This is a genomic window from Pseudomonas sp. PKS, from assembly GCF_051913525.1.
Taxonomy (GTDB): Bacteria; Pseudomonadota; Gammaproteobacteria; order Pseudomonadales; family Pseudomonadaceae; genus Aquipseudomonas; species Aquipseudomonas guariconensis_D.
Window position 1 is genome coordinate 1 of record NZ_JBEGDO010000007.1, and the last position, 57,671, is coordinate 57,671.

47 protein-coding genes, 1 other RNA gene and 2 pseudogenes (1 of these 50 running past the window's edge) are annotated in these 57,671 nt (G+C 63.6%); 35 read left to right on the forward strand and 15 right to left on the reverse strand.

The annotated features are described in order from the left end of the window. Positions 1-107 precede the first annotated feature (107 nt). The 5 genes and pseudogenes from ABOA88_RS09370 to ABOA88_RS09390 all read right to left on the reverse strand — a co-directional run bounded on the left by ABOA88_RS09370 (position 108) and on the right by ABOA88_RS09390 (position 6,234). Entirely contained in the window at positions 108-1,289 is a 1,182-nt protein-coding gene (locus ABOA88_RS09370; protein ID WP_196170723.1) for a PepSY-associated TM helix domain-containing protein, read from the reverse strand. Between the two features lie 82 nt (positions 1,290-1,371). Continuing rightward, positions 1,372-3,738 (reverse strand): annotated as a pseudogene (locus ABOA88_RS09375) (TonB-dependent siderophore receptor). A 221-nt stretch (positions 3,739-3,959) separates the two neighbouring features. Continuing rightward, positions 3,960-4,940, reverse strand: coding sequence for a FecR domain-containing protein (locus tag ABOA88_RS09380; protein ID WP_367851480.1), 981 nt, complete (start codon positions 4,938-4,940; stop codon positions 3,960-3,962). Further along, positions 4,924-5,424, reverse strand: a complete 501-nt coding sequence (locus tag ABOA88_RS09385; protein WP_196170721.1) for a sigma-70 family RNA polymerase sigma factor — start codon at positions 5,422-5,424, stop codon at positions 4,924-4,926. Before ABOA88_RS09385 ends, ABOA88_RS09380 begins: the two co-directional genes overlap by 17 nt. Positions 5,425-5,541: 117 nt before the next feature. Beyond that, a complete protein-coding gene (locus tag ABOA88_RS09390) occupies positions 5,542-6,234 on the reverse strand; it encodes a GntR family transcriptional regulator (RefSeq protein ID WP_196170720.1) in 693 nt (230 codons plus the stop codon). 529 nt (positions 6,235-6,763) lie between these two features. On the opposite strand from ABOA88_RS09390, the gene bcsE reads away from it, so the two are divergent. From bcsE to ABOA88_RS09470, 16 genes are all read left to right on the forward strand, one after another. After that, positions 6,764-8,266, forward strand: coding sequence for a cellulose biosynthesis protein BcsE (gene bcsE, locus ABOA88_RS09395; protein WP_437437089.1), 1,503 nt, complete (start codon positions 6,764-6,766; stop codon positions 8,264-8,266). Next, positions 8,263-8,436, forward strand: a complete 174-nt coding sequence (gene bcsF, locus ABOA88_RS09400) for a cellulose biosynthesis protein BcsF (RefSeq protein ID WP_196170719.1) — start codon at positions 8,263-8,265, stop codon at positions 8,434-8,436. The genes bcsE and bcsF overlap by 4 nt, the downstream gene beginning before the upstream one ends. Beyond that, positions 8,429-10,039: a cellulose biosynthesis protein BcsG gene (gene bcsG, locus ABOA88_RS09405; RefSeq protein WP_367851481.1), complete on the forward strand. Its 1,611-nt coding sequence runs from the start codon at positions 8,429-8,431 to the stop codon at positions 10,037-10,039. The genes bcsF and bcsG overlap by 8 nt, the downstream gene beginning before the upstream one ends. Beyond that, positions 10,036-10,254, forward strand: coding sequence for a cellulose biosynthesis protein BcsR (bcsR, locus tag ABOA88_RS09410; RefSeq protein WP_367851537.1), 219 nt, complete (start codon positions 10,036-10,038; stop codon positions 10,252-10,254). The genes bcsG and bcsR overlap by 4 nt, the downstream gene beginning before the upstream one ends. After that, complete coding sequence (gene bcsQ / locus ABOA88_RS09415) at positions 10,251-10,958, forward strand: cellulose biosynthesis protein BcsQ (RefSeq protein ID WP_367851482.1); 708 nt, start codon at positions 10,251-10,253, stop codon at positions 10,956-10,958. Before bcsR ends, bcsQ begins: the two co-directional genes overlap by 4 nt. After that, entirely contained in the window at positions 10,955-13,567 is a 2,613-nt protein-coding gene (gene bcsA, locus ABOA88_RS09420; RefSeq protein ID WP_196170716.1) for a UDP-forming cellulose synthase catalytic subunit, read from the forward strand. The genes bcsQ and bcsA overlap by 4 nt, the downstream gene beginning before the upstream one ends. Beyond that, the gene (gene bcsB / locus ABOA88_RS09425; protein WP_367851483.1) at positions 13,564-15,843 is read left to right on the forward strand and encodes a cellulose biosynthesis cyclic di-GMP-binding regulatory protein BcsB; all 2,280 of its coding nucleotides are present in this window, start codon (positions 13,564-13,566) and stop codon (positions 15,841-15,843) included. Before bcsA ends, bcsB begins: the two co-directional genes overlap by 4 nt. A gap of 2 nt (positions 15,844-15,845) precedes the next feature. Next, positions 15,846-16,958 (forward strand): cellulose synthase complex periplasmic endoglucanase BcsZ, encoded by a 1,113-nt coding sequence (bcsZ, locus tag ABOA88_RS09430; protein ID WP_367851484.1) that lies wholly within the window; start codon positions 15,846-15,848, stop codon positions 16,956-16,958. Further along, the gene (gene bcsC / locus ABOA88_RS09435) at positions 16,946-20,458 is read left to right on the forward strand and encodes a cellulose synthase complex outer membrane protein BcsC (protein WP_367851485.1); all 3,513 of its coding nucleotides are present in this window, start codon (positions 16,946-16,948) and stop codon (positions 20,456-20,458) included. The genes bcsZ and bcsC overlap by 13 nt, the downstream gene beginning before the upstream one ends. A gap of 170 nt (positions 20,459-20,628) precedes the next feature. After that, positions 20,629-21,081: a MarR family winged helix-turn-helix transcriptional regulator gene (locus ABOA88_RS09440; protein WP_196170713.1), complete on the forward strand. Its 453-nt coding sequence runs from the start codon at positions 20,629-20,631 to the stop codon at positions 21,079-21,081. Further along, a complete protein-coding gene (locus ABOA88_RS09445) occupies positions 21,078-23,168 on the forward strand; it encodes an FUSC family protein (protein WP_367851486.1) in 2,091 nt (696 codons plus the stop codon). Before ABOA88_RS09440 ends, ABOA88_RS09445 begins: the two co-directional genes overlap by 4 nt. Continuing rightward, positions 23,165-23,377, forward strand: a complete 213-nt coding sequence (locus ABOA88_RS09450; protein ID WP_196170711.1) for a DUF1656 domain-containing protein — start codon at positions 23,165-23,167, stop codon at positions 23,375-23,377. Before ABOA88_RS09445 ends, ABOA88_RS09450 begins: the two co-directional genes overlap by 4 nt. Beyond that, on the forward strand, positions 23,374-24,249 hold the full coding sequence (locus tag ABOA88_RS09455; protein WP_196170710.1) for an efflux RND transporter periplasmic adaptor subunit: 876 nt from the start codon (positions 23,374-23,376) through the stop codon (positions 24,247-24,249). The genes ABOA88_RS09450 and ABOA88_RS09455 overlap by 4 nt, the downstream gene beginning before the upstream one ends. After that, on the forward strand, positions 24,246-25,667 hold the full coding sequence (locus ABOA88_RS09460; protein WP_367851487.1) for an efflux transporter outer membrane subunit: 1,422 nt from the start codon (positions 24,246-24,248) through the stop codon (positions 25,665-25,667). Before ABOA88_RS09455 ends, ABOA88_RS09460 begins: the two co-directional genes overlap by 4 nt. A gap of 127 nt (positions 25,668-25,794) precedes the next feature. Then, the gene (locus tag ABOA88_RS09465; RefSeq protein ID WP_367851488.1) at positions 25,795-27,738 is read left to right on the forward strand and encodes an FTR1 family protein; all 1,944 of its coding nucleotides are present in this window, start codon (positions 25,795-25,797) and stop codon (positions 27,736-27,738) included. 98 nt (positions 27,739-27,836) lie between these two features. Then, positions 27,837-28,289, forward strand: a complete 453-nt coding sequence (locus ABOA88_RS09470) for a YaiI/YqxD family protein (protein WP_070571798.1) — start codon at positions 27,837-27,839, stop codon at positions 28,287-28,289. A gap of 53 nt (positions 28,290-28,342) precedes the next feature. On the opposite strand, the gene elbB is transcribed toward ABOA88_RS09470, so the two are convergent. After that, on the reverse strand, positions 28,343-29,008 hold the full coding sequence (gene elbB / locus ABOA88_RS09475; RefSeq protein WP_367851489.1) for an isoprenoid biosynthesis glyoxalase ElbB: 666 nt from the start codon (positions 29,006-29,008) through the stop codon (positions 28,343-28,345). Between the two features lie 112 nt (positions 29,009-29,120). On the opposite strand from elbB, the pseudogene ABOA88_RS09480 reads away from it, so the two are divergent. Continuing rightward, positions 29,121-29,747, forward strand: a pseudogene (locus tag ABOA88_RS09480) (sterol desaturase family protein); the annotation flags it as partial. A gap of 501 nt (positions 29,748-30,248) precedes the next feature. Here the strand turns inward: ABOA88_RS09480 and ABOA88_RS09485 are convergent. After that, a complete protein-coding gene (locus tag ABOA88_RS09485) occupies positions 30,249-30,893 on the reverse strand; it encodes a DedA family protein (RefSeq protein ID WP_196170706.1) in 645 nt (214 codons plus the stop codon). 488 nt (positions 30,894-31,381) lie between these two features. Here ABOA88_RS09485 and ppk1 point away from each other — a divergent pair, with 488 nt between their 5' ends. After that, a complete protein-coding gene (gene ppk1, locus ABOA88_RS09490; protein ID WP_419183397.1) occupies positions 31,382-33,547 on the forward strand; it encodes a polyphosphate kinase 1 in 2,166 nt (721 codons plus the stop codon). On the opposite strand, the gene ppx is transcribed toward ppk1, so the two are convergent. Continuing rightward, a complete protein-coding gene (gene ppx / locus ABOA88_RS09495) occupies positions 33,534-35,036 on the reverse strand; it encodes an exopolyphosphatase (protein ID WP_196170725.1) in 1,503 nt (500 codons plus the stop codon). The two genes, ppk1 and ppx, sit on opposite strands and share 14 nt — an antisense overlap. 247 nt (positions 35,037-35,283) lie before the next feature. Between ppx and trxA the strand changes: the two genes are divergently transcribed. The 5 genes from trxA to ABOA88_RS09520 all read left to right on the forward strand — a co-directional run bounded on the left by trxA (position 35,284) and on the right by ABOA88_RS09520 (position 40,766). Continuing rightward, on the forward strand, positions 35,284-35,610 hold the full coding sequence (trxA, locus tag ABOA88_RS09500) for a thioredoxin TrxA (RefSeq protein WP_012274768.1): 327 nt from the start codon (positions 35,284-35,286) through the stop codon (positions 35,608-35,610). A gap of 328 nt (positions 35,611-35,938) precedes the next feature. Beyond that, positions 35,939-37,198 (forward strand): transcription termination factor Rho, encoded by a 1,260-nt coding sequence (rho, locus tag ABOA88_RS09505; protein ID WP_043212134.1) that lies wholly within the window; start codon positions 35,939-35,941, stop codon positions 37,196-37,198. 204 nt (positions 37,199-37,402) lie between these two features. After that, positions 37,403-38,869, forward strand: a complete 1,467-nt coding sequence (ubiD, locus tag ABOA88_RS09510) for a 4-hydroxy-3-polyprenylbenzoate decarboxylase (protein WP_070093669.1) — start codon at positions 37,403-37,405, stop codon at positions 38,867-38,869. Further along, positions 38,869-39,837 carry a CDP-6-deoxy-delta-3,4-glucoseen reductase gene (locus tag ABOA88_RS09515; protein ID WP_196170704.1) on the forward strand — a complete coding sequence of 323 codons (969 nt, stop codon included), beginning with the start codon at positions 38,869-38,871 and terminating at the stop codon, positions 39,835-39,837. Before ubiD ends, ABOA88_RS09515 begins: the two co-directional genes overlap by 1 nt. Positions 39,838-40,115: 278 nt before the next feature. Beyond that, complete coding sequence (locus ABOA88_RS09520) at positions 40,116-40,766, forward strand: gamma-glutamylcyclotransferase (RefSeq protein WP_196170703.1); 651 nt, start codon at positions 40,116-40,118, stop codon at positions 40,764-40,766. Between the two features lie 83 nt (positions 40,767-40,849). On the opposite strand, the gene ABOA88_RS09525 is transcribed toward ABOA88_RS09520, so the two are convergent. After that, positions 40,850-41,827, reverse strand: a complete 978-nt coding sequence (locus ABOA88_RS09525; protein ID WP_196170702.1) for an NADPH:quinone oxidoreductase family protein — start codon at positions 41,825-41,827, stop codon at positions 40,850-40,852. Positions 41,828-41,984: 157 nt separating this feature from the next. On the opposite strand from ABOA88_RS09525, the gene ABOA88_RS09530 reads away from it, so the two are divergent. After that, on the forward strand, positions 41,985-42,389 hold the full coding sequence (locus ABOA88_RS09530) for a flagellar basal body-associated protein FliL (RefSeq protein WP_196170701.1): 405 nt from the start codon (positions 41,985-41,987) through the stop codon (positions 42,387-42,389). Positions 42,390-42,488: 99 nt separating this feature from the next. Here ABOA88_RS09530 and ABOA88_RS09535 read toward each other — a convergent pair whose 3' ends face one another. Then, on the reverse strand, positions 42,489-42,941 hold the full coding sequence (locus ABOA88_RS09535) for an EVE domain-containing protein (RefSeq protein ID WP_196170700.1): 453 nt from the start codon (positions 42,939-42,941) through the stop codon (positions 42,489-42,491). 177 nt (positions 42,942-43,118) lie between these two features. Between ABOA88_RS09535 and ABOA88_RS09540 the strand changes: the two genes are divergently transcribed. Further along, positions 43,119-43,268 (forward strand): hypothetical protein, encoded by a 150-nt coding sequence (locus tag ABOA88_RS09540; RefSeq protein WP_167358061.1) that lies wholly within the window; start codon positions 43,119-43,121, stop codon positions 43,266-43,268. 18 nt (positions 43,269-43,286) lie between these two features. Here ABOA88_RS09540 and ABOA88_RS09545 read toward each other — a convergent pair whose 3' ends face one another. The 4 genes from ABOA88_RS09545 to ABOA88_RS09560 form a co-directional block, all read right to left on the reverse strand. Then, positions 43,287-43,895 carry a 5-formyltetrahydrofolate cyclo-ligase gene (locus tag ABOA88_RS09545; RefSeq protein WP_196170699.1) on the reverse strand — a complete coding sequence of 203 codons (609 nt, stop codon included), beginning with the start codon at positions 43,893-43,895 and terminating at the stop codon, positions 43,287-43,289. A gap of 80 nt (positions 43,896-43,975) precedes the next feature. Beyond that, a non-coding RNA gene (gene ssrS, locus ABOA88_RS09550) (6S RNA) lies at positions 43,976-44,155 on the reverse strand. A 17-nt stretch (positions 44,156-44,172) separates the two neighbouring features. After that, positions 44,173-44,490, reverse strand: coding sequence for a cell division protein ZapA (locus ABOA88_RS09555; RefSeq protein WP_043212146.1), 318 nt, complete (start codon positions 44,488-44,490; stop codon positions 44,173-44,175). Further along, a complete protein-coding gene (locus ABOA88_RS09560; protein WP_043212148.1) occupies positions 44,487-44,696 on the reverse strand; it encodes a TIGR02449 family protein in 210 nt (69 codons plus the stop codon). Before ABOA88_RS09560 ends, ABOA88_RS09555 begins: the two co-directional genes overlap by 4 nt. A gap of 153 nt (positions 44,697-44,849) precedes the next feature. Between ABOA88_RS09560 and ABOA88_RS09565 the strand changes: the two genes are divergently transcribed. The 10 genes from ABOA88_RS09565 (at position 44,850) to gcvP (ending at position 57,220) form a co-directional block, all read left to right on the forward strand. After that, complete coding sequence (locus ABOA88_RS09565; protein WP_043212150.1) at positions 44,850-45,404, forward strand: YecA/YgfB family protein; 555 nt, start codon at positions 44,850-44,852, stop codon at positions 45,402-45,404. Between the two features lie 19 nt (positions 45,405-45,423). Then, the gene (pepP, locus tag ABOA88_RS09570; RefSeq protein WP_367851490.1) at positions 45,424-46,758 is read left to right on the forward strand and encodes a Xaa-Pro aminopeptidase; all 1,335 of its coding nucleotides are present in this window, start codon (positions 45,424-45,426) and stop codon (positions 46,756-46,758) included. Further along, positions 46,755-47,954, forward strand: a complete 1,200-nt coding sequence (gene ubiH, locus ABOA88_RS09575; protein ID WP_196170696.1) for a 2-octaprenyl-6-methoxyphenyl hydroxylase — start codon at positions 46,755-46,757, stop codon at positions 47,952-47,954. The genes pepP and ubiH overlap by 4 nt, the downstream gene beginning before the upstream one ends. Then, positions 47,951-48,433: a DUF4442 domain-containing protein gene (locus ABOA88_RS09580; RefSeq protein WP_196170695.1), complete on the forward strand. Its 483-nt coding sequence runs from the start codon at positions 47,951-47,953 to the stop codon at positions 48,431-48,433. Before ubiH ends, ABOA88_RS09580 begins: the two co-directional genes overlap by 4 nt. Positions 48,434-48,442: 9 nt before the next feature. Continuing rightward, complete coding sequence (locus ABOA88_RS09585; RefSeq protein ID WP_367851538.1) at positions 48,443-49,660, forward strand: 2-octaprenyl-3-methyl-6-methoxy-1,4-benzoquinol hydroxylase; 1,218 nt, start codon at positions 48,443-48,445, stop codon at positions 49,658-49,660. A gap of 97 nt (positions 49,661-49,757) precedes the next feature. After that, entirely contained in the window at positions 49,758-50,759 is a 1,002-nt protein-coding gene (locus ABOA88_RS09590; RefSeq protein ID WP_070571787.1) for an extracellular solute-binding protein, read from the forward strand. 156 nt (positions 50,760-50,915) lie between these two features. Further along, on the forward strand, positions 50,916-52,538 hold the full coding sequence (locus ABOA88_RS09595; protein WP_367851491.1) for an ABC transporter permease: 1,623 nt from the start codon (positions 50,916-50,918) through the stop codon (positions 52,536-52,538). A gap of 126 nt (positions 52,539-52,664) precedes the next feature. Then, the gene (gene gcvT, locus ABOA88_RS09600) at positions 52,665-53,747 is read left to right on the forward strand and encodes a glycine cleavage system aminomethyltransferase GcvT (RefSeq protein ID WP_196170693.1); all 1,083 of its coding nucleotides are present in this window, start codon (positions 52,665-52,667) and stop codon (positions 53,745-53,747) included. Positions 53,748-53,794: 47 nt separating this feature from the next. Then, positions 53,795-54,178 carry a glycine cleavage system protein GcvH gene (gene gcvH / locus ABOA88_RS09605; RefSeq protein WP_196170692.1) on the forward strand — a complete coding sequence of 128 codons (384 nt, stop codon included), beginning with the start codon at positions 53,795-53,797 and terminating at the stop codon, positions 54,176-54,178. Positions 54,179-54,346: 168 nt separating this feature from the next. Further along, positions 54,347-57,220, forward strand: a complete 2,874-nt coding sequence (gcvP, locus tag ABOA88_RS09610; RefSeq protein ID WP_196170691.1) for an aminomethyl-transferring glycine dehydrogenase — start codon at positions 54,347-54,349, stop codon at positions 57,218-57,220. A 225-nt stretch (positions 57,221-57,445) separates the two neighbouring features. On the opposite strand, the gene ABOA88_RS09615 is transcribed toward gcvP, so the two are convergent. After that, a protein-coding gene (locus tag ABOA88_RS09615) for a DUF2388 domain-containing protein (protein ID WP_196170690.1) crosses the window boundary here: on the reverse strand, positions 57,446-57,671 show its 3' portion. The gene runs 89 nt beyond the window's last position; only the last 226 of its 315 coding nucleotides appear in the window; its start codon lies beyond the right edge, outside the window; the stop codon is at positions 57,446-57,448.

Sequence of the window (57,671 nt, forward strand, 5' to 3'; positions counted from 1 at the left end):
CGCCGATGGTAGTGTGGGGCTTCCCCATGTGAGAGTAGGTCATCGTCAAGATTCAAATCCAAAGCCCCTGTTCGCGATGCGAACAGGGGCTTTGTCTTTTCCGGCTATCACATTGCTGTTCTGCGCACCTTGCCGCTACGTCGTGCCTTTAGCTTGTGCCACCAGATGTACACCCCCGTGATCGATAACACTGCGATCACCACCCCCAAAACCGCAATCAGCACCTGCCCTGCGACTCCGATGATGCGTCCGCCATGGATGGGAAGCTGTAAGCGATAGAACTGCTCACCCAACGTGCCTTGGCCAGCTATTTCCTGGCCTATCAGCTGGCCATCGGTGCCGTGAAAGAATAGCCAGGACTTACCATGGGCTTGCGTATCATGCCGGCCAAACCCCGCGCCATAGAAGTTGTACTCGAAGCTGTAATAGAGCTCACCGATCGGTGCACTCAACCCAAGCTTAGCGCCTTCCTCCTGCGCACGTTGGTAGACCTGTTGATAGGTAAGCTCCGTTACACCCAGTGCTTCTTTGGGCATCACTCCCCGGGCTTCGTAGACGCTCGGCTCAACGGGTGAAAACAACGAGACGGCGGGTTTGAAGACCTGAGCTGGCAGGTTCATCGCCACACTGCTGACTGCGATGGGCAACAGTAGCAGCCACAGCCATAAACCGCTGGCCCTGTGGATATCCATGTTCAGTCGATACGCATGCCCGCCCTTGATCTTCCAGGCGGTGCTCCATTTGCGCCAGAACGGCCGGCCGCGTGGCAGGGTGAGTAGTACAGCGATGAGGCAATCCACGACCCAGAGGATCGCCACCACACCCATCAGCACAATCCCCCAATTGCCCGGCAGAGTCAGGCTGTAATGCAGCTCCAGAATGAACGGCATGAAGTTCTCGCGCGAGAAGCAGCATTCGCCCCAGTAGCGTTGACCCAAAGTCTCCCCGCTGACCGGATCGAGATAGAACACGGTGTTCTTCTCGTCATAGGGCTGGCCGGACTGTGGATCATTGCGTGGAACCATGGCCAGCAGCGCGGAGTGCCCCGCCTCCTGTGGATATTCCATGTACCAGACCTGAAGCCGCGGATACTGCGTCTGCAACTTATCCACAAGCTCGCCGGGTTGTTGGAGCGCGCCGGTGGCCGAGGCTTCGTAGAAACTTGGGTTGAGCCACTCGTCGAGTTCGTGATGGAAGGCCAGCACACTGCCAGTCAGGCCGGCGAGGGCGAGAAACGCTGCTGTGGCCAGGCCAAGGTAGCGGTGCAGCAGGACATAGAGTTGACGCATTTGCAGGGCTCCAGAAAAACGCCGGAAACGAAAAAGCCAGCACCTGGATCAGGTGCTGGCTTCGAGCACGGAAAGGAAAGTGTCAGAACTGGTAGCTGACCGTGGCACTGACATTGCGTTCTTCGCCCATGTAGCAGTAGTTCAGGCTCGCGCAAGAAGCGACGTAGGATTCGTTGGTTAGGTTATTGGCATTGAGCCGCACATCCATGCCCTTGAGCCCGACCTTGCCTAGGTCATAACCGACCGAGGCGTCGAACAAGGTGTAGGAGGGCACCTTCATGCTGTTTTCCGCATCGACCCAGCTATAACCCACATAACGCACGCCGCCGCCCAGACGCAGCCCATCAAGCGGGCCCTGGAGGAAGTTGTAGTCGGCCCACAGCGAATACATCTGTTCCGGCGCCTGGGTCGGTGAGCGGCCTTTATTGTCCAGGCCTGGGGCCACCAGGCTCGGCATCGATTTGGTGTATTCGATGTCGGTAAAGGTGTAACTCCCGATCAGCTTGAGGCTGTCAGTCACCTGCACATGGGCTTCCAACTCCAGGCCTTGGGAGCGAACCTCGCCCACTGCGCGATAGAACTCTTCGTTCGGTTGCTTGGAGGCCAGGTTCTCCTGCTCGATACGGAACACCGAGGCGGTGAACAAGTTGTCCGTGCCGGGCGGTTGGTACTTGATACCGGCCTCCCACTGCGTGCCTTCGGTCGGCGCCAGGGGGCGGCCACTCTGGTCGGACACGGTGTTGGGGTTGAACGACTAGGAGTAGCTCACGTAAGGCGCAATACCGTTTTCGAACAGGTACAGCACGCCCGCGCGGGTGGTGAACTTGGAACGGTCGTCGTTGACCTGGGTATCGGTGTCGCGGTTCTCCTCCGATACCTTGACCCAGTCCTGACGCAGGCCCAGGGAGATACGCCATTGGTCCAGTTCGACCAGATCCTGCAGGTACACGCCGGATTGCTGCAGACGCCGCAGGTAGTTGTTTTCCCCGAGAACCTGAAGGTTGCCGTTGCCATAGTGCGGGTTACCGGCATCCAATGGATCGACAGTGCCGTAGCGCCAGGTCACATCGGCCTTGCGCCGCTGATAGTCGGCGCCGAGCAAAACGGTATGTTTAGCCGCGCCTGTGAAGAATTCCGCCTGGAGCATGTTGTCGACGATGAACGAATGCAGACGTTCGTCGCCTCCGGTGTAAGCGCGGTTGAGGATGTTGCTGGTGGCGTCCGCCCAGCCGGCCGAATAGACCTGGTCCATCGACACATCCGAATCCTGGTAGCGAAAGTTCTGGCGTGCGGTGAAGACGTCATTGAAGCGATGTTCGAACTGGTAGCTGAACGACTGCTGGGTGCGCTCGTAATTATCGATGTCCGGTTCGCCCTCGAAGAAGTGGTCGGACAAACGCAGGCCGTTGCGAGGGTGCAGCATGCCATCGGCCGGGTTTCCGCCGTGATAACCGCCATTGGGGTCGTGCTGCAGGTAGGCCTGCAAGGTCAGTGATGTGTCTTCGCTGAAGTCGATGCTGACCGCAGGTGCGATCGCGTAGCGCTCTTCCTTGTTGTGATCGAATTGAGTGTCGGAAGCGTCCGCAAGGCCGGTCAGGCGATAGGCGATGCGTTTATCGTCATCCAGCGGGCCGCTGAAGTCGAAACCCATGCCACGCTGGCCCTGGGTGCCAACTGTGGCCTGGATCTGATGGTAAGGATCGAACAGTGGCTTCTTGGTGGTCAGTGCCACCAACCCGCCTGGCGAGCTGCGGCCATACAGCACGGAGGAGGGCCCCTTGAGGATGTCGATGCGCTCGAGGAAGTACGGGTCCACCTGCATGGTGCTGTAGGTACCGTTATCGCCCATGGATTTCAGGCCGTCTACGTAGATGTTATCCACAGACCCGTCGTTGAAGCCGCGCATGGCTACGTAGTCGTAGCGATGGGTCGCGCCATAGGGGTTGGTCAAGACGCCGGGGGTGTAACGCATGGCCTGGGCGACGGTCTGGGAGCCCTGGTCGTCCATCTGCTGGCGAGTGACCACCGAGACCGACTGGGTGGTTTCCAGGATCGGCATGCTGGTCTTGGTGGCCACTTGGCTGTGAGTGGCGTTGTAGCCTTCCATGCTGCCCAAGGCATTGCCCAGGGTGAAGCTGCGGATGTCGGTGCTTGGCAACGACAGCGCAGCATCCTCAGGCTGCGCACGTAGCACATAGTTGCGTCCGTCTTGGCTGACGGCTTCCAGCCCAGTGCCATTGAGCAACTGGCGCAGGGCCTGGTCGATGGCGTACCGGCCCCGTAAGCCAGGCGATTGCCGCTCACCTGTCATCTGCGGGGTGCTCGACAAGGTGATGCCCGCCTGGCGGGCGAACTGGTTGAGCACGTCATCCAGATTCCCGGCGGGGATCGAGTACGGCTGGTTCATACCCACCGGATCGGCGGCCAGGGTATGCGGAGCAACGCCCATGAAGCCGAGGGTCGTGCTGAGTAGGGCTGCGCGTATGGCTCGACCGAGAAAAACGCAATTCAAGACAGGTCGAAAATCATTCGTATCGACGATATTCAGTTGAGACAAGGCATCTGGCATGGAAAAGGTCCGTGGGTTCGGTAAGGGCTGAAGGAGTCGTTTACTGTCCTAGCCGGACTTGCGGGAAAAACCCGCCAGAAAAACCTGCAGAAAATGAAAAATCAGGCCAGCCGTTCCAGGCGGACCCACCAGCGGGTGCGTTGACGAACGAGTACCGGCAGCGTCTGCGGCAACAATTGCAGCAGTTTGTCGGTGTCCTCCAGGCGGAACACGCCAGACAGCCGCAGCTCGGCGATGTCCTCGGTGCATCCCAGGTAGCCATGGCGATAGCGGCTCACCTCCGCCAGGAAGTCGGCCAGGCGCATGTCGCGGGTGACAATCAGCCCCTCGGCCCAGGCGCCGGCGTCCATCGGCTGTTGTTCGATCGGTCGCGACCCGAGGGCATCCACCCGCCAGGCCTGGCCAGGGGTGACCCACTGCAATGCAGCGCCACCGGGCAGGTGCAGGGCCACCTTGCCTTGATTGACGCTGATGCGTGTGCAATCGGCGTCCTGACGCACCACGACCTGACCGCCGAAGTCTTCGAGTAGGGCATCGTGGGTCTGGATCAACAAGGGGCCCTGTGCGGCAGTGCAAGTGAGCATGAGTTCGCCCTGGCGTAGCTGGATGAGCCGCTGTCGTTCGTCGAAGGCCAAATCCACGGCGCTACGGGTGTTGAGCTGTAGCAATGAGCCGTCCCCAAGCGCAATGTTTCGGCGTTCGCCTGTGCCTGTGGCGTAGTCCGAGGCCCAACTGCTCAGTGCCTGTTGATCCTTGCCCAGCCAGGCAGCCGTACCGACCAGGGCGACCCCGCCTAGCAGCTTGAGTGCCTGGCGTCGGTGCAAGCGGTGTTGGCTGGTTTCGAGGGTCTGTAGGGCGACGTTGACGCCAGCCATGGCACGCAGGTCCAGATCTTGGTGCAGGCTCACGACACGCTGCCAGGCCACTTCATGTGCATGATCGGCGCTGCGCCATTGTTCGCATTGCAGCTGCAGCGCAGGGGTATGGCCACTTTCACGCAGGCGCAGGAGCCACTGGATGGCTTGTTTGACTACCTTGGGCGAAGGCGGGCAGGCGCCTATCGGGTCATGGCTCATCGTCATAACGCAGCTGGTAGCAGTGATACAGCGCGTCCGCCACATAACGTTCGACAGAGCGCAGGGAGATGCCCATTTGTTCGGCGATTGCCTTGTGGCTCAGTCCTTCGCATTGGGCTAGCAGGAAGGCGCGGCGGACCTTGGGCTTGAGGCCGTCGAGCATGCGAGCGATGCGCTCGAGCAGTTCCAGCATCAGTTCACGGGTTTCGGCCGAGGGCGCTTCGGCCAGCGGTAGGTTGGCCAGCGCTTCGAGGTAGGCTCGTTCAAGCTCTTCGCGTCGCCAGTGATCAATCACCAGGCCACGCGCTACCGTGCGCAGAAAGGCGCGCGGGGCGTTGAGTTCCAGGTGATCGCGTTGCAGCAGACGCACGAAGGTGTCATGGGCGAGGTCTGCGGCATCGGCGGCATTGCCCAGCTTGCTGCGCAACCAATTGTGCAGCCAGCCGTGATGATGGCTGTAGAGCGTATGCACGGAATCTCTGAAAGACATGGAGGCGCGCTGTGCGGGTCAGATATTAATGATAATAAGTCTCATTGTTGGCGGGCTGGAATTATTTTGCAACTGCCTTGAGCGGCGCCCGCGTCCTGCGGGCCCTGCCTCCGGGCTTCAGCGGGCTGCCTGGCTGTCCAGGTAGTTGCGAATGGTGCGCGATGCGTTGTTCAGGTGCCGCTCCAGTACGCTGACGGCTTCGTCCACCTGCTTTGCGCTGGCGGCATCGACCAAGGCAATGTGATCGTCCTGAGTCAGCTTGCCCAGGCCCATCGACGACAGGTGGAAACGCAGGAAGCGTTCTTCCTCGTTGAGCTCGATCTCGATCATGCGCAGCAGCTTCTGGTTGCGCGCCTTGCTGTAGAGCGTCATATGCAGCAAGCGGTTGAGGCGGCCGATTTCGGCATGGCGGGTTTCGTGCTCCAGTTGCTGGATATAGCCGCGCGCCAGGGCGATGTCTTCTGGTTCGAGCAGGGGAACCGACTGGCGTAGCGCCTCGGACTCGAGCATGACTCGCAATTCATAGGTATCGACCGCATCTTCACCGATCAGAGGGGCAACCACGGCGCCCTTATGCATCACCACTTGCAGCAAGGACTGCGCTTCCAGCTGGCGCAGGGCTTCGCGCACGGGCATGCGGCTGACGCCGAACAACGTGGCGATCTCCTGCTGACGCAGGGCGGTCCCAGGCGGCAGGCGACCGTCGACAATGGCGCTGCGCAGACGCTCTTCGATCACGCTGCGTGCCAGATGCGCTGGCACCTGTTCGCCGCCCAGAACAGTTTTCAGAAGTCGGGGTTTTTCGGCCACGTGGACGTCTGCCTTGATAGAAGTTGGATCCAATAACACTAGAGAGCGGCGAAGGGGGTGTCAAACCAACGCGATTACAGGCGCTGAGCCGAATGGCAGGGCGCGAAGAAGGGCTATCGTGAAGGAAGTCCTCGGGTAAGGGAAGCGCTACTTTTCATGGAGGAAAATCCGCTCCAGCCAGCGATTTTTGAAGCTTTACAAGGCATGATGCGCAAGCGTTTGCGCAGGGCGATTTCAGAAGATTTGTGACGATCGTCACGTGGACGCAATGAAACTTGTTTCCTGTGAATCGGCGTCTAGGCTGTCTGGAACAGGCGTGCCGGATTGGCTTCTGAGGATGCCGACCAGCGAATTGACACTATCCTTTGGGACTGCTGTACAATTGACGCTTACGAAGCTGTGCTCTTTGGTCTGATGTTTTTTTGACGCTTTGCGTTCTGACAAAGTGCACCGATATTTTTGATCTCCGACAAATGGATGTGCGGCATCTATCGGTAAAACGTCGGTCTTGAATTTCAGAGTCATAGTTTTGGCGAAAACCATTCCTTCTGTGGCCATCCCCGGCCTGGGTGCCGAGCATTGCCAGTTCCACACTCAAGGACTGTACTGGGTGGCCTGTGACACGGCCGAAGATGCCAGCGCGATTTGTCGCCAGGTCATCGAGGCAATGGCAGGCGATGCCAAAGCGACGCTGATCGACAGTGCCCAAGGGGGGCGTGAGATCGTCGATGGGCTTGCGCCGGACCGTGGGCCGGGGCAACTCGCCTTGTACCAGGCCCAGCCCCATGCCGCACGCCATCTGGCCCAGGACCTGCCACGCATCGACCCGACCGGTCGCGTGATCGTGGCCCGGGTATCGGCGGCGGAGTGGGAGGACAGCGACATTGGGAGTTGGTGCCGCGAGATTGCCGACAGCCTTCGTGATGCGGGCAGCGTCCTGTTGATGGTCAGCGAAGGGCAGAGTGTCTGGCTGCTCGAGCAACTACGTAGGTGCAACCAGGACCTCGATGGGCTGGCACAGCTCTATCGTGGCCAGGGGGGGGTGCGCTACCTGTTGCATTATTGGCGCAACGCGCTGGGTGTCGTTGGCACCGAAGATATCGAACTGACGCGTCACACCGGTGGTTTCGTGCTTGCCGGCCGTCCTCAGCCGCTGGCCGAGACCGGCGGCGACGAGCTTCTGTTCCTGGCCCAGCGTCAGGTGCTGGAAGGTGCGCCGGCCTTCTCCGAGCACTGGCAATTGTTCGATAGCATCAGCGAACTGGGTGCTAGGGCTGGTGTGGCGGTGTCAGCCACCGTGATCTTCCCCATGGACGGCGGGCAGCGGCTGGATGTTCTCGCGCGGCAACTGCATACCCTGCGCTTGTTACGGGGCAACGCACTGAAACTGGTGGTGCGCGAAATGGCACCGACCCTGCGCTATCAGGACGAGCAATTGCTGCTGGCCTGCGGTGCCAGCCTGATCGTGCCTTTCGGTGCCAGCCTGTCGCGCTTCCTGACCCAGGTCGACAGCATCCAGGGCTATACCTGGCGCCGCCGGCTGCCGGCTGACTTCGATGCGCTGCTGGCTCGTCTTCGGCCGCTGCCGATATCGGGCCTGGTCTCACCGCGCGCCTTCGCCGATGCCGTGCTGCAGATGTGGCAGGGCATGCGCAACGGGGAAATCGTCCACCAACTACTGGTGCTGCGCCCCGCTCCTGGCCTGTCTTCCTTGCAAGCATGCTCACGCAGTATCTTCCGCCGCGACGGAGATATCGCCTGCGTGGTCGACGACATGCTGTACCTGTTCCTGTTCGCTTGCCGCGCCGAAGGCGTCGAGCAAGCGTTGGATCATATCTTTCAACTGTCTTGGCGGGAGTTGTTCATCGGCCGGGAACTGCTTGTCACGCCTGAAAGCCTCGGTGCGCCGGCATTCATGGATGAGACGCAGCCGGTGGCGCCGGTTGCCGATGCGGCCACCGTGCCGATGTCCAAGGTCCGTGCCGTGTTGCAGCCTAGGCCCATATCGCTGCCACGACGAGGCAAGGCATGAATTTCGAGCAACTGCTGCAAGTCATCGGCATTAGTGCGCTTGGCACGCTGGCCCTGGCGTTCGTCCTGCTGCGCCTGAAAGCCTGGGTGCAGGAGTGGTTGAAGCACCGTTTGCCGCCGCGTCACATGAAGGCTGCTGGGGTGCGTCGACGCGGGGAGAAGCATGAGTAGTTCTATAGTCATCGCCCACCCACTGTCCCGTTGGCCGGGGCTAGGCGCCTGGAACCTGTATTTCCTGGCCAAGTTCGTCATGCTCGGTGCCGGGCTGCTGGATTTCCAGCCATTGCCCAACCTGCTGTTCGCGGCCTTCCTGATGGTGCCGCTGCCAGGGCGCTGGTTGCGTGTCGTTCGGCAGTTGGTGGCGGTGCCGATCGGCGTCGCTTTGTTTTACCAGGACACCTGGCTTCCGCCATTCGAACGTCTGCTCGCGCAACCCGGTGTGCTCGATTTCACGCCTGACTACATGCTGGAACTGCTGGGCCGCTTCATCAACTGGTACTTGATGGGCGCCCTGCTGTTGACGGTGGTGGGCTATTTCTACCTGCGACACTGGTTCCGCCTGAGCACCCTGAGTGTGGCAGGGCTGCTGTGGCTGGCCGCAAGCGGATTGCCCTCGATCGCGCCGGTCACCTCGCGCCAGGTCGTGACCAACGTTGCCACGCAGGAGGCAGCCGCCGTGGCAGCAGACGATGCCACGCTCAATGCCAAGCTGGACAGCTTCTTCGATAGCGAGCGTCAGCGGGTCACCGCGTTCCCGGTGGTCAAGCCCGACGAGCAACCTTTCGATCTGTTGGTGATCAACGTCTGCTCCCTGGCCTGGGATGACCTTTCCGCTGTCGGCCTGCATGAAAACCCGCTGTTCTCGCGCCTGGACGTGATCTTCGACCAGTTCAACTCGGCTACCTCGTACAGTGGCCCGGCCGCGATCCGCGTGTTGCGGGCCAGCTGTGGCCAGCCCTCGCATGAAATGCTCTACAAGCCGGCGCCCGAGCAGTGCCTGCTGTTCGAGAACCTCGCCCGGCTGGGCTTCGAGCGCGAAACGCTGCTCAACCACAGTGGCCATTTCGACGACTTCCTGGGGGACATCACCAGCCAGCACATGCCGCCGCCGGCGCTTTCGAGCACCGACTTCCGCCGTTCGCTGGTCGGTTTCGACGGCTCGCCGATCGCCAGCGACCTGGAGGTCCTGCAGGGTTGGTGGGGACGCCGCAAGGCATCGGGAGCTGCGCATGTGTCGCTGTTCTACAACACCATCAGCCTGCACGACGGTAACCGAGTGGTGACCGCCGATGGCGGTACGCGTGCGGCGGACTACAACACTCGCGCGACCCGTCTGTTCGATGACTTGGGCAAGTTCCTCGATGAGCTGCAGCGCAGCGGTCGGCGGGTTGTCGTGGCCATCGTGCCAGAACATGGCGCGGCGCTGCACGGCGACCGCATGCAACTACCGGGCATGCGCGAGATCCCCACGCCGTCGATCACCCACGTACCCGTGGGGATCAAGTTCATCGGCATGGACCAACCGGCGCGCAACGAACCCCTGCATGTCTCGGCGCCTACCAGCTACCTGGCACTGTCCGAGCTGCTGTCGCGTGTCTATGCCAACCAGGGGGCCGGCCAGGTTCTGGACCTACCGGGCGTGCTGAAAGACCTGCCCCCCACCGAACATGTCGCTGAAACGTCAGGTGCCCAAGTAATGGATTTCCAGGGCACCAGTTATATGCGTCTCAAAGGCCAGCCTAGCTGGCAACCGATCCCGAAGGAGAGCAACTGATGACAAGGAAAGCCGACCCCGCTGATCGCAGTGATGACATCGCCCGGTTGCGTCAGCATCTGGATATGCCAGAGCTGAACTACCAGGACATTTCCTTGATGGTGGGGGTGCGCGAGGCCCTGCGGCGCTGGCCCTTGCTGGGCGAAAGCTGTGCGAAGTCCATGAGTGAGCTTGCCCAGGAAATAACCCCGACGCCCAAGGCAACCGCGCGATGACCAGCCTCGCGCTGCACGGGCTGCGTGGCGGCCTGGGACGTAGCGCTGTGCTCGCCGCGTTGGGACATGCCCTGCGGGAGTTGGGCGAGCGGGTGTTGCTGGTCGATCTGTGCCCGGAAAACCTGTTGGGTCTTCACTTCAACCTGCCGCTGATTGGCTGCGACGGCTGGGCCTGTGCCGAGCTGGACGGTCGTCCTTTTGGCGAGCAGGTCTACGAAGTGTTCGACGGCTTGTGCGTGATGCCGTTCGGCGAGGTGGGCAAGTCGGCCCAGGCCAGGCTGACTGGAACGCTCGACCCCGCCCTCTGGAGCACGCGTACGGCGCAATTGGCCAGGCACTTCGACTGGCTGCTGTTCGACCTGCCGTCGACTGGCGCTCTGAGCGAGTTGGCGGTGGATGTGCGCGTGCTGGTCGCGGAAGCTGAAATGAGCAGTCACATACTGCTGGAGCGCCAGGTACCAGAGCGCTTCGATCTGCTGCTGGTCAACCGTTTCGACCCGGCCAGCCGCTTGCAAAGCGACGTGTTGATGGTCTGGCGCAAGCTTTATCACAGTCGCCTACCGTTGCAGGTAGTGCACCGCGACGAGGCGTTCGTCGAAGCCCTGGCCTGTAAGGCACCGGTCGGTCACTACGCGCCACAGAGCCTGGCCTCCCGTGATGTGCAGAGCCTGGCCGTGCGCTGCCTGACGAGGCGACGGTCGTGAAGCTTTCGCCGTCGAACGCCTACCGCTATTACACCACTCGAGGTGCCGGGCGGCTGACCGCGCTGGTGTTCACCTTGGGCACTTGGTTGGCTTTTCTTCTGCTGCGCCTGGAATCCCCGGCCTGGCAAGCGTTGCTGGCCGATCGTCAGCGGCTGTTCCCGCAAGTGGCGGGTAAGCGCCCGACTTTGGGCGATCCGCTGCGTCTGCTGATCCAGGGCGCCTGGTTGTTGATCCGGCGCGAGCCGGTACCTCGCGCCCCGTCGGTGCTGGCACGTGGCTGGCGCGCCTTGTGCGAGGGCGCCGTCGCTTTGCGGCAACGCATCCGGCTGCTCCGCGCGCACCTGGTCGAGCGGTTGCGCCAGGTACCGGGCCAAGTGCGCACCAGCACCTGGCAGCGTGATGCAGCACAGCGGCTTCGCGGCCTGAGCAAAGGTGCCCGGCGCGTGTTCTACTTTGTGCTCACGGTGTGCGCCCTTGCACTGGCGCTGCTGTGCGTGACCGAGCCATTCGGCTACCTGGCCCAGCTGATGTTCATTCTGCTGCTGTGGGGCATCGCCATGCTGGTGCGGCACATGCCCGGTCGCTTCCCGACCCTGATGCTGATCATCCTCTCGACGATCATCTCCTGCCGTTACCTGTGGTGGCGCTACACCTCCACGCTCAACTGGAACGACACGCTGGACCTGGTGTGCGGGCTGACCCTGCTGATTGCCGAGACCTACTCCTGGTTCGTGCTGATCCTGGGCTATATCCAGACCTGCTGGCCACTGGAGCGCAAGCCGGCGAACCTGCCGGAGCAGCTGACCGAGTGGCCGACCGTGGACCTGATGATCCCCACCTACAACGAGGACCTCTCGGTGGTGCGCACCACCGTGCTCGCGGCGCTGGGCCTGGACTGGCCGCGCGAGCGTCTGCGCATCTACCTGCTCGACGATGGTCGCCGCGATAACTTCCGTGCCTTCGCTGAGGAAATGGGTGTTGGCTACATCATTCGTCCCGACAACAAGCACGCCAAGGCTGGCAACCTGAATCACGCCCTGGGTGTCACCGACGGCGAGTTGGTTGCGATCTTCGACTGCGACCATGTGCCGGTGCGCTCCTTCCTGCAGATGACGGTGGGCTGGTTCCTCAAGGACCCACGCCTGGCGCTGGTGCAGACACCTCACCATTTCTTCTCGCCTGACCCGTTCGAGCGCAACCTGGGCACCTTCCGTAACCGCCCCAATGAAGGCGAGTTGTTCTACGGTCTGATCCAGGACGGCAACGACATGTGGAACGCAGCCTTCTTCTGCGGCTCCTGTGCCGTGTTGCGGCGCACCGCCCTGGAAGACATCGGCGGGTTTGCCGTGGAGACCGTAACCGAAGACGCCCATACCGCCTTGCGCCTGCACCGCCATGGCTGGAACTCCGCCTACCTGCGCCTGCCGCAGGCGGCCGGTCTGGCCACCGAGAGCCTGTCGGCGCACATCGGCCAGCGCATTCGTTGGGCGCGCGGGATGGTCCAGATCTTCCGCACCGACAACCCGTTGTTCGGTCGCGGCCTGAGTCTGTTCCAGCGGGTGTGCTATGCCAATGCCATGTTGCACTTCCTGGCCGGTCTGCCGCGTCTGGTATTCCTGACCGCACCGTTGGCGTTCCTGCTGCTGCATGCCTACATCATCTACGCCCCGGCGGTGATGATCCTGCTGTACGTACTGCCGCACATGATCCACGCCAGCCTGACCAACTCGCGCATGCAGGGCAAATACCGGCGCACCTTCTGGGGCGAGGTCTACGAGACCGTGCTGGCGTGGTACATCGCACGGCCCACCACGGTGGCCCTGTTCGCGCCGAAGAAGGGCAAGTTCAACGTCACCGCCAAAGGCGGGCTGATGGAGGAGAGCCAGTTCGACTGGCGTATCGCCCAGCCTTACCTGTTGCTGGCGGTGCTCAACTTCGTCGGGCTCGGTTTCGCGGTCTGGCGCCTGTTCACCGGCCCGACCGAAGAGATCGGCACGGTCATCGTCAGTTCGCTCTGGGTGACCTACAACCTGTTGATCATCGGTGCTGCGACGGCTGTGGCTGCCGAGGTGCGCCAGGTGCGACGTGCGCACCGGGTGCAGATGCACCTGCCAGCTGCGCTGGTCCTGGAGAACGGTCACGGCTATCCGTGCACCTTGGTGGACTATTCGGACAGCGGTATCGGCCTTGAGCTGGGTGAAGGCCTGGCACCGAAGACCGGTGGCCGCGTGCGTCTGCTGCTCAGTCGAGGGGAGCGTGAGTTTGCCTTCAATGCACGGATCACCCGCCGGGTTGGGCGCCACCTCGGGCTGACCTTCGATGAGCTGGACACACAGCAACGCATCGACCTGGTGCACTGCACTTTCGCCCGTGCCGACGCATGGCTGGCCTGGCAGGAGGCGCATCAGCACGATCGCCCGCTGCAAAGCCTGGTCGATGTCCTGAAGCTGGGTGGTGTCGGCTACCTGCGACTGCTCGAGTACGTTCCGCTGCGGCTGTTGGGGCCGGTACGACCGCTGGTCGTGCTGGCGCGCTGGCTGGCCACCTTCATGCCGCGCACCCCGCGGCCTCTTCCTTCCACGAATCTTTTAACCCGAGACGCATCATGACTCGTTACCCCGCACGTACCTGGGGCCTGGCGATGGCGCTGCTCGCCTGCGTGTTCCAGGCCACCGCCGACACCACCCCGCCCACCCCCGAGGCTGTTGCCGAGCCGGTGGTACCCAACTGGCCCGTGGCGAGAACGTTCGAGCAGCTCGGGCATCCTGCCGACACCCTGTTGCTCGGGGTGCGCAACAGCGAGCAGATCGAATTCGGCCTGCGTCGCGACCGCCTCGCCACCGAGGCGGCCCTGCAGCTGGACTACACCCCATCGCCGGCGCTGCTGCCGACCCTGTCGCACCTGCGCGTCTACCTAAATGACGAGCTGATGGGCGTGCTGCCGGTAGAAAAGGACCAGCTTGGCCAGCGCGTCCAGCGCCAACTGCCGCTCGACCCCAAGCTGATCAGCGACTTCAACCGGGTGCGCCTGGAGTTTGTCGGGCACTACGCCGACATCTGTGAAGACCCGGCGCACAGCGGCCTGTGGCTGAACCTCAATCGCAAGAGCGAGGTGCACCTGCGCGAGCAGGCCCTGGCGATGGAAAACGATCTGGCGTTCTTCCCGTTACCGTTCTTTGACGCGCGCGATACCGGCAAGGTCGACTTGCCGGTGGTCTTCGCCGCCAGCCCGACGCTGGGCGAGCAGCGCGCCGCCACGATTCTCGCCTCCTATTTCGGCAGCCAGGCGGGTTGGCGCAAGGCGACCTTCCCGGTGCTCTTCGACAGCCTGCCGGCGGCAGGGGACAAGCCCAAGCCGGCGATCGTCTTTGCCAGCAACGAGCGCCGCCCGGCCTTCCTGGCCGATTTCGAGAAGTTCCCACGGGTGGACGGTCCGGTCGTGCAACTGATCGACCATCCAAGCGACCGTTGGAGCAAGCTGTTGCTGGTGCTGGGGCGCAATGACGAGGACTTGGTCAAGGCAGCCTCGGCACTGGCGGTGGGCAATAACCTGTTCCGTGGCGACCGGGTGAAGATCGAGCAGATGAGTGATCTGCAGCCGCGCAAGCCGTACGATGCACCGAACTGGACCCGCACTGACCGTCCGGTACGTTTCGCCGAGCTGCTCGATTATCCGCAGCAGTTGCAGGTCAGTGGCTTGCAGCCGAACGCGATCATCCTTGACGTGAACTTGCCGCCGGACCTGTTCGTCTGGCGCAACCAGGGCATTCCACTACGCACGCTGTATCGCTACACGCCGCCAGCGGTCACGGACGAGTCGCGCCTGACCATCAGTGTCAACGACCAGTACATCACCAGCATGCCCCTGGTGGGCAACGATCGTCGTGGCGGCACGCTCGAAGAGCTGCGCCTGAGCGTGCTGTCCAGCGACAGCACGGCGTTGAGCGAGCAGGCATTGGTGCCGGCGCTGAAAATCGGCGACCGTAACCGCCTGCGCTTCGACTTCAGCTTCGCCAGCAAGCTCGGCAGCTCCCAACGCGATCAATGCCAGACCTCCTTGCCGGTGGACGTTCGCGCGGCCATCGACGAGAACTCCACCATCGACCTCTCGGGTTACCACCACTACATCGCCATGCCAGACCTGCGGGCCTTCGCCCGCAGCGGCTTCCCGTTCAGCCGCATGGCCGACCTGTCCGAAACCCAGGTCCTGGTGCCGGGCACGCCGACGCCGATGCAGGTGGGAATTCTGCTCGATGTGATAGGCAGCATTGCCGGCCAGGTCGGTTACCCGGCCTTGGGCATTCGCCTGATCGATGACTGGAAGCAAGCGGCCTCGGCGGATGCCGACCTGCTGGTCATCGGCACATTGCCCCAGGAGCTGGCCCAGGAGCGCAACCTCGGCCTGCTGCTCAATGCCCAGCGCGACTGGCTGGCGCAAGGGCGCTCCATCAACATGCCGGGTCGCTACCGTTTCGATACATCGCCCGTGCCGGCCAGCAGCCATGTGGCGATCAGTGCCCAGGCGCCGATCGGCGCAATTACCGGGCTCAAGTCCCCCTTCCACGAGCAGCGCAGCGTGGTCGCCTTGCTGGGCAACACCGACGGCGACTATGCACTGTTGCGTGAGGCGCTCGGCGACTCCGGCAAGCTCGATGCGGTGGCCGGCTCGGTCACCCTGGTACGATCCAGCGGGGTGAGCAGCCAGTTCGTGGGCGAGCATTATTTTGTCGGCCAGCTGCCGTGGTGGTTGCTGCTGTGGTTCCACTTGTCCGAGCAGCCCCTGTTGCTCGCGGTCCTTGCCACCATCAGCGTGCTGTTGTTCGCCTTCCTGCTGTGGCGTGCGCTGCGTTGGGCTGCCCGACGCCGACTGGGTGAGGCTGACTGACCATGCGGCGGGTTCTGGTAATGCTGCTGGCGCTCGGCCTGCCGGCGCTTGTGAGCGCTTCGCCAGCCTGTTCATGGCCGGCGTGGGAGCGCTTCAAGGGTGAGCTGGTCAGTGCGGATGGACGCGTCCTGGACCCCAGTGACAAGCGCCTGATCACCACCTCGGAGGGGCAGAGCTACGGCCTGTTCTTCGCCCTGGTCGGCAACGATCGGGCAACGTTCGCCAAGCTGCTGCGCTGGACCACCAACAACCTGGCCGACGGTGACCTGTCGCGTCATCTGCCGGCCTGGTTGTGGGGGCGTGACGCCAAGGGCAAATGGCAGGTGCTCGACCCCAACAATGCCAGCGATGCCGACCTCTGGATCGCCTACAGTCTGCTCGAGGCCGGGCGCCTGTGGAACGAACCTGGCTATACGCAGCTCGGTCACCATCTGCTTTGGCGCATCGCCGCCCAAACCCTACGACCGATGCCTGGCTTGGGGGTGATGCTGCTGCCGGCGGACTACGGCTTCGACAATGCCCAGGGGTGGCGCCTGAACCCAAGTTACCTGCCCTTGCAACTGCTCGACCGTTTCGCTCTTATCGACCCGCTGTGGGCCGAGCTGGCGGGCAACACCCGCCGCCTGCTGCTCGAGGCATCGCCGAAAGGTTTCGCCCCCGATTGGCTGCTCTGGACGCCCGCCGGCAAGATCGAACCCGACCCGCAGCATGGCAGCGCAGGCGACTACGATGCCATTCGCGTCTACCTGTGGGTTGGCATGCTGGCCAAGGACTCGCCACGACGCAGTGAACTGCTTGGGCGTTTTGCACCGATGGCCGCGCTGACGGTGAAGAACGGCCAGCCACCGGAAACCGTGGATGCCCAGAGCGGCGAGGCGAAAGGCGGCGGCCCCGGTGGTTTCTCCGCAGCGCTGCTGCCATTGCTGGCCGTGGTGCCAGGCGCAGGCGAAGGCCTGCAAGCCCAGCGCCAGCGTTTGCAGGAGCGTCCGATCGAGCCACGTGCCTATTACAGCCAGGTACTGGCACTGTTTGGTCAGGGCTGGGATGAGTCGCGATATCGCTTCGACAAGCAGGGTCGGCTATTGCCGGCCTGGAGTGTGTCATGTACCGAATGATTGGCATCGTGCTGCTCGCTGGGCTCGCCAGCCAGGCCGCCGCGCAACAACCGACCGACCGCAACGAGCAACGCCAATGGTTGCTCGAGCAGGTCCGCATAGGCGAGGCCCTGCATCGCGATGACCTGGTGCGCGATGCCCTGGGCCGCTTGCGCCTGCTCGAACCCCGTGATGCCGAGGTCTTGCTGGCGTCGTTGCGCCTGGCCTTGCGCGAGCGTGACGAGGCGCAGGCCAACCAACTGCTGGCGCGTATCAGCCAGCTGGCGCCGGGCAGCGCCCAGGAGCGCAATGCCAAGCGTTTGATCGAGCTGCAAAAGCCAGACGTCAATCGACGCCTGCAACAAGCCCGCCTGTTCGCCATGACCGGCCGTAGCGCCGAGGCGGTGGAACTGTACGATCAGCTGTTTGCTGGCGATCCGCCCAGCATGGACCTGGCCGTGGATTACTGGCGTGTGCGCAGCAGCCTGCCCGGCCAACGGCTGGAGGCGATCGACCGGTTGCAGGCACTCGACCGCCAGTACCCGGGTAACGCGGGTCTGCGCCAGACCCTGGCGGGGTTGTTGTTCGCCGAGAACCGCAACGCCGAAGCGCTGGCCGTGCTCGAGCAACTGTCGCGCGACCCGGCCGCCCGCGATGCCGCGGCTCAGCGGGAATTCGACTATCTCTCAGGACAGCCGGTCAGCCGTGATAGCGTGGCTGCCTGGCAGGCGTTCGTGCAACGCTACCCGGCATCGCCATTGCTGCATCAGGCTGGCGAGGTCCTGGCGCAGCAACAGCGCCTGGTCGCCGATCCTGCCTGGCAGGCAGGCCAGCTTGGCCAGCGTCTGCTGGCCCAAGGACGCAACGCGCAGGCCGAGGCACAATTGCGTCGGGCGCTGCGTCAGTACCCGGAAGACTCCGAACTGCACGGCGCCTTGGGCTCAGCCCTGATGGGCCAGCGCCGCTACGAAGAGGCCAACGCCTCCTTCCGGCTGGCCGCGGCGAAGGAGCAGAACACCCGCCGGATCAGCAAATGGCGGGATCTGGAAGCGTCCAGCCAATATTGGGGGATGCTGCAGAAGGCCGATCGCGCCTTGGAGAAGCAGAATCTTCCGGTTGCTCGCTCCCTCTATCAGCAGGCGCGCAAGCAACGGCCCGACGATGAATTCGCCGTGCTTGGACTGGCCGATGTGGCTGCGGCCGAGGGCGACCCGGCCACGGCTGAGCGCCTGTACCAGCAAGCGCGGCGTATGGCACCCACCAACGAGAGCGCCGTGCGCGGCCTGTTGCGTATCTATCAGGCGCAGTCGCCCGACAAGGCTCGTGCTTTCCTCAACGGCCTGCCAGCGAAGCAGCAGGCATCGTTCGCCGATCTGCGCCGCAGCCTGGAGCTGGAGCAACTGCGTGGCCAGGCCGATGCCGCCACACAGCGCCAAGACTGGGCTGGTGCGAGCCAGGCGTTGAGCAAAGCCGTGGAGCTTGCGCCTGATGAGCCATGGCTGGTCTACCAGTTAGCCGGCAGTCTGCGTCAGCAGGGCCGCCAGGGCGAGGCCGATGCCGCCTTCTCCAAGCTGCTGCAGCGTCACCCCGCTGACCCTGCGGCGCGCTATGCCCATGGTTTGTACCTTGAGTCGACCGACCGTGACGGCTTGGCTTCGGACAGTCTGGCCAATGTGCCGAAGGTCGCCTGGACCGACGATATGCGTGCGCTGGACAAGCGTGTGCGCCGACGCATGACCCTGGCCCAAGCCCAGCAGTTGCGTGACCAAGGGCGTGAAGCCGAGGCCACAGCCTTGCTGGAAGCTGGGCTGGCCGGCGGTGACAACGATACCGATGACCTTCTGACGCTGGCCGACTGGGCCGTGGCCCGTGGCGACCAGAAGGCTGCCCAGGGCTACTACGAGCGCGTGCTGGCGCATCAGCCCGGGCAGCCCGAGGCGCGCCTTGGCCTGATCGAAAGCTGGATCGAAGCCGGCGATCTGCCCCGTGCACGCCAGGCCCTGGAGCAAGATCCGCCGCAGTTCCCTGCCAGCGAGATCAATGCCCAGCGGCGCGTCGCCAATGCTTGGCTGGCGGTCGGTGAGCGAGTCAAAGCCTCGGCCATGTTCGATCGCCTGGTCGCCCAGCAGACCCAGCCTGACCCGCTGCTGCGCCGAGACGCCGCGCGCCTGACTGCTGCCCACGATCCTCAGCGAGCGCTGGACCTGTATGCCGCGGCCATGGCCGATGCCGACCTGCTCGAGCGACGCGCGGTGCAACCGCGTGATGATCGGGCGCTGACCTATGCGAGCCGTGCCAAGGACGGTGACGATTGGCTGGCGCGCAGCCTGCGCAGCGACGTCGATGAGCTGTACCGTCAGCAGAATCCCAGCATCACGTTGATGCATGACTATGGCTGGCGCAATGACGACGGGACTCCTGGTATCTCCGAGCTCAAGAGGCAGACGACCCTGCTGCATGCCGACATGCCCCTGCGGGACGGCAAGGCGTTCGTCCGGCTGGAGCGTCTCGGGCTGGACGCGGGCAGCTTCGACGTGGATGAAAAAGACGAGCACACCGAAGCATTCGGGACCTGTCAGCTACCGCAAGTAGCGGGGGCTCCGCCACCGTGCAAAGGTGAGTCCCAGACGGCCAATGGCCGGGTCATTGCTCTGGGATGGGAGGGTGAGCGCTGGGCTGCTGACCTGGGCACCACTGACGGTTTCGAGGTCAACAACTGGCTGGGTGGCGCGACCGTCAACGGTGACCTGGGTGAGCTTGGCTGGTCGCTGACCGCTTCGCGGCGCCCAATGAGCAATTCTTTGCTTTCGTTCGGAGGCGTTAAGGATTCCCGTACAGGAATACGCTGGGGGGGTGTCACTGCCAACGGCGCAACGCTGGGCCTGAGCTGGGACCAAGGCGGCAACGATGGTGTATGGGCCAGCCTTGGGCATCATTGGCTGTACGGTGAGAACGTGGCTGACAACCAACGCACCCGGGCCATGGCAGGTTACTACTACCGTCTTGTGGAAAAGGCCGACGAGCGCATGCGCATCGGCCTGACCGTAATGCACTGGCGCCATGACAAGGACTTGGGTGATTACTACTTGGGCCAGGGCGGCTATTACAGCCCGGAGCGCTACAGCTCCATCGGCGTGCCGTTCAGTTATGCCTGGCGCAACTACGACTGGTCGGTGTTGCTGGAAACGTCTGTCAGTTGGTCTCAGTCCGAGAGCGGGCGCCAAGCACTCTATCCCGACAAATCGCTGAACAGGAAGGTGTTGGAGCGCTACGGCTTTCCAAACATGGATTCCCCTAAATCCGATGGCAGTTCCAGCAACGGCGTGGGTTATCACCTCAGAGGCCTGTTTGAGCGCCGCCTGAGCGACCACTGGGCCCTGGGCGGGGGCTTCGACTGGCAGCACAGCGATGACTACGCGCCGAGCAGTGCCATGCTCTACGTGCGGTATCTGTTCGAACCCTGGCGCGGCAACCTGCTGTTGCCGGTGGAACCGCTGGAACCCTACAGCGAGTGGCGTTGAGGCCTGGCAGCTGCTTCTGCAGGATCACGTGATCCTGCAGGAAGCGGCCGGGCTGCTTCCAAGATGAACAACAATTCATCCAGGCGATCCGTCGCCCCCGGTTGACGACAGGGGGAGGGCAAGGCGTAGTATTGATAGTTAGCAAACTATGAATATCCTTGGTTCCTCTCATGACGCTTGATGCACTGCACATGAAGATCAGCAGCGGCATGGTCGTGGCCGCCCGCCACTGGCGACGTATCTGCCAGGCGGCCCTGACGGGTTATGGCATCTCCGAAGCCTGCGCTGTGCCGTTGCTGATGATCGTGCGCCTGGGCGATGGGGTGCACCAAGTCGCGGTGGCTCAGGCCGCAGGCCTGGAAAGCCCGTCGTTGGTGCGCCTGCTCGACCAGCTGTGCAAGGCCGGGCTGGTATGTCGCAGCGAAGATCCGCTGGACCGCCGTGCCAAGGCCCTGAGCCTGACCACGGAGGGCCGCCGTCTGGCCGAGTCGATCGAAGAGGAGCTGGTGCGCCTGCGCCGACAGGTGCTGCGCGGGATCGACCACGCCGACCTTGAGGCCACGTTGCGGGTGATCCAGGCCTTCGAAGACGCCAGCCAAGTCGCACCGGGCGGGCCCGCATGAACGGCTTCTTCAGTTCGGTCCCTCCGGCCCGCGATTGGTTCTATGGCGTGCGCACCTTCGCCGCTTCGATGATCGCCCTGTACATTGCGCTGCTCATGCAATTGCCACGTCCCTACTGGGCCATGGCCACGGTGTACATCGTCTCGAGCCCTTTCGTTGGGCCGACCAGTTCCAAGGCGCTGTATCGCGCCCTGGGCACGTTGCTGGGCGCCGGTGGTGCGGTCTTGCTGGTGCCGCCGCTGGTGCAGTCGCCTGCGCTGCTGGCTGTCGCCATTGCCTTGTGGACCGGCACGCTGCTGTTCCTGTCGTTGAACCTGCGCACGGCCAACAACTATGTGCTGATGCTGGCCGGCTATACCTTGCCGATGATCGCCCTGGCTGTGGTCGACAATCCGCTGGCGGTGTTCGATGTGGCTTCCTCCCGAGCCCAGGAAATCTGCCTGGGCATCGTCTGCGCGGCGGTGGTCGGCGCGATCTTCTGGCCGCGTCGCCTAGCGCCGGTGGTGCTCGGCTCGGCCAACAGCTGGTTCCACGAGGCGATTCGCTACAGCGACACCTACCTGGCCCGCGAAGTCGCCGCCGACAAGGTCGCCGGCATGCGCGCCTCGATGGTTGCCACCTTCAACAGCCTGGAGATGATGATCGGCCAGCTCGGTCATGAAGGCACCGGTCCCCATACCCTGAAAAATGCCCGGGAGCTGCGCGGACGGATGATCCACCTGCTGCCGGTGATCGATGCCCTGGACGATGCGCTGATCGCACTGCAAAGCCGCGCCCCGGCCCAGTTCGCCCAGCTCCAACCAATGCTGGCCGAAACCCGCACCTGGCTAGAAGGCACCGCCCAAGACGCCTCGCTGGCGCGCTGGACTGCCCTGCACGAGCAGCTTGAGCGCCTGCAACCCAGCGCAGCCGCACTGGACCAACGCCAGCAATTGCTGCTCTCCAACGCCCTCTACCGACTGAGCGAATGGATCGACCTCTGGCAGGACTGCTGCGCGCTGCAGCACGCCTTGCGCAAGGATGACGCCACGCCTTGGCGTGCGGTGTACCGCCACTGGCGCCTGGGCCGGCTGACGCCGTTCTTTGACCGCGGGCTGATGCTCTACTCGGTGTTTTCCACTGTCACCGCGATCATCGTCGCCAGTGGCCTGTGGATACTGCTCGGCTGGAACGATGGCGGCAGCGCGGTGATCCTCGCTGCTGTGGCGTGCAGTTTCTTCGCCGCCATGGATGACCCGGCACCACAGATCTATCGGTTCTTCTTCTGGACGCTGATGTCGGTGATCTTCTCCAGCGTCTACCTGTTCCTGGTGCTGCCCAACTTGCACGACTTCCCGATGCTGGTGCTGGCCTTCGCCGTGCCGTTCATCTGCGTCGGCACCCTGACCGTGCAGCCGCGTTTCTACCTCGGCACCTTGCTGACCATCGTCAACACCGCCACCTTCATCAGCATCCAGGGCGCCTACGACGCCGACTTCCTGACCTTCATCAACGCCAACATGGCGGGCCCCGTGGGGCTGCTGTTCGCCTTCATCTGGACCCTGCTGCTGCGCCCCTTCGGCGTAGAACTGGCGGCCAAGCGCCTGACCCGCTTCAGTTGGCAGGACATCGTCGAGATGACCCAGCCCGCGACCCTGGCCGAGCATCGCCATGTTGGCGTGCAGATGCTCGATCGCCTGATGCAGCACCTGCCGCGCCTAGCCCAGACCGGCCAGGACAGTGGCGTGGCGCTGCGCGATCTGCGAGTGGGCCTCAATCTGCTGGACTTGCTGGCCTACATGCCGCGGGTCGGCCAGGGGCCTCGCAAGTGCCTTCAGACCGTGGTGGAGGAGGTGGGCGCCCATTATGCCCAGTGCCTGCGTGCCAAGGAGCGCCTGCACGCCCCGGCGGCGTTGCTGCGTAACATGGAGCGCGCCCGACAGGCGCTGGCCCTGGATGCGCACGACAACGACCGAGGCGATGCCCGCGTGCACCTGTTGCACGCCCTGAGCGGCCTGCGCCTGGCGCTGTTGCCGGGCGTCGAGGTGATGCTCGAACCTGCCGACCAACCGCAATTGCCCCCGGGCATCGATGGAGCCCCACTGTGATCGGTGATCTGGATATCAGCGGGGTGTTCCTGCCCACGCTGCTGGTGATGATGGTCTTCACCTACCTGTTGTTCCTGGGCGTGCACGCCATGCTGGTGCGCCTTGGCTTCTACCGCCTGGTCTGGCACCGGGCGTTGTTCAACGTTGCCCTTTACGCCGTGCTGCTTGGCGCGGTGGATCACTTTTGTCGAAACCTGATGCTGCCATGAAAAAACCGTTGTTGACCTTGGGCCGAGTGGTCCTGACATTGCTGGTGGTGACCTTCGCGGCCGTGCTGGTCTGGCAGATGGTCGTGTACTACATGTTCGCGCCCTGGACGCGTGACGGGCACATTCGTGCCGACGTGATCCAGATCGCCCCGGACGTTTCGGGGTTGATCCAGAAGGTCGAAGTGCGCGACAACCAGATGATCAAGCGCGGCGATGTGCTGTTCACCATCGACCAGGACCGCTTCACCCTGGCCCTGCGCCAGGCCAAGGCGACCCTGGCCGAGCGTCAGGAAACCCTGGCCCAGGCCTCCCGTGAGGCGCAGCGCAACCGCAAACTGGGCAACCTGGTGGCGGCCGAACAGTTGGAAGAGAGCCAGTCGCGCGAGGCGCGCGCCCGTTCGGCGGTCAGCGAGGCCCAGGTGGCGGTGGACACGGCCCAGCTCAACCTCGACCGTTCGGTGGTGCGCAGCCCGGTGGACGGCTACCTCAACGACCGTGCGCCGCGTGCCCATGAATTCGTCACCGCCGGGCGGCCCGTGCTGTCGGTGGTCGACAGCGCCTCGTACCACGTCGATGGCTATTTCGAAGAAACCAAGCTCGGCGGTATCCACATCGGGGACGCCGTGGACATCCGCGTGATGGGCGACAACACCCGGCTGCGTGGCCATGTGCAGAGTCTGGCGGCGGGCATCGAAGATCGGGACCGTAGCAGCGGCGCCAACCTGCTGCCCAACGTCAACCCGGCCTTTAGCTGGGTGCGCCTGGCCCAGCGGATCCCGGTGCGTATCGCCTTCGATGACGTGCCAGACGACTTCCGCATGATCGCCGGGCGTACCGCCACGGTGTCGATCATCGAGGGTCAGCGGCCATGAAACAGCTGATCCTGGCGGGGCTGTGCCTGTCCCTGGGCGCCTGCATGATGGTCGGTCCGGACTACGAAGTGCCCGAGGACGCCGCCGTGCAGCGCGGCGACCTCAACGGCCCGCTGCGCCAGGACGCCGACAGCGTGGTCTCGGCGCCGGTGCCAGACGACTGGTGGCAGCTGTACCAGGATCAGCGCTTGAACGAGCTGGTACGCCAGGCCCTGGCGGCCAACACCGAGCTACGCGTCGCGGCGGCCAACATCGCCAAGGCTCGTGCCCAGGTGGAAGTGGCCGAGTCCCAGGGGGGCTTCAACGGTGGGGTCAAGCTCGGCGCCCAGCGGCTGCAGGAGTCCGGCGAAGCTTTCCTGCTGCCGGAAAAGGTGCCGGTGGCCAATATCGGCGAGGCGATCATCAGCGCCAGCTACCAGTTCGATCTGTGGGGCACCTTCAAGCGTGGCACCGAGGCCGCCAAGGCCAATGCCGACGCGGTGCAGGCCGCGGCCGATACTGCGCGCATCACCCTGGTGGCCGACGTGGTCAAGGCTTACACCCAGGTGTGCTCGGCCAACGAGGAGTACCACATCGCCCGTGAGTCCCTCGACCTGCAGGAACAGAGCGTGCAACTGAACCAGCGCCTGCGCGACGCGGGTCGCGGGGATGAAACCCAGGTCACCCGTTCGCAGACCCAGTTCAAATCCTTGCGCGCCGAGCTGCCGCGCTTCAAGGCCGAGCGTGAGGCTGGCCTTTACACCCTGGCGGCCCTGCTGGCCAAGCCGGTCGAGCAACTGCCGGCCGGCACCGCTGACTGCGCGGAACTGCCACACATCGCCCAGCTGATTCCGGTGGGGGATGGCGCTGCGCTGCTCAAGCGCCGCCCCGATGTGCGCCAGGCCGAACGCCAGCTCGCCGCTGCCACCGCCACCATCGGCGTGGCCACCGGTGCGTTGTATCCGGACATCAGCATCGGCGCCCAGATTGGCACCATCGGTATCCTCGAAAACCTCGGCGACCCGTCGACCAACCGCTGGGGCTTCGGCCCGCAGGTCAGCTGGACGATCCCCACCAACGGCACCCGGGCGCGCATCCGCATGGCCGAGGCGTCGACCCAGGCGGCGTTGGCGCACTTCGATGGCGTGGTGCTCAATGCCATCCGCGAGACCCAGACCCGCCTGGCCCAATACAGCGCCCTGCTGGATCGCCGCGATGCCCTGGCCGACGCCGAGCGCTCGGCGAAGGAGTCGGCGGACCAGACGCATCTGCGCTATCAGGTGGGACGCGAGTCGTTCCTGGCGGACCTGCAGGCAACCCGCACCTATACCGATGTGCGCGCACAGCTGGCGGCCGCCAATACCCAGGTGGCCTTGGGGCAGATCGGTGTGTTCCTGGCGTTGGGGGGGGGATGGCAGGGCGCGGCGGCCAAGCCTTGAGGGCCCATTCGCGAGCTTCATGATTGAGGGCAGCGCCCTCGGGGCGGCGGAAGAATCGTCAGTTTGTCACAAGATTTTTCATGAAATCCGCCCACGAGCCTTGAGCGAAAGGGATTGGAAGTGAACAATGTTCTCTTTCGTATTTACCGCGAGAATGGCCATGATGTCCCCCTCCCGTCTGCTCGCCTGGCTGCCCGCCTTGTTGCTCGGCCCGATACTGGCCCTGTGCAGTACCCCGGCACTCGCCGAATCCCCCGCCGAAGCTGCCAAGGCGTTGCACCTGCTCGATTACATCGGTGCCGACTACCCACCGACCGTGCACGACGGCAAGGTGGTGGATGCGGGTGAATACCGCGAGCAGCAGGAATTCAGCGCCGTCCTGGCCGAAGTGCTCAAGGCCCTGCCGGACAATCCTGAGCGCAACGGGCTCGAGCAAGGGGTGCAGGCGCTGCGCCAAGCCATCGATCAACGCCAGGAGGGGGCGGTCGTGGCCAAGCAGGCCCGCCAGCTGGGCGCACGGCTGGCGGTGGCTTATGAGGTCAGCCAGGCGCCGATCATCACCCCCGATCCGGCCCGTGGCGCCTCGCTGTACGCACAAAACTGTGCCATCTGCCATGGTGATACCGGTGCCGGTGATGGCCCGGCGGGCCTGGGGTTGGAGCCGCCGCCGGCGAACCTGCGCAGTGTCGCGCGCCTCGACCAGCTAAGCTTGTTCGATCTCTACAACACCCTGGCGCTGGGCATCGAAGGCACCGAGATGCCGTCGTTCGCCGACCAGCTCGACGAACGTCAGCGCTGGGATGTGGCCGCCTACATAGCGAGCCTCACGGCCGACCCGCAGGCTGCCAAGGGCGACAAGACCTGGAACCTGGCCGACCTGGCGCGCCAGACCCCGGCCGAAGTCGCTGCCAGCGAAGGCGCCGAAGCCGTGCCCGCCTTCCGCGCCCAGCGTGCCCAGCCGCCGCAGGTCAAGCGTGGCCCTGCGCAGTTGCTCGAGTACACCGCCAGCACCCTGGACAAGAGCCTGGCCGCCTACCGCGAAGGCGATCATGACCAGGCTTATGACCTCTCGGTAGCGGCCTACCTTGAAGGCTTCGAACTGGTCGAAAGCTCCCTGGACAACATCGACACCGTGGCACGCAAAGACACCGAGAAAGCCCTGATGGCTTACCGTCAGTCATTGCAGGACGGGCTGCCGGTCGCCCAGGCCGAGCAGCGCCTGGCCGAGGCCAAGGCCAAGCTCGACGGCGCCGCCAAGCTGCTGGGCGGCGATGGACTGAGCTGGTCGCTGAGTTTCGTTTCCGGCCTGCTGATCCTGCTGCGTGAAGGGCTCGAGGCCATCCTGGTGCTGGCGGCGATCCTGGCCTTCTTGCGCAATACCGGCCAGCAATCGGCAGTGCGCAGCGTCAACCTCGGCTGGGGCCTGGCGCTGGTCACAGGCTTTGCCACCTGGGCCCTGGCGGCCTACGTGATCGACGTCGGTGGTGCCCAGCGCGAGCTGCTCGAAGGCTGTACGGCGCTGTTCGCCGCGGTGATGGTGCTGTGGCTGGGAGTGTGGATGCACGACCGTCGCCACGCTGCGGCCTGGCAGGACTACATCAAGAGCAGCCTGGTCAGCGGCGGTGGGCGTTTCGGCTTTGCGGTGCTGGCGTTCTTCTCGGTGTACCGCGAGTTGTTCGAGGTGATCCTGTTCTATGAAACCCTCTGGCTGCAGGCAGGCCCAGCGGGCCACAACGCCGTGCTGGCCGGGGGGGCTACCGCGCTGGTGCTGCTGGTGGGCCTGGCCTGGGTGATCCTTCGCGGCTCGGCCAAGTTGCCCTTGTCGCTGTTCTTCACGATCAATGCGGCCTTGTTGTGCGTCTTGTCGGTGGTGTTCGCCGGGCATGGCATCAAGGCGCTGCAGGAAGCTGGCGTGTTGGGCACGCGGCCCGTGGCGTTCTTCGAGTTCGACTGGCTGGGTATTCATGCCGATGCCTACTCGCTGGGCGCGCAGGCGCTGGCGTTGCTGGCGATCATGTTCCTCTATGGGCGTTCGCGCCTGGCCGAGAAGCGCCGGACCGCGGCGAGCTGAAAGCCGCTCCCCCAAGCATACTGTGAACCTGTGGGAGCGGCCTTGGGCTGCGATTGGAGGGTCAAGCCCTCCCCAACGATTTCGAGGAAATACCTGCAATGCGTGTATGGATCGATGCCGACGCTTGTCCCAAGGCGGCCAAGGACCTGATCGTCAAGTTCGCCCTCAAGCGCAAGTTCGAGGTGGTGCTGGTGGCCGGCCAGGCCCAGATCAAACCGGCGTTTGCCTGTGTGCGGCTGATCGTGGTGCCCAGCGGCATGGACGCGGCCGATGACTATCTGGTGGAAAACGCCGTGCCGGGCGAGCTGGTGATCTGCAGCGACGTGCCATTGGCCGATCGCCTGATCAAGAAGGGCGTATCCGCCCTCGACCCGCGTGGGCGTGAGTTCGATGAGCGCAACATGGGTGAGCGCCTGGCGGTGCGCAACCTGTTCACGGAGTTGCGCGAGCAAGGGCAGGTCGGAGGAGGGCAGGCGCCTTATGGCGAGCGGGAGAAGCAGGCGTTCGCCAATGCCCTGGACCGGATTCTCACCCGGCTGTCGAAGGTGTGACGAACAGCCCCCAAGGGGTGGATGGGTATCCAACTGCTTGGGGGCGGAGCTGGTCAATCGTTCTCGTGGGTCAGCTCCAGCACTCGATCCACCAGCTTGTAGATACCGCTGGCCGCCTCGCTGATGGACGTGGCCAGCATGTAGGCGGGCGTGGTCACCAACTTGCGTTGGGTGTCCTCGACGATGTCGTGTACATCGCACTCCTCGTGGGTGCCGCCCATCTTCACCACTGCCGCGCTGGTGTCGGCGTCGGTGCCGATGGTGCAGACCACGCCCGGGCCGTAGATCTTCGCCGCCAGCGCCGGGGAAATGCAGATCAGCCCCACCGGCTTGCCCGCCTCGGCGAACGCTTCGGCCAGTGCCAGCACCTGCGGATTAACGGTGCAGTTGGCGCCCTCGACGGCAAAGTTGGACAGGTTCTTCGCTGCACCGAAGCCACCCGGAACGATCAGCGCGTCGAAGTCCTCGGCCTTGGCCTCGCGGATGTCCTTGATCTGGCCACGGGCGATGCGCGCCGACTCCACCAGCACGTTACGCGACTCAGGCATGGGCTGGCCGGTGAGGTGATCGATCACATGCATCTGGGCGATGTTGGGCGCGAAGCACTGCACCTGGGCGCCGCGCTGGTCGAGGCGCAACAGCGTGATCACGCTTTCGTGGATCTCGGCGCCATCGTAGACGCCACAGCCGGAAAGTATCACCGCAACTTTTTTCGTCATGCTCATTACTCCTGTGTCGAGGCGCTAAATGTCCTCTAGTTTGGCAGATGTCGCCATAGGGTTTCCCAGGCGTGAGGCCTAATCTTTGGGGATAACCCCGGAGATGCTTGTCATGGACCTGATTCTGCTGGCCGTGCCGTTCTTTTTCGTGCTGATTGCCGTGGAGCTGATCGCCGACCGCGTGCGGGGTCAGCGCAACTATCGGCTGGCCGATGCGATCAACAGCCTGAGCACGGGCGTGCTGTCGACCAGCACCGGCCTGTTGACCAAAGGCGTGGGGCTGGTGAGCTACGCCCTGGCCTGGGAATACCTGGCCCTCTCGCGCCTGCCGGGGGACGCCTGGTGGACCTGGCTGTTGGCCTTCGTGCTGTACGACCTGTGCTACTACTGGCTGCACCGCCTGGGGCATGAGCGCAATATTCTCTGGGCCGCCCATTCGGTGCATCACCAAAGCGAGGAATACAACCTCACCACCGCCCTGCGCCAGACCAGCAGCGGCTTCATCTTCTCCTGGATCTTCTACCTGCCCCTGGCGCTGATCGGCGTACCACCGCTGGTGTTCGTTACCGTGGCCTCGCTGAATCTGCTCTACCAGTTCTGGGTACATACCCGACACATCCCCAAGCTGGGCTGGCTCGAATGGGTGCTGATCACGCCGTCCAATCATCGCGTCCACCATGCGCAAAACCCTCTGTACTTGGATCGCAACTACGCAGGCGTGTTCATTCTCTGGGATCGGCTGTTCGGTACCTTTCAGGAAGAGGACCCGCGTGAGCCTGTGGTGTTCGGCGTGACCACACCCCTGGCTAGCTGGAATCCGCTGTGGGCCAACCTGCAGTTCTATGCACAGCTCTGGGAGGATGCCCGGCGTACCCACTCGCTGCGGGACAAGCTGCGTATTTGGTTCATGCCCACCGGTTGGCGCCCGGCAGACGTCGCGGCACGTTATCCACAGGCCAAGCCGGACCTGGCGCGGTTTCGCAAGTTCGAGATTCCATTGGGGCGAGGGTCACAGGTTTACGTCGTGGCGCAGTTTGCGGTCTACGTCGCTTTGGGCAGCTACCTCATGCAGGTGGCCGAACAGGCGCCCACCGCCGGCCTGGTGCTGGGCTGGACAGTCATGGCGTTTGGTTTGTTCGTGCTCGGCGCTGCGCTCGAGAATCGGCCCTGGGCCAGGCGCCTGGAGCTGGCGCGGCTGGCATCGAATGCACCGGCGCTGTACCTGGCCGGTGCCATGGGCTTAGGACCGGTCACGCCCTTGGGGTGGCTCCTGCTCCTGGGATACAGCGTTGTCAGCCTCTGGGGCTTGGCCCGCTGCGGCCGCCTTGCGCTCGGCGCGCAGGGTGCGGAACCGGCGGCGCAGCCAGAGCAGGCCACCGAGCGCCAGCAGGCCGCCGAGCACCCATAGTTCGTACTTCTTCACGTTGCCCAGCATGCCTTCGAGGATCGCGCCGAAGTGGTACGCCGCAGCGCCCAGGGCCAGGGCCCAGACCGCTGCGCCGATGCCGTTGAGCAACAGGTAGCGCCGGGGTGGATAGCCGGACAGGCCGATGGCCACGGGCATGACCGTGCGCAGGCCGTAGACGAAGCGAAAACTCAGGACCCAGATGTCCGGGTGACGGCGGATGTGGTCCAGTGCCCGGTCGCCCATGGCCTGCCAGCGCGGTTTGCGCGCGAGGATGGCCCGGCCGTGACGGCGGCCCATGAAGTACCACAGTTGGTCGCCGGCATAGCTGCCGAAGAACGCTGTGAGCACCACCAGATTGATGTCCATGTATCCGCGGAACGCAAGGAAGCCCGCAAGAACCAGGATGGTCTCGCCTTCAAAAAACGTGCCGAGAAAAAGGGCAAAGTAGCCGAAATCCTGCAGGAATTGTTGAAGCATTTTCTGGGGTGCTAGCGAAATGAACGCGCAGCCTACCCCTTCGCGCGCATTCGGGAAAGTGTCCAAATGTGTCTCGACGTGAACAATTCCTACGGGAAAGGTCGCTTTGGCCTCTGGTCAAAGGGTTGCCCAATACTGTCATCCCAGCGTCATAATGGCGGCTTATAACTGTCGCGCCAGCCCGCGTGCGCGGGCCCAGGAGTCTGCCGTGAGCGTTGCCCCGCCCATCCTCCTTCCCGTGCCGCCAGGCTGCGCAGTGACCGTCGGGATGCGTTTTCCACCGGGATCCTCTCCCTCGATGTACCGCTGGAAGCTGCACAAGACCGGTGCCGCTTCAAACGGGCAGGCGCCGATGGCATCCTGACCTCTTTGCGCTGCCCGCGCCGCTCAATTGTCGAAAGGGCAGTCACGCCCTCCAGGAACGTCAGATGAACAATGAAGTGCTAACACCTGTCGCGATCAAGGATGCCCAGGCGGTTCCCGAAGAAATGGTGCAGACCCCGCCGGACCTTCCGCCGGTAGCCGAGCCTGTGGCCGAAGCCGTCGCGCCTGCGCCCGCGCCGGCCATCGCCATTCCGAGCCTGGACGACAGCAGCCTGTACATTCATCGCGAGCTTTCGCAGCTGCAGTTCAACATTCGGGTGCTGGAGCAAGCGCTGGACGAATCCTACCCGCTGCTCGAGCGTCTGAAATTCCTGTTGATCTTCTCCAGCAACCTGGACGAGTTCTTCGAGATCCGCGTGGCAGGCCTGAAGAAGCAGATCACCTTCGCCCGCGAGCAAGCCGGTGCCGACGGCCTGCAGCCGCACCAGGCGCTGGCGCGCATCAGCGAGCTGGTTCATGGCGAGGTCGAACGCCAGTACGCGATCCTCAACGACGTGCTGCTGCCAGAACTGGAAAAACACCAGATCCGCTTCATTCGCCGCCGCCACTGGACGACCAAGCTCAAGACCTGGGTACGCCGCTACTTCCGTGACGAAATCGCGCCGATCATCACCCCGATCGGCCTGGACCCGACCCACCCCTTCCCGCTGCTGGTCAACAAGAGCCTGAACTTCATCGTCGAGCTCGAGGGTGTCGATGCCTTCGGCCGCGATTCGGGCCTGGCCATCATCCCGGCACCGCGCCTGTTGCCGCGAGTGATCCGTGTGCCGGAAGACGTCGGTGGAGCCGGGGACAACTTCGTGTTCCTGTCCTCGATGATCCACGCCCACGCCGATGACCTGTTCCAGGGCATGAAGGTCAAGGGCTGCTACCAGTTCCGCCTGACCCGTAACGCTGACCTTGCGCTGGACTCCGAGGATGTCGAAGATCTGGCGCGGGCCCTGCGTGGCGAGCTGTTCTCGCGCCGCTACGGTGACGCCGTGCGCCTGGAGGTGGCCGACAATTGCCCTAAACACCTGTCGGACTACCTGCTCAAGCAGTTCAGCCTGAGCGAGAGCGAGCTCTACCAAGTCAATGGCCCGGTCAACCTGACCCGGCTGTTCAGCATCACCGGTTTGGACAGCCACCCTGAGCTGCAATACACCCCGTTCACCCCGGCGATTCCGAAGATCCTGCAGAACGCCGACAACATCTTCAGCGTGATCGGCAAGCAGGACGTGCTGCTGATGCACCCGTTCGAGTCCTTCACCCCGGTGGTCGATCTGCTGCGCCAGGCCGCCAAGGACCCACACGTGCTCGCCGTGCGCCAGACCCTGTACCGCAGCGGCGCCAACTCCGAGATCGTCGACGCCCTGGTGGATGCGGCGCGCAACGGCAAGGAGGTCACGGCGGTGATCGAGTTGCGTGCGCGCTTCGACGAAGAGTCCAACCTGCAAATGGCCAGCCGTCTGCAGGCTGCGGGCGCGGTGGTGATCTATGGCGTGGTCGGCTTCAAGACACACGCCAAGATGATGTTGATCCTGCGCCGCGAACAGGGCGAGATCGTGCGCTATGCCCACCTGGGCACGGGTAACTACCACGCCGGCAATGCGCGCCTCTACACCGACTACAGCCTGCTCACGTCCGACGATGCGCTGACCGAGGACGTCGGCAAGCTGTTCAGCCAGCTGATCGGCATGGGCAAGACCCTGCGCATGAAAAAGCTGCTGCACGCGCCGTTCACGCTGAAGAAGGGCATGCTCGACATGATTGCCCGGGAAACCCAGTTCGCCCTGGAAGGCAAGCCCGCGCACATCATCGCCAAGTTCAACTCGCTGACCGATGCCAAGGTCATCAAAGCCTTGTACAAGGCCAGCCAGTCGGGCGTACGCATCGATCTGGTGGTCCGCGGTATGTGCTGCCTGCGCCCAGGGATTCCGGGGGTTTCACACAATATCCAGGTGCGCTCGATCATCGGTCGCTTCCTGGAGCACACGCGGGTGTTCTACTTCCTCAATGGCGGCGAGGAGCAGATGTTCCTGTCCAGCGCCGACTGGATGGAGCGCAACCTCGACAAGCGCGTCGAGACCTGCTTCCCGGTGGAGGGTAAAAAGCTGGTGCTGCGGGTCAAGAAGGAGCTCGAGGGTTACCTCACCGACAACACCCACGCGTGGATCTTGCAGTCGGACGGCCGCTACGTGCGCAGCACGCCGACCGGCAACCAGAACCCGCGCAATGCCCAGGCCGCCCTGCTCGAGCGCCTGAGCAATCCGGTTCTCAACGTACGCTGAGGATGAAGTTGACCCGGGCCAGCCACTGCGCCTCGTTGGCGAAGTCGGCCTGGGTCAGCTGGTTTTCTTCCAGCCAGCCCTGCGGGAACACCACTTCCAGGTTGTCCTCGCCTGCCTTGAGCTCCACCTTCGGCATCTGCTGTGTACCGCGGATGTGGTGGAACAGGATGGCGAAGCGCAGCAGCACGCACAGACGGATCAACTGCACGCCTTCATCGCCGAACTCCGCGAACTTGTCTCTGGGGATATTACGGCGGTGGCCACGAACCAACAGGGCCAGCATCTGCTGGTCCTCACGGGAGAAGCCGGCCAGATCGGAGTGTTCGATCAGGTAGGCACCATGCTTGTGATAGTGGTAGTGGGCGATGTCCAACCCCACTTCGTGCACTTTCGCCGCCCAGCTCAGCAGGTCTCGCCAGTTGCCCTCTTCCAGGCCCCAGGCCTTGGCCACTTGGTCGAAAGCATGCAGCGCCTTGCGTTCGACGCGTGCCGCTTGGCCTTGGTCGACGTGGTAGCGCTCCATCAACGAATTAAGGGTGCGTTCGCGTACGTCCTCGTGGTGGTGACGGCCTAGCAGGTCGTACAGCACGCCTTCGCGCAGGGCGCCGTCACAATGGTCCATGCGTTGCAGTTCGAGGGCGTCGAAGATTGCCTCGAGAATCGCCAGGCCTGCCGGGAAGATCGCGCGACGATCCGGCTTGACGCCTTCGAAATCGATCTTGTCGACCTCGCCGAGCTTGAACAATTTGCGCTTGAGCGCCGCCAGGCCTTCGGCGTTGACCTCGCCACTGCCCATACCGCTGGCCTTGATCGCAGCGCCAATGGCACGGATGGTGCCAGACGAGCCGATGGCTTCGTCCCAGGTCAGGCGGTGCAGGGCGTTCTCGATGCTCATCAACTCCAGGCGTGCGGCGGTATAAGCCTGGGCGTAGCGTGCCGGGGTGATCTTGCCGTCGCGGAAATAGCGCTGGGTGAAGCTGACGCAGCCCATCTGCAGGCTCTCGCGCAGCAGCGGCTCGAAGCGCTGGCCGATGATGAACTCGGTGCTGCCGCCGCCGATATCGGCGACCAGGCGCTTGCCCGGGGTGTCGGCCAGCGTGTGGGAGACGCCCAGGTAGATCAGGCGCGCTTCCTCGCGCCCGGAGATGACTTCGACCGGATGGCCAAGGATGGCTTCGGCGCGCAGGATGAATTCGTTGCGGTTGCGTGCTTCGCGCAGGGCGTTGGTGCCGACGATGCGCACGGCGCCCTGGGGCATGCCGTTGATCAGTTGCGAGAAGCGCTTGAGGCATTCGAGGCCCCGCTGCATGGCTTCTTCGCTCAACTGACGCTCTTCGCTGATGCCGGCGGCCAGCTGCACTTTTTCCCCGAGCCGCTCGAGAATGCGGATTTCACTGTGGTGGGCCTTGGCCACGACCATGTGGAAACTGTTGGAGCCAAGGTCGATGGCGGCGATCAGAGACAGGTTCTTCGCGGTGGTATGCGGCATGATCTCGATGTTCTCGGTCGATAACCCGCCAATCCTGCCATGATCCATGGCTTGCGCCAACGCATGACAATAGTCGGGATTGATGCAAGGCAATGTGCCACTCGATGCTATGACAGTGATGTGACAGTTTCGATTCGTGGCGTCTTGCACAACTATAGTTACACTCAATCGTGCGCGACTTCCTGTAGGACGTAGGTGCGGCTATGATGGGCAACGTTTTTTATTGCTTACGACCTTGGAGATTTCCATGAGCGACAAAATCAAACACGTCACCGACGCCAGCTTCGAGGCCGACGTACTGCAGGCTCAAGGCCCGGTGCTGGTCGACTACTGGGCTGAATGGTGCGGCCCATGCAAGATGATCGCTCCGGTCCTGGACGACATCGCGGCTACCTACGAAGGCAAGCTGACCGTCGCCAAGCTGAACATCGACGAAAACCAGGAAACCCCTGCCAAGCATGGCGTGCGTGGTATCCCGACTCTGATGCTGTTCAAGAACGGCAACGTCGAGGCGACCAAGGTCGGCGCCCTGTCCAAGTCCCAGCTGGCTGCGTTCCTCGACGCCCACCTGTGATGTGAAAAGGCCCCGCAAATGCGGGGCTTTTTTTTGGCCCGAGGGGCTTGTGAGCGCGGCGTTGCCCGCGAATTCGAGGGGGAAGCCACGGTCGCCCTCGCAGGTAAACCCGGTCCCATGAGGCACGATTTACCCAGTCAAAACCCCTAGACGTCGAAAAAATCAAGTGTTACATTCGGCCTCGCACTGTTTCTCCAGTGCCCTCTGCACGCCGTCGCCGAAGCATCCCTAATTCGAATCAGTACGCGATCCTGTCGCCATCTAGCGGCGCGGCCTCATTAAGCCAACGCTTAATTCTCCCTTCTTACATGATTACGTCACTCCCCTTATGAACCTGACTGAACTCAAGCAAAAGCCGATTACCGATCTTTTGGAAATGGCCGAACAGATGGGCATCGAAAACATGGCCCGTTCGCGCAAACAGGACGTGATTTTCGCCCTGCTGAAGAAGCATGCGAAAAGCGGCGAAGAGATCTCGGGTGACGGCGTGCTGGAGATTCTCCAGGATGGTTTCGGTTTCCTGCGTTCGGCGGATGCCTCCTACCTGGCCGGCCCTGACGATATCTACGTCTCGCCCAGCCAGATCCGTCGCTTCAACCTGCGCACCGGTGACACCATCGTCGGCAAGATCCGTCCGCCGAAGGAAGGGGAGCGTTACTTCGCCCTGCTGAAAGTCGACACCATCAACTTCGACCGTCCGGAAAACGCGAAGAACAAGATCCTGTTCGAGAACCTGACCCCGCTGTTCCCGAACGAACGTCTGAAGATGGAAGCCGGCAACGGCTCCACCGAAGACCTCACTGGTCGTGTCATCGACCTGTGCGCTCCGATCGGCAAAGGCCAGCGTGGCCTGATCGTCGCTCCGCCGAAAGCGGGCAAGACCATCATGCTGCAGAACATCGCGGCCAACATTACCCGTAACAACCCCGAGTGCCACCTGATCGTCCTGCTGATCGACGAGCGCCCGGAAGAAGTGACCGAGATGCAGCGCACCGTGCGCGGCGAAGTGGTCGCCTCGACCTTCGACGAGCCGCCGACCCGTCACGTGCAGGTTGCCGAGATGGTCATCGAGAAGGCCAAGCGCCTGGTCGAGCACAAGAAGGACGTGGTCATCTTGCTCGACTCCATCACCCGTCTGGCCCGTGCCTACAACACCGTCATTCCGAGCTCCGGCAAAGTCCTGACCGGTGGTGTCGACGCCCACGCCCTGGAAAAGCCAAAGCGCTTCTTCGGTGCTGCCCGTAACATCGAGGAAGGCGGTTCGCTGACCATCATCGCCACCGCGCTGGTCGAAACCGGCTCGAAGATGGACGAAGTGATCTACGAAGAGTTCAAGGGCACCGGCAACATGGAACTGCCGCTGGACCGTCGCATTGCCGAGAAGCGCGTGTTCCCGGCCATCAACATCAACAAGTCCGGTACCCGTCGCGAAGAGCTGCTGACCGCCGACGACGAACTGCAGCGCATGTGGATCCTGCGCAAGCTGCTGCACCCGATGGATGAAGTTGCCGCTATCGAATTCCTGGTCGACAAGCTCAAGCAGACCAAGACCAATGACGAGTTCTTCCTGTCGATGAAGCGCAAGTAAGCGCTGCAGATCAGGATGTAATTGGGGCCGCCTCGTGCCCCTTCGCGGGTAAATCCGCTTCCACAGGTTTCGTGCGATCCTGGTGGGAGCAGGTTTACATGCGAAGGGCCGCGAAGCGGCCCCAAGTCATTTTTGCCCCCAACAAAGCCTTGAACGGCGCTACACTCTGCAACCCGATCGATACGGCCAACACGAGGCTCCTGCATGCAGTATCGCGACTTGCGCGACTTCATCCGTGGCCTGGAACAGCGCGGTGAACTCAAGCGCATCCAGGTTCCGATCTCCCCCATCCTGGAAATGACCGAAGTCTGCGACCGCACCCTGCGCGCCAAGGGCCCGGCGCTGCTGTTCGAGAAGCCCACCGGCTTCGACATGCCTGTGCTGGGCAACCTGTTCGGGACGCCGGAGCGAGTGGCCATGGGCATGGGCGCCGAGTCGGTCGATGAGCTGCGTGAAATCGGTAAGCTGCTGGCCTTCCTCAAGGAGCCCGAGCCGCCGAAAGGCCTCAAGGACGCCTGGTCCAAGCTGCCGATCTTCAAGAAAGTCGTGTCCATGGCGCCGAAAGTCGTCAAGGATGCGGTGTGCCAAGAAGTCGTGGTCGAGGGCGAAGATGTCGACCTCACCCAACTGCCGATCCAGCACTGCTGGCCAGGCGATGTGGCGCCACTGATCACCTGGGGCCTGACCGTCACCCGCGGCCCCAACAAGGATCGTCAGAACCTCGGCATCTACCGCCAGCAGCTGATTGGCCGCAACAAGGTCATCATGCGTTGGCTGAGCCACCGTGGCGGCGCGCTGGACTACCGTGAGTGGTGCGAGAAGCACCCCGGCCAGCCATTCCCCGTGGCCGTTGCCTTGGGTGCGGACCCGGCGACCATCCTCGGCGCCGTGACCCCGGTGCCGGACACGCTCTCCGAATACGCCTTCGCAGGCCTGTTGCGCGGCAATCGCACCGAGCTGGTCAAATGCCGTGGCAGCGACCTGCAGGTGCCAGCCACTGCCGAAATCATCCTCGAAGGGGTGATCCACCCAGGCGAAATGGCCCCGGAAGGGCCGTATGGCGATCACACCGGTTACTACAACGAGGTGGACAGCTTCCCGGTCTTCACCGTCGAGCGCATCACTCACCGGCAAAAGCCGATCTACCACAGCACCTACACTGGCCGTCCGCCTGATGAGCCGGCGATCCTGGGCGTGGCGCTGAACGAAGTGTTCGTGCCGATCCTGCAGAAGCAGTTCCCGGAGATCGTGGATTTCTACCTGCCGCCGGAAGGCTGCTCGTACCGGATGGCGGTGGTGACCATGAAAAAGCAGTATCCAGGGCACGCCAAGCGCGTGATGCTGGGTGTGTGGTCGTTCCTGCGACAGTTCATGTACACCAAGTTCGTTATTGTCACCGACGATGACATCAACGCCCGCGACTGGAACGACGTGATCTGGGCCATCACCACGCGCATGGACCCCAAGCGTGATACGGTGATGATCGACAACACGCCGATCGACTACCTCGACTTCGCGTCGCCGGTATCGGGCCTGGGGTCGAAGATGGGCCTGGATGCCACGCACAAGTGGCCGGGCGAGACTACACGCGAATGGGGGCGTGCCATCGTCAAGGACGAGGCCGTCACCCGCCGTATCGATGAGCTGTGGGATCAGTTGGGAATAGATTGATGCAGGTAACGTTGCAGCCGTCCGGAGCGGTACTGGCCGTCGAGCCCGGAGAACGGATTCTGGATGCGGCCCGGCGTCTGGGTTATGACTGCCCCAACAGCTGCCGCAACGGCAATTGCCACGTTTGCGCCGCGCTGCTGGTAGAGGGGCGCGTGCGCCAAGAGGGTGAAGTTCGCGATCATGGCGAGCTGTTCACCTGCATCGCCGAGCCGCTGGAGGACTGCGTGGTGCTCTGGGATGGTGTGCTGGCCCTGGGTGAGTTGCCGGTGCGCAAGCTGGCCTGCACCTTGAGTGAGTGCGTCGAGGTCGGTGGCGATGTCTGGCGCGTGCGCCTGCGCGCCCCCGCCGGCAAGCCACCGCGCTATCACGCCGGACAATACCTGATGATCGAGCGTGAGGGAGCCGACAAGGCGGCCTTCTCCCTGGCATCGGCCCCCCATGGCGGTCGTGACCTGGAGCTGCATGTGCTGGCACGTGAAAACAGCGCCCGGCAACTGATCAGCCAGTTGCAGCGCGATGGCGTGGCGCGTATCGAGCTGCCGTTCGGTGACGCGCACCTGGCCGAATTGCCGGACGGGCCGCTGGTGTTGATCGCCGCCGGTACCGGCATGGGCCAGATGCACAGTCTGATCGAGCATTGTCGCGCTCAAGGCTTCAAGCACCCGGTTCACCTGTATTGGGGCGTGCGTCGACCCGAGGACTTCTACCAGATCGAGCATTGGGCCGAGTGGGAGCAGTTGCCGAATCTGTTCCTGCACAAGGTGGTGAGTGATCTGTGCGGTTGGGAAGGACGCTGCGGGCTGTTGCATGAAGCGGTCTGCGAAGATATCGCTGACCTGAATCACGTGCATGTCTATGCCAGCGGCTCGCCCACCATGGTCTATGCGACCCTGGATGCGCTGGTCGAGGCCGGCATGGACGCGCATCGCATGCGCGCCGATGTTTTCGCCTACGCGCCGCGGGCCTGAAACAGCACACGGCACGCCGCAAGGGTGTGCCGTTTTTAATAACCGAAGAGTTTCGTCAGTATTATAAGGCGCTCATTGTTGCCGCCGCGGTTAATAACTTTCACTATACTCGGAACAATACTTGGCTGTTATCCGCAAAGGCAGATGAATACTGGCCTGAGGCAACACTTTTGGCTTGAGTTCAAGGCACTTTCTGCCGTACGGTAATTCCAGCGGGGCGTCACGGCTTTTACAGTGACAGCCTTCGGTAGTTTACGGGGAATAATGGCGGCAGCATGATGTCGGCACTTGAAAGTTCATCGTGGCAGGTGACATATCCACCTTCGCTGGATTTCGGTCAGCAGTTGACCCATGAGCAGTTGCATCACTCCATGAAACTGACCATGTCGCGCCACGAAGGTGGGCCGGTGTGGTTGTTCGCCTACGGTTCGCTGATCTGGCGACCGGAATGCAATTCGGTCGAGCGCCAGCGGGCGCGGGTGCATGGGTATCACCGGGGCCTGTATCTATGGTCCCACGAGCACCGTGGCACGCCCGATTGCCCGGGGCTTGTGTTCGGCCTGGACCGTGGCGGCTCGTGCAGCGGTTTTGCCTACCGCCTGGACGAGAACAACCTGGATGACTCGCTGATGGCCCTGTGGCAACGCGAGATGCCGTACCCGGCCTACCGGCCGCATTGGCTCAACTGCCGGTTGAGCGACGGCAGCAAGGTGCAGGCCCTGGGCTTTGTGCTGGAGCGACATCTGCCGTGCTATGCGGGCAATCTGCCGGACGCGTTGCTCAGCCAGATTCTGGCCAGCGCCAAGGGGCGCTATGGCAGTACCCGGGATTATGTCGAACAAACGCTCAACGCCTTGCGCAGCCATCAGATGCCCGATCGCAATCTGGAAGCGCGGTTCCGCAGGTGCCATAACCTGCGTGAGGTGTAGGAAACGCCTGTTCCCCATTGAGTGCTTGCGACCCTCGGGGCTGCCTTGCCGCCCTGAGCAGGCCTCGCCAGCCCCATGACGTTCTATTTGGTCAGCACCACCAACTTGCCCACGGCCTTGCGCTGCGCCAATCGCTCGATGGCTGCTCCGGCTTCTGCCAGCGCATAAGTCTGCGACACCAGCGGCTTGAGCTTGCCCTCGGCATGCCAGGCGAACAACTGGCGGAAGTTGGCAGCGTTGTCCTCGGGCTGGCGCTGGGCGAAAGCACCCCAGAACACGCCCAGCACTGCGGCACCCTTGAGCAGTGCCAGATTCACGGGTAGCTGGGGGATGGTCCCGCTGGCAAAACCCACCACCAGTAGTCGGCCGTTCCAGGCCAGACCGCGTACAGCCTGCTCGAACAGTTCGCCACCCACCGGGTCGTAGACCACATCCACGCCCTGGCCGCCGGTCAGGCGCTTGATTTCATCCTTCAGGCTGGCCTGGCCGTAGTCGATCAGCTCATCGGCCCCGGCGGCCTTGGCGACGGCGAGCTTCTCGGCGCTGCTGGCCGCCGCGATTACCCGGGCGCCCATGGCTTTGCCGATCTGCACTGCGGCCAAGCCCACGCCACCGGACGCGCCGAGCACCAGGAGGGTTTCGCCGGCTTTGAGTTGGCCGCGCTGGCGCAGGGCATGCATCGAGGTGCCATAGGTCATGCCGAACGCTGCAGCGGTGGCGAAGTCCATCGACGCGGGAATCGGCAGCACGTTATAGAAGGGCACGGCGACCTGCTCGGCGAAGGCGCCCCAGCCGGTCAAAGCCATGACCCGGTCGCCGACCGCGAAGGCGCCGGCCTTCTCGCCGACCGCCGACACCACGCCGGCCGCTTCGCCACCGGGGGAGAACGGCAGCGGTGGCTGGAACTGGTACTTGCCCTCGATGATCAAGGTGTCGGGAAAGTTGACACCGGCGGCGTGAACGTCCAGCAGAAGCTCGTTCTTCTTCGGTACCGGGCTTGCAACCTCCTCCAGCACCAGGTTTTGCGCAGGGCCGAGGGTTTTGCACAACACTGCTTTCATCGGGGCTATTCCTTTGCGTGCGTTGGCCGATAAGTGTAGGAGGGGCACGAGACGGGTCAACGAGCATGCCCCGCCCTGATGGGGCGGCATAAGCCCGGGCTTGGGTTTGAGCGATGTGCTGGGTAAGCTGGCGCCAACTGTATTGAGGAGCGAATTCGTGAAAGCGTGGATCTTGATGATGCTGGCCTTGCTGTTGCCGGTGACGGCCCTGGCCGAGGAAGCCAAGGAAGGAGAGCCCAAGGTGTCCTACATCAGCCTGAGCCCACCTTTCGTCGGCAACTATGCCCTCGACGGCAGCCCCAAGCTGCGGGTGTACAAGGCCGACGTGGCCCTGCGCGTGACCGGTGATGCCGCGGCCAGCGCGGTCAAGCACCATGAACCGCTGATTCGCAACCAGCTGGTGGCACTGTTCACCCAGCAGGGTGTGGACAACATGAGCAATGTCGAGGCCAAGGAAAAGCTGCGCCAAGAAGCGCTCAAGCAGGTCCAGCAGGTGATGGAGGCCGAGGAAGGCAAGCCGATTGTCGAGGACTTGTTGTTCAATAACCTGATCGTGCAGTAAAGGCTGTTTCGCGGGTGAACCCGCTTCCGCAAGGATTACCGCCGGGCCTGTGGGAGCGGCGTTACCGCAAAGGGTCGCAAAGCGGCCCCATGCACTGGGTCAGGGCGTCAGCGCCAAAATCGCCGCCCATTGTTCGGCCGTGACCGGCATCACCGACAACCGGCTGCCTTTTTGCACCAATGGCAGTTCGTCGAGCGCGGCCTGCTGCTTGAGCAGCCCGAGGCCCAGCACCTGGCGAAAGGTCTTCACGTGTGCCACGTCCACGGCGCTCCAGGGGTTCTTCTCGGCAGTGGCCTTAGCGTCGTAGTAGTGGCTCTCGGGGTCGAGCGCGGTCGGGTCGGGATAGGCCGAGGCAGTGATGCGTGCGATACCGGCAATGCCTGGCTGCGGGCAGCTGGAGTGGTAGAAGAAGAACTCATCGCCCACGCTCATGGCGCGCAGGAAATTACGGGCCTGATAGTTGCGCACCCCATCCCAGCGCGCCTGTCCAAGGCCTGCCAGGGCTTCGATGGAGAGCTCGTCGGGCTCGGATTTCATCAGCCAATAGGCCATGGGTGAGGCTCCTGAAAAAGTTTGAAATAACCTGACGCATTTAACCGACAGTCGGTTGGCGTCAACGTTTGCGTGTCGACTCAGGTTGTCGGAAAATGCGCCGATTTTAAGCTTGACGCTCCGGCAGCACCAAGAAGGTTGCCGAGCCTGACTGTTTGCCTAGGGGGGCAATCATCAATGAACCAACGCAAACCGGACCTGCTCTGGATCCTGGTCTTTATCTTTGGCCTGGGTGTCGTCACCACCGGTTATGCCCAGAGTTTCCTTGAGCGCAAGGTAGACGCCGCCTACCAGATGCCGGTCGATCCAGCCCAGCCGCAGCGCTGATCTGGCCGCGGGCGCCGTTCAAGTCGGCGCCAGGTACCAGCCTCGGTCCGAGACCGTCCCCTTGAGCGGAACATCCCAACTGGCCTGAGCCAGCCGCTCCACCTTCTGGCACTCATGGGCCAGCCCCAGCAGCAGCGGTTTCTTCCACGTCTTGCGGCGCGCCTGATAGGCCAGGCTGCGGTCATAGAAGCCGCCACCCATGCCCAGGCGCCCCCCCACCTCGTCGAATCCCACCAATGGCAGCAGGATCAGGTCCAGTGACCAGATCGGCCGTTGGCGCTTGCGTTCGACCACAGGTTCAGGAATGCGGAAGCGGTTGGGGCGTAGCTTTTCGCCGTGCTCGAAACGCTGGAACACCATGCGCGTGCGCGGCCAGGCATGCAGCACCGGCAGGTAGACACGCTTGCCACGTCGTTGGGCCTCGCGCAGCAACAGACGCGGATCGATCTCGCCATCGTTGGGCAGGTACAGGGCGATGTGTCGGGCGCGGCGGAACAACGGATGCTGGGCCAGCTGTCGGTAGACGCCGAGGGAGGCTTGGCGTTGTTGGGCGGGTGTCAGTGCGCGGCGGGCATTGCGAAGCAGACGGCGCAATTGGGGGCGGGTGAGCGGCGCGGTGTCGGTCATGGCACAGGCGTTCCCAGATGTGCCGGACGCCGTGGCGACCGGACGATTTGCCCGCCAGGGCAGGCGGGCAAGAAAAATTCAGGCTCCCCGACAAGACCGCTATCGGTGTAGCCCTTGAACCCGAAAGTTCAAGGTGGAGATTGCAGGGGGCGTTAAGGCTTTCCGTCGGGCGGACATGCACACCGGCCCCAGCGTGCAACCCCCGTGGTTGTGCGTATCGGCTCAGGGACATAACCGACTGGCGCATCCCCCAGGGAGTGGCGCCAGTATACCAAGCTCAGCCGATTTTGGTATCCGCGTCGTCGGACAGCGCCTGGTCGACCCGCTCGAGCAGGTCGCGCACTTGCTCGCGTGTGGTGCCGCTGGCGGCAACATCCGGACGCTCCTGACGGTGCAACAGTTCGTGGGTGATGTTCAGGGCTGCCATGACCGCGATGCGGTCCGCGCCGATCACCTTGCCGCTGCTGCGGATCTCGCGCATCTTGCCATCCAGATAGCGGGCGGCGCTGACCAGGTTGTTGCGCTCTTCCGGCGGGCAGATGATCGAGTATTCCTTGTCGAGGATCTGGACGGTGACGCTATTGCTTGAACTCATGAGTCTTGCTCCAGGGCCTTGAGGCGTAAAATCATCGACTCGACCTTGCGCCTTGCGATCTCGTTCTTTTCGATGAGGTGGGCGCGCTCCTCGCGCCAGGATTTTTCCTGCGCTAGTAGGAGTGCATTTTGCCGTTTTAGTTGCTCGACACGCTCGATCAGCAACTCGAATCGGCTCATCAGCGCTTGCAAGTCGTTCTCTGGCATGGGTTGCACTCGATTCGCTCCCTCGTTGACTGCCTGGCGATCATGCCTCTTCCGGGGGCGGTACAGCCAGTGCGGATGGTCTTGGCGCGCCTGCCGGTGCTAGGATACAAGGTCTTCATTCTAGTCATTGCGCCGCCTGGCGCCTAGCTGCCCATGCCCAATACCCAATCGCCCTACACTGCCTTCGCCACGCTGCTCTCCAGCAATGGCCATCCTGTCTCCCCCGCCGAACTGCACGGCCTGCTGATCGGTCGCAGCTGCGCCGGCGCAGGCTTCGACGCCGATTCCTGGCTGGCCGACGCCGCCGGTGCGCTGGAGAACGAGCCGGTGGACGCCGTGCGCGCCGCCTTGCTCGGCCTGCAGGAAATGGTCAAGGCCGAGCTCACTGGCGAGGACATCGCCATTGTCCTGCTGCTGCCGGGCGACGATGCGCCGCTGACCGAGCGTGCCACTGCCCTGGGCCAATGGTGCCAGGGCTTCATCACAGGCTTCGGCCTCAATGCCGGCGGCAAGGACCTCTCCGACGAAGCCAAGGAAGTCCTGCAGGACCTGGTGGCCATTTCCCAGGTTCAGGACGCCCTCGAAGAGTCCGAGGACGGCGAGAGCGACTACATGGAAGTCATGGAATACCTGCGCGTCGCCCCGTTGCTGCTGTACACGGAGTTGGCCAAACCCGCCGCGCCCGCGCCCAAGCCATCGCTGCACTGATACCCCGGGGGTCCTGCCCATGAGCCATATTCCGAAGGCCGAATATGCCCGTCGGCGCAAGGCGCTGATGGCGCAGATGGTCCCCAACAGCATCGCCATCCTGCCGGCGGCCGCGGTTGCCATCCGCAATCGCGACGTCGAGCACGTTTACCGGCAGGACAGCGACTTCCAGTACCTGAGCGGCTTCCCCGAGCCCGAGGCGGTCATCGCCCTGATCCCTGGCCGTGAGCATGGCGAGTACGTGCTGTTCTGCCGCGAGCGCAACCCTGAGCGTGAGCTGTGGGATGGCCTGCGTGCCGGCCAGGAAGGTGCGATCCGCGACTTTGGCGCCGACGACGCCTTCCCCATCACCGATATCGACGAGATCCTGCCCGGTCTGATCGAAGGCCGCGACCGGGTCTATACCGCCATGGGCAGCAATCCCGAGTTCGACCGTCGGCTGATGGAGTGGATCAACGTGATCCGCTCCAAGGCGCGGCTCGGCGCCCAGCCTCCGAACGAATTCGTTGCCCTGGATCACCTGCTGCACGACATGCGCCTGTATAAATCGGCGGCAGAGGTGAAGGTGATGCGCACCGCCGCGAAGATTTCCGCGCAGGCTCACGTGCGGGCCATGCAAGCGTGCCGGGCCGGGTTGCACGAATACAGCCTGGAAGCAGAGCTGGATTACGTGTTCCGCAAGGGCGGCGCAAAGATGCCGGCCTATGGCTCGATCGTCGCGGCTGGTCGCAACGCCTGCATCCTGCACTACCAGCAGAACGACGCCCCGCTCAAGGATGGCGACCTGGTGCTGATCGACGCCGGCTGTGAAATCGATTGCTATGCCAGCGACATCACCCGGACCTTCCCGGTCAGCGGGCGTTTCTCGCCGGAGCAGAAGGCTATCTACGAACTGGTGCTCAAGGCCCAGGCCGCCGCGTTCGCCGAAATCGCGCCGGGCAAGCACTGGAATCACGCCCATGAGGCGACCGTGCGGGTCATCACCGAAGGGCTGGTGGAGTTGGGGTTGCTCAAGGGTGACGTGCAGGCGCTGATCGACAGCGAGGCCCATCGTGCGTTCTACATGCACCGCGCCGGCCACTGGCTGGGCATGGATGTGCACGATGTGGGCGACTACAAGGTGGGTGGGCAGTGGCGCGTGCTCGAGCCGGGCATGGCGCTGACCGTCGAGCCGGGTATCTACATTGCCGCCGACAACCAGAACGTCGCGAAGAAATGGCGCGGCATCGGCGTAAGGATCGAGGACGACGTGGTGGTAACCAAGCAAGGCTGTGAGATTCTGACCTCCGACGTGCCGCGTACGGTTGCCGAGATCGAGGCATTGATGGCCGACGCCCGCAAGGACGTGGCATGAACCGGGTCAACCTGGCGATCATCGGTGGCGGCCTGGTCGGGGCCAGCCTGGCCCTGGCCTTGCAGGCCGGCGCCAAGGCGCGGGGCTGGAAGATCCTGCTGATCGAGCCCTTCGCCCCGGGTCACAGTTTCCAGCCCAGCTACGATGCCCGCTCCTCGGCGTTGTCCTATGGCACCCGACAAATCTATGAGCAGTTGGGCCTGTGGCAGGTGATCAGCCAACGCGCCGAGCCAATCAGCCAGATCCAGGTGTCCGACCGTGGCCGCTTCGGCGCCACCCGCCTGGATGCGATCGAGGAAGGCGTGCCGGCGCTGGGCTATGTGGTGGAGAACGCCTGGCTTGGCCAATGCCTGTGGCAGAGCCTGGATGCCGATGTGGTGAGCTGGCGTTGTCCGGCTGAGGTCAAGGCCATGCAGGCCATCGCTGGCGGCTACCGCCTGTTGCTGGACGACGACACCAGCCTCGAATGCGACCTCGCGGTGCTCGCCGACGGTGGCCGCTCGGGCTTGCGTGAACAGCTGGGCATCCATGTCCGGCGTACCCCCTATGAGCAAAGCGCACTGATCGCCAACATCACCCCGGGCGAAGCCCATCGCGGGCAGGCCTTCGAACGCTTCACCGAGCAGGGCCCGATGGCCTTGCTGCCGCTGCCGGAAAACCGCTGTGCGCTCGTCTGGACCCGCCAAGGGATGGACGCCCAGCGCTTGGCCGAGATCGATGAGCGCAGCTTCCTGCGTGAACTGCAGGACGTGTTCGGCTACCGCCTGGGCGCCCTGCGTCAGGTAGGGGTGCGCCATCTGTATCCGCTTGCCTTGATCGAAGCCCAGGAACAGGTGCGTCCACATCTGGTGGTGCTGGGCAACGCGGCCCACAGCCTGCATCCGATCGCAGGGCAGGGCTTCAACCTGTCGCTGCGTGACGTGCAGTCGCTGGCCGAGGCCTTGCTGGCCGGCCCGCAGCCGCTGGGCGACCTGGCCACGTTGCAGGCCTACCATCAGCGCCAGCAACTGGACCAGGCCATGACCATCGGTTTCTCCGACCAGGTGACCCGCTTGTTCGGCAGCAACCAGCCCTTGCTGGCCGCCGGTCGCAACCTTGGGCTGCTCGGCCTGGACCTGCTGCCTCCGGCCAAGCGCTGGTTTGCCCGCCAGGCCATGGGCCTGGGTACACGTCCCGACCCGCGAGGCCGTGCATGAGCGATTCGCGCAGGCTCGCCCGCAAGGCCCGCATGTTGCGGTGGCTGCTCAATCTCTACCCACCCTACCTGGGCGCCGGGATCCGTGTGCAGCACATCAGTCCCGACATGCGCAGCATCAGGGTGCGGATGAAGCTGACCCGTTGGAACCGTAATTATGTCGGCACCCAGTTCGGCGGCAGCCTCTATTCGATGGTCGATCCTTTCTACATGTTGTTATTGATCGAGCGACTCGGGCGTGAATACATCGTCTGGGACAAGGCTGCCAGCATCGACTTCATCGCACCCGGCAAAGGCCCAGTGTTCGCTGATTTCCATATCGATGACGCGTTGCTGGAGGACATTCGCCAGCAGACCGCCAGCGGCAAGAAGTACCTGCCTCGTTTGCAGGTCGATATCCGCGACGGCGCCGGCGAGCTGGTGGCGCGGGTCGATAAAACCCTTTATGTGCGGCTCAAGCCGCAAGCGAGGCAGGCGTAAGGCATGGACATGCGCGCAGATCTGTTGATTGTCGGTGCCGGTATGGTCGGCAGCGCCCTGGCGTTGGCCTTGCGCCACAGCGGCCTGGAAATTCTCCTGCTCGACGGCAGCCCGCTGTCGGTCAAACCCTTCGACGCCCAAGGGCCGTTCGAACCGCGCGTCAGTGCCCTGTCGGCGGCCAGCCAACGCATCCTCGAGCGCCTGGGCGCCTGGGAAGGCATCGCCGGGCGGCGGGTCTCGCCGTACACGGACATGCACGTCTGGGATGGCAGCGGCACGGGTCAGATCCACTTCTCGGCAGCCAGCGTGCACGCCCAGGTGCTCGGCCATATCGTCGAGAACCGGGTGGTGCAGGATGGCCTGCTGGAGCGTCTTCACGACAGTGACGTCGGCCTGTTGCCCAATGCTCGCCTGGAGCAGATGCGCCGCTCTGGCGACGAATGGCTGCTGACCTTGGCCGATGGGCGGACCCTGCGTGCGCCGCTGGTGGTGGCCGCCGATGGCGCCAACTCCGCGGTCCGCAAGCTGACCGGTTGTGAAACCCGTGAGTGGGATTACCTGCACCATGCCATCGTCACCAGCGTGCGCTGCAGCGAGGCGCACCAGGCCACGGCCTGGCAACGCTTTACCGATGAAGGGCCTCTGGCCTTCCTGCCGTTGTCCCGTGATGACGGGCAGGCCTGGTGCTCGATCGTCTGGTCGACCACGCCGGAGCAGGCCGAGAAACTCATGGCCTTGGATGACGCCGCCTTCTGCGAGGCGCTCGGTCGTGCTTTCGAGGGACACCTGGGTGAGGTGTTGAGTGCCGATCCGCGGGTTTGCGTGCCGCTGCGCCAGCGCCATGCCAAGCGTTATGTGGACGAGGGGTTGGCGCTGATCGGCGACGCCGCGCACACCATCCATCCGCTGGCAGGACAGGGCGTCAACCTGGGCTTCCTGGATGCTGCCGTGTTGGCCGAGGAGCTGGAACGCGCCTGCGAGCGTGGCGAACGGCTGGCCGACGTGAAGGTGCTGAGCCGCTTCGAGCGGCGACGCATGCCGCACAACTTGGCGTTGATGGCAGCGATGGAAGGTTTCGAGCGCTTGTTCCAGGCCGATCCATTGCCGCTGCGCTGGCTACGCAACAGCGGGTTGAAGCTGGTGGAGCAGATGCCGGAGGCCAAGGCGTTGTTCGTGCGCCAGGCGCTGGGGCTTTCCGGGGACCTGCCGGCGTTGGCCAAGGCCTGAGGGATAGTCTGGCAACATTCGGTAACGTCTGCGCAGGTGAGGTGGATAATGGGATTCACTACCATTTGCACCTCTCAACTCAGCGAGGAATACCCCGATGTTGCCACGCAAGCCCCTATTGGCCGCCCTGGCCCTGACCCTGTTCGGCGGCACTGCCCAGGCGGCGGACGAAGTGGTGGTGTATTCCTCGCGCATCGACGAGCTGATCAAGCCAGTGTTCGACGCCTACACCGCCAAGACCGGCGTCAAGATCAAGTTCATCACCGACAAGGAAGCCCCATTGATGCAACGCATCAAGGCCGAGGGCGAGAACGGCGTGGCCGACCTGCTGCTCACCGTCGATGCTGGCAACCTCTGGCAGGCTGAGCAGATGGGCATCCTGCAACCGATCAAATCGGACGTCATCGACCAGAACATCCCTTCCCAGTACCGCGCTTCCTCCCACGACTGGACAGGCCTGAGCCTGCGTGCGCGGACCATTGCCTACTCCACCGAGCGGGTAAAACCCCAGGAACTGACCACCTACGAAGCCCTGGCCGACAAGCAATGGGAAGGCCGTCTGTGCCTGCGCACGGCCAAGAAGGTCTACAACCAGTCGCTGACCGCGACCCTGATCGAGAACCACGGCGAGGCCAAGACCCAGGAAATCATCAAGGGTTGGGTCAACAACCTGTCCACCGATGTGTTCTCCGACGACACTGCTGTGCTCCAGGCCATCGAGGCCGGCCAATGCGACGTGGGCATCGTCAACACTTACTACTACGGTCGTCTGCACAAGGAAAAGCCCAACCTGCCGGTCAAGCTGTTCTGGCCCAACCAGGGCGACCGTGGCGTGCATGTCAACTTGTCGGGCATTGGCCTGACCAAGCACGCGCCGCATCCGGAGGCGGCGAAGAAGCTGGTCGAGTGGATGACCGGCGTCGAGGCGCAGAAGCTGTTTGCCGACATCAACCAGGAATTCCCGGCCAACCCGAAGGTCCAACCGTCCGAGGAAGTCGCGGCCTGGGGTAGTTTCAAGGCCGACAGCATTCCGGTGGAAGTGGCCGGAAAACGCCAGGCCGAGGCCATCCGCTTGATGGACCGGGCTGGCTGGAACTAAGCCCCAGGCTTTATCCTTCAGGGCCTGCAAAGGCCCTTCGCGGGTAACCCGCTCCCCAGGAACACCTGCTCCCTTGAGCGTGCGCAGGTCCTGGTGGGAGCGGGTTTACCCGCGAACGACCGCGCAGCGGTCGCCATCAGCACAGAGACGTTCGCCTTGCCCCACACCCTCCAACGCCGTTGGTACCTCCCAGTCTTTCTCGTCGCTGCTTTGGTGCTCTTGCCCCTTAGTGTGCTGCTGCTGGCCTGGCAGTCGATCGACATGCAGATCTGGTCGCACCTGCTCGACACCCAGATGAGCCGCTTGCTGGGCAACACGCTCACGCTGGTGCTGGGGGTGGGCGTCGGGGTGACGGTGCTGGGCGTGAGCCTGGCCTGGCTGACTAGCCTTTGCCAGTTCCCCGGTAGACGCTGGCTGGACTGGGCGCTGATGCTGCCCTTCGCCATCCCAGCCTACGTGCTGGCATTCGTCTTCGTCGGCCTGCTCGATTTCGCTGGCCCCGTGCAGACTGCCCTGCGTGAGGTGTTCGGGCCCATGCGCCTGCCACGGGTACGCTCCACTGGCGGTGTGATCACCGTGCTGGTGCTGGTGTTCTACCCCTACGTCTACCTACTGGCGCGTAGCGCCTTCCTGGCCCAGGGCAAGGGGTTGATGGAGGCGGCACGCGTGCTTGGACTGTCGCCGCTGCAGGCATTCTGGCGCGTGGCGCTGCCCATGGCCCGGCCCGCCATCGGTGCGGGCATCGCCTTGGCTCTCATGGAAACCCTGGCAGATTTCGGCGCCGTTGCGGTGTTCAACTTCGATACCTTCACCACGGCCATCTACAAGACCTGGTATGGCTTCTTCAGCCTTTCCAGCGCGGCGCAGCTGGCCAGCCTGTTGCTGCTGGTGGTGATGCTGGTGCTGTACGGTGAGCGGCGGGCTCGCGGCAAAACCCGCCAGGGCAACGAGCGGCCCCGGGGGCAGGTGCTCTATCACCTGCGCGGCCTCAAGGCGCTGGCGGCTACCGGGTGGTGCCTGCTGGTATTCGCCTGTGCCTTCGTCATCCCGCTGCTGCAGTTGCTGGCGTGGTTCTGGCAGCGGGGTCGGCATGACCTTGACGAGCGGTACGTCGGCCTGGTGCTGCATACCCTCTACCTGGGCGCCATGGCCGCTTTGATCACGGTCAGCGTGGCCCTGCTGCTGGCCTTTGCGCGGCGCCAGTCGCCAACCCGGGGCATCCGCGTCGGGGTGGGCGTGGCCAACCTGGGCTATGCCCTGCCCGGCTCGGTACTGGCCGTGTCGATCATGCTTGCCTTCAGCTACCTGGACAATCAATGGGTGGTACCGCTGTCCCGATGGTTGGGCGGCGCCGGCAAACCGTTGCTGCTGGGCAGCCTCTGGGCTTTGCTGCTGGCCTACCTGGTGCGCTTCATGGCCGTGGCCTACGGTCCGCTGGAGAGCAGTCTGGAGCGTATCCGGCCGTCGCTGCCGGAGGCTTCGCGCAGTCTGGGGGTCGGTGGCGTGGGGTTGTTTTTCAAGGTGTATCTGCCATTGCTGGTGCCGGGGGCCCTGAGTGCGGCGCTGCTGGTGTTCGTCGATGTGCTCAAGGAGATGCCGGCGACGCTGCTGATGCGACCGTTCGGCTGGGACACCCTTGCCGTCAGGGTGTTCGAGATGACCAGCGAAGGCGAATGGGCACGTGCCTCGCTGCCAGCGCTGACGCTGGTGCTGGTCGGCCTGCTGCCGGTCATCGGGTTGATCCGCCGTTCGGCTCGACGTCCCGGGCATCGTCACTGAGGGTGCCAGGCTCCGCCCTTGCGGCTACAATGCGCGGCATTCGCTGCGGCGGGTCCTGAACAAGATCAGGTAACGAATCAACGTTGCCGACCGCCGCTGCCTCGCCACGCCCGGAAGGAGAAACCCATGGGACAGCGTACGCCTCTGTATGACCTGCACCTGGCGCTCGGCGCCAAGATGGTCGATTTCGGTGGTTGGGACATGCCCCTGCACTACGGTTCGCAAGTCGAAGAGCACCATCAGGTGCGCAGTGACTGCGGCGTCTTCGATGTATCCCACATGACCGTCATCGACGTTGCCGGCGACCAGGCCACACCCTGGCTGCAACGTTTGTTGGCCAACGATGTGGCCCGTCTGGACAGCCCCGGCAAGGCGCTGTACAGCCCGTTGCTCAACGCCGACGGCGGCGTTATCGACGACCTGATCGCCTACCGCACGGAAATCGGCTATCGCCTGGTGGCCAACGCCGCCACCCGCGACAAAGTCCTCACCTGGTTGCAGGCGCAGAGCGCCGGTTTCGCCGTCAATTTCGTCGAGCGCTCCGAGCTCGCCATCCTCGCCATCCAGGGCCCTCATGCCCGCGAAAAAGTCGCCCAGTTGCTCAGTGCCTCGCGCGCTGCGCTGGTGCGTGAGCTGCGCCCGTTCGAAGGGGTCGCCGAAGGTGACTGGTTCATTGCCCGCACCGGCTACACCGGCGAGGACGGCCTGGAGATCATCTTCCCCGGCCAGCAGGCCCCGGCCTTCTTCAACGATCTGGTCGGTGCAGGCATTGCGCCGAGCGGCCTCGGTGCGCGCGACACGTTGCGCCTGGAAGCTGGCATGAACCTTTACGGCCAGGACATTGACGAAAACCATACCCCGCTGACCTCCAACCTGGGCTGGAGCGTCGCCTGGGAACCGGCCGAGCGCGACTTCATCGGGCGTACCGGCCTGCTTGCGGAAATCGAGCAGGGTGTGCAGGAGAAACTGGTCGGCCTGGTGCTGGAGGAACGTGGTGTACTGCGCGCCCATCAGGTGGTGCGGGTAGCCGGGATTGGCGAAGGAGAGATCACCAGTGGTAGTTTCTCGCCTACGCTGAGCAAATCCATCGCCTTGGCGCGTGTGCCCATGGCCACGGGCGAGCGTGCCGAGGTGGAGATTCGTGGCAAGTGGTATCCGGTGCGGGTGGTCAAGCCGACCTTCGTGCGCCATGGAAAGATTCTGATCTGAACAATTACCGGCGGGCTGACCGCTGAGCCAATCGAGGAAGACAACAGATGAGCAATATCCCCGCCGAACTGCGTTTTGCCGAAAGCCACGAGTGGGCACGCCTGGAAGCCGACGGCAGCGTGACCGTCGGTATCAGCGATCATGCCCAGCAAGCCCTGGGTGATGTGGTGTTCGTCGAACTGGCAGAAGTGGGCAAGGTGTTTGCCGCCGGTGACGCCGCGGGCGTGGTCGAGTCGGTCAAGGCCGCTTCGGATATCTACGCACCTGTGGCCGGCGAAGTCATCGCCGTCAACGAAGACCTGGCTGACAGCCCTGAACTGCTCAACGAAGAGCCCTACAGTGCCTGGATCTTCAAGCTCAAGCCAAGCAACCCAGCCGAGCTGGACAACCTGCTGGACGCTGCTGGCTACCAAGCTGCCATCGGCGAGTAAGCCTTCCTGGCGCACGTAAACCCCTCCTGCAGGCGTGATCCGAAGCCTATGGGAGCGGGTTTACCCGCGAAGAAGTCACTGAACAACGCAAGTTTTCACGCAGCATGGGCAATCCCTTCCTAGACTTGTAAGTCTCCATGAGACCTGGTCCAGGAAGAGACGATCGCCATGTCCCAGTCGCCATCCTTGAGTCAACTGCAAGAGCTCAACCCCTTCCTGCGTCGTCACCTGGGGCCTGATGCCTCGGAGCAGAAGGCCATGCTCGATGCCCTCGGTATCGCCAGTCGCACCGAACTGATCGAGCAGACCGTCCCCCCAGGCATCCGCCTGGCCCGCCCGCTGGACCTTCCGCCCGCCCTGGATGAGCAAGCTGCCCTGGCCAAGCTGGCCGGGTACGCGGAGCAGAACCAGATCTGGACCAGCCTGATCGGCATGGGTTACCACGGGACCATCACGCCCACCGTCATCCTGCGCAACGTGCTGGAGAATCCGGGCTGGTACACCGCCTACACGCCCTACCAGCCGGAAATCGCCCAAGGGCGGCTGGAGGCGCTGCTGAACTTCCAGCAGACGGTGATCGACCTGACCGGCCTAGCCCTGGCCAATGCCTCGTTGCTCGATGAAGCCACTGCGGCGGCCGAGGCCATGGCCCTAGCCAAGCGGATGGCCAAGAGCAAGAGCAATGTCTTCTTTGCCGACGAGCACTGCCATCCGCAAACGCTCTCGGTGCTGCGCACCCGCGCCGAGGGCTTCGGCTTCGAGCTGATCGTCGATTCGCTGGACAACCTGGGCAAGCATCAGGTGTTCGGCGCTTTGTTGCAGTATCCCGACACCCATGGAGAAGTGCGCGACCTGCGTCCGCTGATCGACCAACTGCATGGCCAGCACGCCCTGGCCTGCGTCGCGGCGGATATCCTCAGCCTGGTGGTGCTCACCCCGCCCGGAGAACTGGGGGCCGATGTGGTGCTGGGCTCGACCCAGCGTTTTGGCGTACCCATGGGCTATGGCGGCCCCCATGCCGCGTATTTTGCCTGTCGTGATGAGTTCAAGCGGGCGATGCCGGGGCGCATCATCGGCGTCTCACGCGATGCCCGCGGCAATACCGCCCTGCGCATGGCCTTGCAGACCCGCGAGCAGCACATCCGCCGCGAGAAGGCCAATTCCAACATCTGCACTGCTCAGGTGCTGTTGGCCAACATCGCCGGGTTCTACGCGGTCTACCATGGTCCTGAAGGGCTCAGGCGCATCGCCCAGCGGGTTCATCGGCTGACGTTCGTCCTTGCCGCAGGCCTCGAGGCCAAGGGCATCAAGCGGGTAAACCAGCACTTCTTCGATACCTTGACCCTCGACGTCGGCGGTACCCAGGCGGCGATCATCGAAAGCGCCGAGAAGGCCCGGATCAATTTGCGCATTCTTGGGCGCGGACACCTGGGCGTCAGCCTGGACGAGACCTGTACCGAGGCGACGGTGATGCGCCTGTTCGATATCTTCCTGGGCGTCGACCATGGACTGCGCATCGCCGACCTCGACGCCTTGGCACTCCCCGAAGGCATTCCGGGGGCTCTGGTCCGGCGTACGCCGTTGCTCACGCATCCGGTGTTCAACCTGCACCACAGCGAAACCGAGATGCTGCGCTACCTCAAGCAGCTGGAGAACAAGGACCTGGCGCTGAACCAGTCGATGATCCCGCTGGGCTCGTGCACCATGAAGCTCAATGCCACCAGCGAGATGATCCCCATCACCTGGCCTGGCTTCGCCTCGCTGCATCCCTTCGTCCCCGCAGGCCAGGCCCAGGGCTACAAGGGCATGATCGACGAGCTGGAAAGCTGGTTGTGCGCCATCACCGGCTTCGATGCCATCTGCATGCAGCCCAATTCGGGCGCCCAAGGCGAATATGCAGGGTTGATGGCAATCACCCGCTATCACCAGAGCCGCCATCAGCCGCAGCGGACCCTGTGCCTGATTCCATCATCGGCGCACGGTACAAACCCTGCGTCGGCGCAGATGGCTGGCATGGAGGTGGTGATCGTCGATTGCGACGATGATGGCAACGTCGACCTCGACGACCTCAAGGCCAAGGCACGCGCTGCTGGCGATAGGCTTTCCTGCCTGATGATCACCTACCCCTCGACCCATGGGGTCTACGAGGAAGGCATTCGCGAGATCTGTGAAGTCATCCACCAGCAGGGTGGCCAGGTGTACATGGACGGCGCCAACCTCAATGCCCAGGTCGGCCTGACACGGCCGGCCGACATCGGTGCCGACGTCTCGCACATGAACCTGCACAAGACCTTCTGCATCCCCCATGGCGGTGGGGGCCCCGGCATGGGGCCGATCGGGGTGCGTGCCCACCTCAAGTCGTTCGTTGCCAGCCACCCGGTGGTGCCGGTGCCAGGGCTCGACCCGAACAACAGTGCAGTCAGCGCTGCGCCCTGGGGCAGTGCGAGCATCTTGCCGATCAGCTGGATGTACATCGCGATGATGGGGCCGCAACTGGCCGATGCCAGCGAGGTGGCGATCCTTTCGGCCAACTACCTGGCCCACCGGCTCGATGGCGCGTTCCCGGTGTTGTACCGGGGCCGCAACGAGCGTGTGGCCCACGAATGCATCCTCGACCTGCGCCCGCTCAAGGCGCTGACCGGCATCACCGAGGAGGACGTGGCCAAGCGCCTGATGGACTACGGCTTCCATGCGCCGACCATGTCCTTCCCGGTGCCGGGTACCTTGATGGTCGAGCCGACCGAGAGCGAATCCAAGGCTGAGCTGGACCGCTTTGTCGAGGCGATGCTGGCGATCCGGGCGGAGATCGATGAAGTGAAGGACGGCAACTGGCCCGCCGAGGACAACCCGCTCAAGCATGCCCCGCATACCCTGGCCGATGTGCTAGCGCCCTGGACGCGCCCCTACAGCCTGGAGCAAGGCGTAGCCCCCAGTGCTCACGTGCGCTTGCACAAGTACTGGCCAGCGGTGAACCGGGTCGACAACGTGTATGGGGACAGGAACCTGTTCTGCTCGTGCGTGCCGGTGGAGGCGTATCGCTGAGGCCGATGTCAGGCCATCCAAGGTAGGTGGTGAAGCAGAGGGAAATGGGCGGTCGAAGCAGCGGTTAGATAACCCCAGCGTCTGAGTCGTCTGCTTGCGGGTCAGCCGCTCCCACAGGGCCAGCGCGGACCAATGGGAGCGGGTTTACCCGCGAACAAGACGCCACGGAGCAAGACCGTTGCTCGTACAGGCCCGAGATGGATCTGTCGGAAGGGCCCTGCGCTGTTACTCGACGACGGCGTTCTTGGCCAGGATGGCGTTGGCCAGGTCCATGTCGGTCGCTTGCATGCCAGGGTTGTCGGCGCGCACCTTACGGATCGCTGCCTCCAGGTATGGCCCACGGATGGCGCCTTCGCTGGCAACGAAGCTGCCGGCATCGTCCTGGGCGGCCACGACCATCTTGTGGTCTCGGGAGGTCAGGTAGCTCGACGCGGTGGTCGCGCCGGAAGTC

Bases quoted from the DNA above. Each gene is read 5' to 3' on its own strand.
- ABOA88_RS09565 (WP_043212150.1), top strand. From the start codon at position 44,850: ATGCCCAATACCCAATCGCCCTACACTGCCTTCGCCACGCTGCTCTCC.
- ABOA88_RS09525 (WP_196170702.1), bottom strand. From the start codon at position 41,827: ATGAAAGCAGTGTTGTGCAAAACCCTCGGCCCTGCGCAAAACCTGGTG.
- ABOA88_RS09385 (WP_196170721.1), bottom strand. From the start codon at position 5,424: ATGTCTTTCAGAGATTCCGTGCATACGCTCTACAGCCATCATCACGGC.
- ppk1 (WP_419183397.1), top strand. From the start codon at position 31,382: ATGGTGCAGACCCCGCCGGACCTTCCGCCGGTAGCCGAGCCTGTGGCC.
- bcsQ (WP_367851482.1), top strand. From the start codon at position 10,251: ATGACCAGCCTCGCGCTGCACGGGCTGCGTGGCGGCCTGGGACGTAGC.
- ppx (WP_196170725.1), bottom strand. From the start codon at position 35,036: ATGCCGCATACCACCGCGAAGAACCTGTCTCTGATCGCCGCCATCGAC.
- bcsB (WP_367851483.1), top strand. From the start codon at position 13,564: ATGACTCGTTACCCCGCACGTACCTGGGGCCTGGCGATGGCGCTGCTC.
- ABOA88_RS09545 (WP_196170699.1), bottom strand. From the start codon at position 43,895: ATGACCGACACCGCGCCGCTCACCCGCCCCCAATTGCGCCGTCTGCTT.
- ubiH (WP_196170696.1), top strand. From the start codon at position 46,755: ATGAACCGGGTCAACCTGGCGATCATCGGTGGCGGCCTGGTCGGGGCC.
- ubiD (WP_070093669.1), top strand. From the start codon at position 37,403: ATGCAGTATCGCGACTTGCGCGACTTCATCCGTGGCCTGGAACAGCGC.
- gcvT (WP_196170693.1), top strand. From the start codon at position 52,665: ATGGGACAGCGTACGCCTCTGTATGACCTGCACCTGGCGCTCGGCGCC.
- ABOA88_RS09535 (WP_196170700.1), bottom strand. From the start codon at position 42,941: ATGGCCTATTGGCTGATGAAATCCGAGCCCGACGAGCTCTCCATCGAA.
- ABOA88_RS09460 (WP_367851487.1), top strand. From the start codon at position 24,246: ATGAAACAGCTGATCCTGGCGGGGCTGTGCCTGTCCCTGGGCGCCTGC.
- ABOA88_RS09585 (WP_367851538.1), top strand. From the start codon at position 48,443: ATGCGCGCAGATCTGTTGATTGTCGGTGCCGGTATGGTCGGCAGCGCC.
- bcsZ (WP_367851484.1), top strand. From the start codon at position 15,846: ATGCGGCGGGTTCTGGTAATGCTGCTGGCGCTCGGCCTGCCGGCGCTT.
- ABOA88_RS09580 (WP_196170695.1), top strand. From the start codon at position 47,951: ATGAGCGATTCGCGCAGGCTCGCCCGCAAGGCCCGCATGTTGCGGTGG.
- trxA (WP_012274768.1), top strand. From the start codon at position 35,284: ATGAGCGACAAAATCAAACACGTCACCGACGCCAGCTTCGAGGCCGAC.
- ABOA88_RS09465 (WP_367851488.1), top strand. From the start codon at position 25,795: ATGTTCTCTTTCGTATTTACCGCGAGAATGGCCATGATGTCCCCCTCC.
- rho (WP_043212134.1), top strand. From the start codon at position 35,939: ATGAACCTGACTGAACTCAAGCAAAAGCCGATTACCGATCTTTTGGAA.
- ABOA88_RS09440 (WP_196170713.1), top strand. From the start codon at position 20,629: ATGACGCTTGATGCACTGCACATGAAGATCAGCAGCGGCATGGTCGTG.
- ABOA88_RS09555 (WP_043212146.1), bottom strand. From the start codon at position 44,490: ATGAGTTCAAGCAATAGCGTCACCGTCCAGATCCTCGACAAGGAATAC.
- ABOA88_RS09370 (WP_196170723.1), bottom strand. From the start codon at position 1,289: ATGCGTCAACTCTATGTCCTGCTGCACCGCTACCTTGGCCTGGCCACA.
- ABOA88_RS09560 (WP_043212148.1), bottom strand. From the start codon at position 44,696: ATGCCAGAGAACGACTTGCAAGCGCTGATGAGCCGATTCGAGTTGCTG.
- ABOA88_RS09380 (WP_367851480.1), bottom strand. From the start codon at position 4,940: ATGACGATGAGCCATGACCCGATAGGCGCCTGCCCGCCTTCGCCCAAG.
- ABOA88_RS09515 (WP_196170704.1), top strand. From the start codon at position 38,869: ATGCAGGTAACGTTGCAGCCGTCCGGAGCGGTACTGGCCGTCGAGCCC.
- ABOA88_RS09485 (WP_196170706.1), bottom strand. From the start codon at position 30,893: ATGCTTCAACAATTCCTGCAGGATTTCGGCTACTTTGCCCTTTTTCTC.
- bcsG (WP_367851481.1), top strand. From the start codon at position 8,429: ATGAGTAGTTCTATAGTCATCGCCCACCCACTGTCCCGTTGGCCGGGG.
- pepP (WP_367851490.1), top strand. From the start codon at position 45,424: ATGAGCCATATTCCGAAGGCCGAATATGCCCGTCGGCGCAAGGCGCTG.
- bcsC (WP_367851485.1), top strand. From the start codon at position 16,946: ATGTACCGAATGATTGGCATCGTGCTGCTCGCTGGGCTCGCCAGCCAG.
- ABOA88_RS09590 (WP_070571787.1), top strand. From the start codon at position 49,758: ATGTTGCCACGCAAGCCCCTATTGGCCGCCCTGGCCCTGACCCTGTTC.
- gcvH (WP_196170692.1), top strand. From the start codon at position 53,795: ATGAGCAATATCCCCGCCGAACTGCGTTTTGCCGAAAGCCACGAGTGG.
- ABOA88_RS09470 (WP_070571798.1), top strand. From the start codon at position 27,837: ATGCGTGTATGGATCGATGCCGACGCTTGTCCCAAGGCGGCCAAGGAC.
- ABOA88_RS09445 (WP_367851486.1), top strand. From the start codon at position 21,078: ATGAACGGCTTCTTCAGTTCGGTCCCTCCGGCCCGCGATTGGTTCTAT.
- ABOA88_RS09540 (WP_167358061.1), top strand. From the start codon at position 43,119: ATGAACCAACGCAAACCGGACCTGCTCTGGATCCTGGTCTTTATCTTT.
- elbB (WP_367851489.1), bottom strand. From the start codon at position 29,008: ATGACGAAAAAAGTTGCGGTGATACTTTCCGGCTGTGGCGTCTACGAT.
- ABOA88_RS09455 (WP_196170710.1), top strand. From the start codon at position 23,374: ATGAAAAAACCGTTGTTGACCTTGGGCCGAGTGGTCCTGACATTGCTG.
- ABOA88_RS09520 (WP_196170703.1), top strand. From the start codon at position 40,116: ATGTCGGCACTTGAAAGTTCATCGTGGCAGGTGACATATCCACCTTCG.
- gcvP (WP_196170691.1), top strand. From the start codon at position 54,347: ATGTCCCAGTCGCCATCCTTGAGTCAACTGCAAGAGCTCAACCCCTTC.
- bcsF (WP_196170719.1), top strand. From the start codon at position 8,263: ATGAATTTCGAGCAACTGCTGCAAGTCATCGGCATTAGTGCGCTTGGC.